A 56,282-nucleotide genomic window follows, 5' to 3' on the forward strand; every position below is an offset into this window, starting at 1 on the left:
ACTGTTCAAGCAGCTCGGCGGGAATTGCCGGCAGGTCTACCGGCTTGGCTTTCGGTTTGCGAGGCATAGTCACTCCTTGGCGACATGTTATGCCTCAAACACGAAATTACTGACAGGCCCCGCATCGTGGCACCTTTCATCGCACTGCCGTTATCCGAGTGCAGCACCAGCGCATGCCCGGCGATGCCTTCGCGCAAACATCCCTTGTGCAGCAGATCGCTCGCGTGCTCAGCCGACTCCTGCTCCCACACCTCGTTCATCACCAGCTTGCGGCTGTAGATGTCCTTCATCATGTACCAGTAAAAGTACCGGCCCCTGACCGTGGTCGGCATCCACGTAATATCCCAGCACCACACCTGATTCGGACCATCGGCACAATGCGTCGTGAGCGTGCGTCGTTGCGGGGCCTTTGCCCGTCCCCGACGCTGTCCCTGTCCCGCCGCTTTCAGGATCCGGTAGAACGTGGATTCGCTGGCCAGATAAACCCCTTCGTCGGCCAGTTTCGGCACGATCTGGTGCGGTGTCAGACTCGCATAATCCGGATGGTTGGCTGCATCAAGCACGGCCTGGCGCTCTGCCTCATCCAGCTTGTTGGGAGGCGCTTCACGCCGCGCCAGCGTGCGGCCGTCCTGCGGCGCCTCGCGCCAGCGCTGGACACTGCGCACGCTGATCCCCAGTTGCTCACACGCACGCGCACGGCGTGCCCCCTGCTGCACAGCTTCATCGATCAACTGCATGGCTTCATCGCGATCCGGGTTGCTGATCAGTCTTCCTCTTCCTTGCCCCAGATCGCGTCGGCTTTTTTTCGCAGGTTCAGCAACGCCGCCGCCTCCGCACGGGCCGCATCAGCGCGTTTGAGCTGACGCTCCAGTTCGCGGATGCGTTTTTGCGCCGCCTTCGCTTCATTGCGCTGCGCCGCCGTCAGCTTCGGCTCAGGCGCGCCGTTGGCCTGCTCACATGCCTCGCGCCACTGCCGGATCTGCTCCGGATAAATGCCCTTGCTGCGACAGTACTGTGAAGTCTCGATCTCGCTTAGCGACGCCGTCTCCAGCACCACCCTGAACTTGTCAGCGCTCGACCACTGATCGCCTGTTTTGCCATTGCCCGGCATGAATTGCCCCGCCTGTCTTGCGTTCTGCCGCCAGGCGCGTAGCGTCACCGTCGTGATGCCCGTCGCTCCAGCCAGCTCGATGACCGCACGATTGAACGGCGGCATCATCTGTTTGACTACCCATTCCCGCGTTTGCGCTGAATAACGTTTCATCTTCCATTCGCTGTCCGCCCCCCATCTTTACATCAATCGGTTCGGGTGAGGCGACAACTAGCCTGACATGGGGGGCCTGCCGCAAAGAAAAGTAGGTGCTGCCCCGCACAGGGGCAACGCTAATAGACCACTAACAATTCAAGGAAAGGCCAACAACCCTAAGACCAAGACCAAGACCAAGACCAAAACCAAACCACGCGCCGCAAAGGCAAAAAAACTTGTCCACATAATTTGTGCCCAAGCCTGTGGACAACCTGCGCACAGCCTCGCCAAGTGCTTGATGCCACAGGTCTATCCCCCACAGGCTCAGCCGCAGGCAAAAGCCCCTCCCTGTGTTAAAAAGAAACCCCACCCTTTGCCACTCGTCGAGGCCCCCGCATGTCCTCCGTCATGGCTTTCAAACTCGTCCTGCTGTCGCTCGCCGCGATGGTCGGCCTTGAACTGCTGGCCAAGCGGCTCCGGCTCCCACCCGCCGCGGCGCTTCTAGTCGGCGGCGCCGCAATGGCCTTCGTGCCGGGCCTGCCCCCCATCAACCTCGATCCCGAACTGGTCCTGATCGTGTTCCTGCCGCCACTCCTCATGGACGGCGCCTACTTCTCCGTATGGGACGAGTTCAAGCGCAATCTCGGCGGCATCCTGCTGCTCGCAATCGGCGCCGTCGCCTTCACGACCCTTGCGGTCGGCCTGGTCGTCCATTGGGTCGTGCCGGCGCTCCCGTGGGGCGCATGCTTCGCGCTCGGCGCAATCGTCTCGCCACCTGACGCCGTCGCGGCAAAAGCCGTGCTCGAACGCGTCGCGCTACCACGCCGGTTGATGGTGCTACTCGAAGGCGAGAGCCTGCTCAACGACGCCGCCGGCATTGTCCTGTTCCGCTTCGCCGTCGCGGCCACGTTGACGGGCACGTTCAGCGCACAACATGCGATCGGACGATTTGCGGTGCTCGGACTGGGTGGCGTCGCAGTGGGCATCGCAGTCGGCTTTGTGGTCGTCAGGTTGCTGCGCTATCTCGACGACGCGTACCTGATCATCACCGCATCCGTACTTTCCGCGTGGATCAGCTATATCGCGGGCGACATGCTCGACGTGTCAGGCGTGATCGCCACCGTCAGTTGCGGCATGGTACTCGGCTGGCACCAGCATGAAATCTTCTCGGCTTCGGTGCGCACGCGCGGCACAGCCTTCTGGCAGATCCTGATCTTCCTGATGGAAGCGCTGGTTTTCATTCTCATCGGGCTGTCACTACGCAGCGTAATCGTGCGGCTAGGCGGGGTCGGCGATACGCTGGTCGCATTGGCTCCGGCCGTTGGCGCGGTAATCGCGGCAGTCGTGCTATCGCGCTTCGTATGGGTATTCGCCGTCGAAATGTTGAAGGGACTGGTCTGCAAGCTGATGCGGCGCGCAAACATTGCGCTCGACTGGCGCTCGGCAACCGTGACGAGTTGGGCCGGCATGCGTGGCGTGGTGACACTGGCAATCGCGCTCTCGTTGCCCGAGGCATTGCCCGGGCGCGATCTGATTCTGGTCGCTTCGTTCGCGGTCATTCTGGTAACGGTGCTGGGTCAAGGCACAACGATCGGACCGTTGATTCGCTGGATCAATCCCGACCACGCCTCCGAGAGAAATGAGCAGCATTTGACCGAACCTCAAGCATGGGCGAGGCTCGAAGCGACGCAGCTTGCAGCGATCCAACCGCTCGTGCACGACGCCCAGGGACAAGTGATCCATCCACGCCTGCTGGAGCAATATAGCTATCGGGCACGGATGACCGAAGCCTACCAGGATGTGACGGAATATCCCTCCGATGTTCGATCCGCGCACTACGACGTCGTGCTTGCCGCCGTGGCGGCAGGTCGCCGCGAGTTGTTGCGGATGCACCGGTCAGGGTTGATTCATGATGAACTGCTAACCGTGCTTGAGCGGGATCTCGATTTGCAGGAAATCGCAGCCTTGCATGGCAGAGGATGACCGACACGCGTCTGCCATCAGTCGAGACGTGTGCCGGTCGAACCGTGGCGGGCTCAATGGCCTTTGAAAATATCGAGCAGTTGACTTTGCATCTGCATCATCTCGTGCGCATGCTTCATCTCCATCTGCGCCATGGTGTCCTGATACTCCATGTCCATCTGCATCATTTTCTGCTGGATGGCGATGGCCTGAGTGCGCTGTTCAGGCGTCAGCTTGTCCATCATCATGCTGTACTCGGGGGGCATCAGGTAGGTGCCGGCACGTCCTATTCCTTGGGCTTGCACAGAACCCGCAGCAAGCGCGAGCGGCAGCAGTCCGCACATCAATACGGCTCGGATCGATTTCATGTCATCTCCAGTCTTACGTGAGTAGCCCGTCTTAAACACGGGCTACATAAGCGACGTTCGGTACTCAGACCGGCTTGCCGTGGTCGACCCACCGCACATGCCGGTTCTGAGGATGCAACACTCGGGGCTGGCCGCCATGCACGATCGTCCGGGTGTTTCAGAGGTTTAGTCGCTCGCGCCTACTGGAAATGACACGCCAAATGAATTTTATGTCGATGACCTTTCTTGTGTGGGGCTGTCACTTTCGCGCATTGCGTGCCGACTAATTAATCCTTCCACGCCGAGCCCAGAATCATCGTGCAGAAATTCTCCCGATGGTAATGCGGGTCTTTCAGCGCCAGCACGTCTGCCTTCACGTTGCCGAAGGTCGTCTCCGGTTTATGAATCGTGCCGTGCGCGAATGCGTCGATGATGCCTTCCTTGAAATGCGCGCCACGCGGATGGGCATGCGTAACCTCATGACGTTGCTGCTCGGTGAACTCGTCGTAAGCAAGGCCCAGCACGTCCATCTCCACGCCGGCCGTGACCAGCGCGACTACCGGCTTCATATATTGCGGAATCCCGGGCGTGGTGTGCAGCGCTATCGAGTTCCACACCTGCTCGATATCTTCTTCGCCGATACCATGCCGCTGCAAAAAATCGCGCGCCGCATTCGCGCCGTCCACCTCGAAGCGGTCATGCTCGCTGCTATATGGCGCCACGAGCCCCATGTCATGAAACATCGCGCCGATGTACAGCAGTTCGGGGTCGTACTTGAGCTGCTTGCGCGCGCCGGCCAGCGAACCGAACAGGAACACACGCCGCGAATGGTGGTAAAGCAATTCGGTTTCGGTATCGCGCACGAGTTGCGTGGCTTCGCGCGCCATCATGCTGTCGGGGATCCTGATGCCTGCGATCGTGGTCATGTTGAGTGCTCCATGAAAGACTTGAATGAACCGGACGCGCGATCTTTGTGACTGGACAGCGCGTTTGGTATGCTGGTCCGCGATGCTTTTTCTGACCGTTCAGGCAGCGCGTCCGATGAGCTTCAGTATTGGCCGGCGCGCTGTCGCGGGCAATCGCCATGGACCGCTGAACCCTGCCAAACGCACCGCGTTGACTGCCGCGGCAGTGCGGATTCCACCACCGTCAAAGGAAATCACCCGATGCCTACCGTTGCGATCGCGATTTTTCCCGGCGTGCAAGCGCTCGACGTCGCCGGTCCAGTCGATGTGTTTTCCGAAGCCAACCGGTTCCTCGCATCGCAAGATCACTACGAGGTCATGCTCCTTAGCGCGCAGCCCGGTCCATTGCGCGCGTCCAACGGCATGACGCTCGTCGCCGATGCCACGTTTGACCATGCGCATCGCCCGTTTGATCTTGCACTGGTTGCCGGCGGCCCCGCGCTGCCCGACGGCGCCGCGCCCGACTCACGTTTGCTGGAATGGCTATCGCAAGCCGCCACGCAGTGCGAGCGTTTTGGTTCGGTCTGCACGGGTGCGTTCGCGCTCGGCCATGCCGGACTGCTCGACGCGCGCCATGTCACGACGCACTGGCAGCACGCGGCACAACTCGCCGCGCAGTTTCCGCGAGCACATGTCGATTTCGACCGGATCTATCTGCGCGACGGCAACCTGGTCACATCCGCGGGCGTGACGGCAGGCATCGATCTGTCGCTTGCATTAGTCGCGGAGGACCACGGCCCGCACACGGCGCTCGCCGTCGCCAAACGGCTGGTGGTGTTCGCCCAGCGACAAGGTGGCCAATCGCAGTTCAGCCCCTATCTGACCGCCCCCGCCGATGAGACTTCGCCGGTCGCCAAGGTGCAGGCGCATGTGATGGAGCGGATTCGCGAGCGCTTCACGGTCCAACAACTGGCGGATGTGGCGGGAATGAGCGCACGCAATTTCGCACGCGTATTCGTGCAGGAAACCCAGGTGACGCCGCACGAATTTGTCGAGCGTGCCCGCGTGGATGCGGCGCGCAAACAGCTCGAAAGCAGCGGCGCGGCGCTCAAGACGATCGCCTACGATTGCGGCTTCGGCACCGCGGATCGGATGCGCATTGTCTTCATGAAGCGGATCGGCGTTACGCCGATGCAGTATCGCGAGCGCTTTCGCTCCACCTGATCTGGCCGAGAAGGTGAGAAGGGGATAAGAAGGGAACAGCGTTGCAGCGGCGGGATCGCCCGAACGCAACCTGACAATCAGCCTCGCTGCAAGCACCAAACGTTGCGTGCGAAAATAACGCTCTTCTCAAGCCAACGATCACAAGGAACGACATGTCCACCTCCTCTCCCATCCGCGCGATCGTTACCGGCCACACGCGCGGCCTCGGTGCAGCCCTTGCTGAACAACTGCTGGCGCGCGGCGTCGCGGTGCTGGGGTTGTCCCGCTCGCGTCATGCCACGCTCAAAGCGCGTTTCCCGGCACTGCTCGAAGAAATCGAACTCGAACTCGCCGATCCCACCCGCGTCGCGCAGTGGGTCGCAACCGAGGCGCTGCGCAACTTCGTCAGCGGTGCGCAAAGCGTACTGCTGATCAACAACGCAGGCATGGTCCAGCCGATCGGCCCGATCGAAGGCCAGAACGCCGCGGACATCGCGACCGCCGTGAGTCTGAACGTCGCCACGCCGCTCATGCTGGCAAGCGCGCTAGCCGCCGCCAGCACCGACGCGACCGATCGGCGCATTGTGCATATCTCGAGCGGCGCGGCGCGCAACGCGTATCCGGGTTGGAGCATCTACTGCGCAACCAAGGCCGCCCTCGATCATCACGCACGCGCCGTCACGCTCGACGCGAATCGTGCGCTGCGTATCTGCAGCCTGGCACCGGGCGTCATCGATACGAATATGCAGGCGGAGATTCGCGGCAGCGGCACCGAACAGTTTCCGATGCGCGAAAAATTCGAAGACCTCAAGCGCAATGGGCAGCTTTCGACGCCTGAACAATGCGCGACCCAGCTGCTCGACTATGCGTTCAGCGACGCATTCGGGCAAACGCCGGTGGCCGACATTCGCGAGGTGGCGAAGCAGGGCTGAACTGCGGTTTTCCTGCTCCCGTAAACCCTCACCTTTCGACGGATAAGCCGTCCTATCGTAACGCGTAGCAACGCATCGCATGCCGGCGAGATCATTGCATCTCGCCCGGCTCTTCTCCCGAAATCCAAACAACGCCCAGCACTTCAGCAGCACAATTCGAATGCATTTTTGTATTAATTAGTATCGCTAATTCAGAGATAAAACGAAACCGCCCTTATATGTGGGACACCCCTGCATAATTTGACGTAGCGCCATGCCGCTCATAAAGTTAACCGGCAACAATGCTTCTTTCTGGCTACACCGCCTGTTCAGAAAGCTGGAGTACGCGGGCCGTCCGCCAATTCCGCGAATGCATTACCGAGGAGACGATCATGAGCACCCCACCCAAGAAGGCGCTGCGCAGCCAGGCCTGGTTCGGCAAGGCCGACAAAGACGGTTTCATTCATCGGTCGTGGATGAAAAATCAGGGTTTGCCGCATCATCTGTTCGACGGCCGCCCCGTGATCGGCATCTGCAATACATGGTCGGAATTGACGCCCTGCAATGCGCACTTTCGCGAACTCGCCGAATACGTCAAGAAAGGTGTCTACGAAGCGGGCGGATTCCCGCTGGAATTTCCGGTCATGTCGTTGGGCGAATCGAATTTGCGCCCCACCGCCATGCTGTTTCGCAACCTCGCGTCAATGGACGTCGAGGAGTCGATTCGCGGCAATCCGATCGACGGCGTGATCCTGCTCTGCGGTTGTGACAAGACCACGCCCGCGCTGCTGATGGGCGCGGCCTCGTGCGATCTCCCCGCGCTGGCCGTCTCGGGCGGCCCGATGCTGAACGGCCGTTACCGTGGCGAAACCATTGGCTCGGGCACGGGCGTCTGGCAGATGTCGGAACAGGTGCGCGCTGGCACGCTCGACATGGCGCAGTTCATCGAGGCGGAAAGCTGCATGAACCGTTCGCGCGGCCACTGCATGACCATGGGCACGGCTTCGACCATGGCCTCCATGGTCGAAGCGCTGGGCATGGGCTTGCCGCACAACGCCGCGATTCCCGCCGTCGACGCGCGCCGCCAGGTGCTGGCGCATATGGCTGGGCGCCGCATCGTCGAAATGGTTCGTGAGGATCTGACCATGAGCAAGATCCTCACGCGTGAGGCGTTCGAAAATGCGATCCGCGTCAATGCGGCGATCGGCGGGTCGACCAACGCCGTGGTGCACCTGCTCGCAATTGCCGGGCGTATCGGCGTCGATCTGAAGCTGGAAGACTGGGAACGCGGCTCCGACGTTCCCTGCCTCGTGAACTTGCAGCCGTCCGGCGAGTTCCTGATGGAGGACTTCTATTACGCCGGTGGCTTGCCGGCAGTGCTGCGCGAACTCGGTGAAGCGCAACTGCTGCATCGCGATGCATTGACGGTCAATGGCCGCAGCATCTGGGAGAACGTCAGCCATGCCGAATGCTTCGACCGCAAAGTCATCTTTCCGGCGGCCGCGCCGTTCAAACCCAAGGCGGGGATCGCTGTACTAAAAGGCAATCTCGCCGTGGACGGCGCAGTCATTAAACCTTCGGCTGCTACGCCTGCACTGCTGCAGCATCGCGGCCGCGCCGTGGTGTTCGAGAACGTCGAAGACCTGCATGCGCGAATCAACGACGAAAATCTCGATATCGACGCCAGTTGCGTGATGGTGCTCAAAGGTGCGGGACCGAAGGGCTATCCGGGCTTCGCCGAGGTCGGGAACATGCCGCTGCCCACCAAGGTTCTGAAGCAGGGCATTACCGACATGGTGCGCATTTCCGACGGTCGCATGAGCGGCACGGCATACGGCGCGGTCGTGCTGCATGTGGCGCCTGAAGCGGCGGCGGGCGGCACGCTGGCGCTGGTTCGCGACGGCGACATGATCGAGCTAGACGTCGCCGGGCGGCGCCTGCATCTGGATGTCGACGACGCGGAACTGGCGCGCCGTCGCGCGGAATGGCAAGCACCAACGCCGCCCGCGCGCGGCTGGTACAAGTTGTATGTCGATACCGTTCAGCAGGCCAATCTCGGTGCCGATCTGGCGTTTCTCGTCGGTTCGAGCGGCGCGGCGGTTCCGCGCGATTCGCATTGAGCAAACGCAAGGCGCCAGCGCAGCAGCGGCCAGAGTAATGGCCGCCCGCCGCATGAAATCAAGGAGACGGAATGCAGTTGCAACATGAGGCCGTCGACGGCGATCGAGTCATTGAACGCGCCACGCTGAAGCTGATGCCGCTGCTCGGGCTGCTCTATTTGATCGCCTATATCGACCGGCAAAACATCGGTTTCGCCAAGCTGCAGATGGTGGCCGATCTCGGCATGAGCGAAGCGGCCTACGGTCTGGGCGCTTCGCTGTTTTTCATCGGCTATCTGCTGTTCGAGATACCGAGCAACGTCATGCTTGCCAAAGTCGGTGCGCGTCGCTGGTTCGCGCGAATCATGCTGTCGTGGGGCGCGGTCACGGTCGCGCTCGGCTTCACGCATAGCGCGGCGATGCTTTACATCCTGCGTTTTCTGCTCGGCGTTTGCGAAGCGGGCTTTTATCCCGGTGTGCTGTACTACCTGACGCTCTGGTTCCCCGCTCGCATCCGGGCAAGGCTGGTCGGCTATTTCATGATCGGCAGCGCGCTCGCCAATGCGATTGCCGCGCCGATCGGCGGTGTCCTGCTGGATTTCGACGGACTGCTGGGTCTGCGTGGCTGGCAATGGGTGTTCGTCGTCACAGGCATGGCGGCGGTGCTGATGAGTGCCGTGGTCTGGCGGCGCCTGCCCGAGACGCCGCGAAACGCGCCCTTCCTGAGCGAAGCCGAGAAGAACTGGCTGACTGACACGTTGCGAACAGAAGCCGCGCGCGTCGCACCGTCAGCTCATGGCAATCCGTTCGCGGTGCTGCTCGACGGCCGCGTCTTGCTCATGTCGTTCTATTTCCTGTTCTTCCCGCTGTCGGCGTATGGTCTCAGCTACTGGCTGCCTACGGTCGTCAAAGGATTCGGCGTCAGCAACACCGTCAACGGGCTGCTGAATGTCATTCCCTGGCTGATGGTCGGCGTTGCACTGTGGTGGGTGCCACGCCATTCAGTCGCGCGAAATGAGCAAACCTGGCACATCGTCGTGCCCGCGCTGTTAGGTGCGTTTTTCCTGTTGCTCAGCGTCTTCGTGCCTGGCCACGCGCTGCAGTTCGTTTGCCTGTGCTTAGCGGCAGCCGGCATGTTTGCCGGGCAGCCCGTGTTGTGGTCCCTGCCCAGCCGGTTTCTGACCGGCGCACGCGCCGCCTCGGGGCTCGCCGCGATCAACTCGATCGGCAACCTGGGCGGGTTCATCGCTCAGAACGTCGTGCCGATGATCAAAGACCGCACCGGCAGCGTGATTGCGCCAATGCTGTTTCTGTCGGCCTGCCTCGCGTTCGGCGCACTGATGACTTTCGTGATGCAGGCGGTCATCCGCCGGTCGGAACGTCGAGCGCAAGGTGCCGGGGCGGTCTCGGTCGACGACACCGGGCGGCGGCGCCTCAACCGTGTCAAGTAACGCCACCGCGCTCACTATTTCATCGTTGTGGAACCCGAAGCCATGAACCAGGCTACCCCCAATACCAGCAACATCGCTGGTATCTACCCGATCCTTTACGCCTTCTTCGATCGCGACAATCATCTGGACCGCGCGGGCATGCGTCGGCAAATAGAAGCCGCCGTGCGGGCACGGGCTCCCGGGGTCGCGGTGCTAGGGCTCGCCACCGAGGTCAACAAGCTCTCGCAAACCGAACGCGAACAGATCATCCGCTGGGCCATCGAGGATAGCGGGGGCGCGCTGCCACTGGTGGTGACGGTGAGCGGCAGTTCAGTCGAGTCGCAGCGCGATCTGGCTCACTATGCGCTCGCGCAAGGCGCCAGTTCGCTGATCCTGCAACCGCCCGCGCTGGCGGCCGGTGCAATGCCGCAACCGGAGGCATTCTATTTCGACTTCTTCGCCGCCGTCATGGAGGGACTCGATGCAAGGGTCGGCATCCAGAACGCACCGGAATATCTGGGCGTCGGCTTGTCCGCGGAAAGTCTCGAACGTCTTGCCGCCCAGTGTCCGAATTTTCGTTTGCTCAAGGGGGAAGGGCCGTCGATCGTGCTTGCGGAGACGGTAGCGCGGGTCGGACATCTGATGCCGGTGCTCAATGGGCGCGGCGGAATGGAGTTGCTCGATAACTTGCGTGCCGGCTGCGCCGGCATGATCGTCGCGCCCGACTGTTTCGACTGGCAGCAACGGATCTATCGGGCATTCGTCGGCGGCGACGTTGAGCAAGCCGAAGTGCTGTACCGGCAGGTGCTGCCGGCTATTGTCTTCGTCATGCAGTCGCTCGATACCTTGATCTGTTACGGCAAACGAATTGCTGCATGGCGAATGGGTTTTGACGTCCAGCACGATCGCGACACAAAATTGCTGCCCAGTCGTTTCGGTCTCGAAGCAGCGCGGCGCTTCGCCGAAATGCTCGGACCGCTGCCTTGATTCGCTTGCTCACACGCCGGGCGCAACCAGCGCGCCACGCTCGGCCGCCCCAATCTCGCCGTGCGGCACGAACACATAGCCGCGTCCCCACACGGTCTGCACGTAGCGCGGCTCGGAAGGATCGATCTCGATCAGCCGCCGCAACCGCCAGATCGAAACATCAAGGCTGCGCCCTTGATGCAATACGCTACTGCCGCGTAATTTCTCGTTGAGTTGCACACGCGTGAGCACGGTCATCGCGTGATTGACGAAGATTTTCAGCAACGCGAATTCCGAACTGCGCAACACAAAATGTTCGTTGTCGCGGCGCAGTTCACGCGCGGAGAAGTTCAGCTCGCAACGCCCGAAGCGATAGGGTGGCCGTGTTTCCGGCGCGCCTGGCGCGAGCGCGCCGCGCCGACGCAGCAACACGCGAATGCGGGCGAGCAGTTCGGCAGGGTCGGCGGGCTTGCTCATGAAATCGTCGGCACCGAGCTCGAGACCAATCACACGATCAATGGCCTTGCTGCTCTCCGACAGCAAAATCACCGGCGTGTCGTTGCCGCTCATGCGCAAGTCGCGCAACACGGCAAGACCGTCGCCGTGCGGCGCCGAGATGTCGAGCACCAGCAACGCCGGCCGCTCCATCTCGACCACGTGCTTTAGCCCCGCGCAATGCGGACGAGCGGACACTCCGCAGCCCTGTCCGCGTAAAGATTCGCCCACCACGGCCGTTAAGCCGCCGTCGGCGCCAACAAAAAGAATGTGCTGACTCATCCAACTGATTCCAGGAGACGATCGGTTTTCAGAGACAGGCGATGGCTTGCGGGAATAGCAAATCCGCTGACCGCTTGTCGTCCGCGTCGCCATCTTCCCTGTAGGCACGTCATGTCAAAACGCGGAACAGCCCCCAAGGTTGGCAATTTCTTCCCAACTCTTTCAATGCGGAACGTGGTATGGGGCACTCAAAACGCTGCTGCAGAATGCGTGCGCCGGCTCCCGAAAAGTCTCACCTTTGGCACGAAGCGGTGGGGGTTCGGCGCGAAGCACACCTCCGGTTACTCCCGAAAACGCTCACCTTTCGAGCTTGGGGGCAGGCCGCAAACGTATGCTGGGCGGGGCGCCGATACCAGCAAACGGGTCACTCCCGCAAACCCTCACCTTTGGAACGGCTCGGGTATTCTGCATACCCAGGTAAGCGATGGCGTGCCGGCCGGCATTGCGCGCGGCGATCGGCGAGGTGCTTTCGGAGCCTGCCGGAATCGGCACAGGGACGATGATGCCGTTGAACGGCACCATCCTTCGGACAATATCAGCCAGTCGAGCGTGAACCGATTTTTCCGCTCACCGCTTTGAGTCCAAAGCTCGCGACCAGCGAGAGCGCCGCGCACGCCGCCATGAAATACGCTGGCGCGGCAACATTCCCCGTCGACGAAATCAGCCACGTGGCGATCAACGGCGCGGTGCCGCTGAACACGGTAAAGCTGACATTGAAGGTCAGCGCCACGCCGCTGAAACGCACGCGCGTGGGAAACATGTCGGCGATGATGCAGGCGAACGTGCCGTTAGCCAGGCATGCGGCCACACCGGCTAACGCGAGCAGCAGCACGATGTCGGTCGTATGGCGGCTTGCTGCCAGATAGAACGGATAGCTCAACACCGCAAGCAGCAGCGAGCCGAAGCGCAGCACGAAACGCCTCGGCAGTTTGTCGCCAAGCCAGCCGGACAGCAGAATACCCGTCGACACCACCGCGAGACCAACGTTCTGGCCAATCGCCACGCGGCGCGGATCGTAATGCAACACGCGGTCGAGGTAGGCCGGCATGTGCGCGAACAGCAAGCCATTGAATGCGGCGACCACCGCAGTCGTGCCGATGCCGAGCAGCACGGGCCGCCAGTGCTCGCGCAGCAGTTCTGCCAGCGGATGCTTCGCGGCAAGATGCTTCATCTCGGCGAACGCAGGCGTTTCTTCGAGCTTGCGGCGCAGCCAGAAACTCAACAGGCCGATTGCACCGCCGAACAGAAATGCGATGCGCCAGCCGTACGCCGCGACGTCATCGCCGCTCAGAAAGCTGTGCACCGAGAGATTGACGGCTGCCGCCAGCAGCACGCCGGAGTTCACGCAGAAAAACACAATACCGCAAACGAGTCCCGCGCGCCGCGGCACCGATTCGACCACGTAGGTGATCGAGCCGGGTAACTCGCCACCGAGGCAGAAACCCTGCATGAGACGCAACAGGATCATCAGCAGCGTGGCGCTGATGCCCCATGTCGCGTAGGTCGGCACGATGCCCATGCCGAGCGTGCACATCGAAACGACGATCACTGAGACGATAAACACGCGGCGGCGTCCGTACCTGTCGCCAAAATAGCTGAGCACGATACCGCCGATCGGCCGCGAGAGATAACCGACTGCGAACACCGCGAACGAGAGCATCAAGCCGACAATCGGATCGTGCATCGGAAAGAACGCACGGCCGATGAACTGCGCGAAGATGCCATAGACGACGAAATCGTAGAACTCGAGCGCGCCGCCAAGACTCGCGAGTATGATCATGCGCCATTGCGAGCGGGTAAGCCGCGCCGGAGTTTCTTGCGAAAGACTGGCGGATTCAAGACTGGACATGGTGGTCTCCTGCTTAATCCTCGTTGTTGGTTTCCGGCTCATATGTCATGCGCTGATCGAGTAGAACCCGGACGATCTGCGAGATGTCTTCATCGCCGAGTCCCCGATCCACTGCTTCCTGCAAAAGCTTGCGTACCTCGCCGACCGCGCGCAACGGCGCGTTAGCCTCGCGCGCCAATTCCGCCACCGCGTCGAGATCCTTCAGCATCGTCCGGATCGTGCCCGATGGACTCGACGGCGGCGTCAGCATTCGCGGCATCAAGGTTTGCAGCAGCACCGAATCGGCCCAGCCGCCTCGCAAGGCGCCCGGCATTGCAGCGGCGTCGATGCCGGCGCGTTGAGCGAGAACGCAGGCTTCCGCAATACCCGCGATGGTCGTCACGACAATCGCCTGATTGGCGAGCTTGGTCGCCTGTCCCGCACCCGTGGCCCCCATGCGCGTAACACGCGAGGCATAAGCGCGCAGCAACGGTTCGACCGCGGCAATATCGCTCACGCCGCCGCCGCACATGATCGCCAGCGTGCCTGTCACCGCGCCTGCCGTGCCGCCGGACACGGGCGCGTCGATCCACGCGCCACCGGTCAGTTCGTGCCAACGCTGGGCGAGGCGCCGGGTCTCGGTGGGCGCGATGGTCGAATGGTCGACCACAAACCTCGGCGCGGTCGATGCATGCACGAGCCCCTGTGCGCCGAACACGACGTCTTCAACCGCGGGGCCATCGCCGAGACACAGCATCACGACGTCGCTTGCTTCGGCTAGTTGCCGGGGCGAGTCGCTGACGACACAGCCCTCTGCCGCCAGCGCCGCCAGTTTCGCCGGCGATCGATTCCACACCCGCAGCGCATGCCCGGCCGCGAGCAGGCGCCAGGCCATGGGCTCGCCCATCTTGCCGATGCCGCAAAAACCGACGCGCGGAGCATCCGGCGCGACGGCGGCGTTCATGCTTCATCCTCGCCGATAGACGCTTCATAAGGCCACTCCACCGCACCCGAGTGCGTCACCGCGCCAAGATTCGCCGGCCGCACCAGCGCTTCGTATTTCTCCAGTACGCCGCCGAGCCGACCCCGTGTGAACGGCACAACCTCGCTGTTGCGCCGCGCGAGTTCCGCGTCGCTCAATTCAACATCGAGCGTGCCTTTGTGCGCGTCGATATGGATCCGGTCGCCGTCCCTAAGCAATCGAATCGGGCCTCCCGCTGCCGCTTCCGGTCCGACGTAGCCAATGCACATACCGCGCGTCGCGCCGGAGAAACGTCCGTCGGTCAGCAGCGCGACTTTTTCGCCCATGCCCTGGCCGTAGATCGCCGCGGTCACGCTGAGCATCTCGCGCATACCGGGGCCGCCCTTCGGCCCTTCGTTGCGGATCACGAGCACGTCCCCTTCCTGATAGGTGCGCTTCGACACGACCGACATGCACGCCTCTTCGGTTTCGAACACCCGCGCAGTGCCGCTGAAGACCAACGATTTCAGGCCGGCGGTTTTCAGACACGCACCGTCTGGTGCGAGATTGCCGCGCAACACCACCAGTCCGGCGTTCTCGCTCAGCGGCTCGTTATACGGACGGACGACACGGCCATCCGGGCCCGCGAACGACTTCAACGCGGTTTCGAGCGTTTCGCCGGTTTGCGTCAACGTATCGCCGTGCAGGAAACCGCCCGCGAGCAGCGCATTCAGCACCGCCGGCACGCCGCCGACGTGATACAGGTCCAGCGCGAGATACTTGCCGCCCGGTTGCAGATCGCCGATCAGCGGCGTGCGAGCGAGTACCTCGGACACGTCGTCCAACGTAAAGCGGATGCCAGCCTCGTGCGCGATCGCCGGGATGTGCAGCGCCGCGTTGGTCGACCCGCCGGTGGCGGCGACGGCGGCGCACGCATTTTCCAGGCTCTTGCGCGTGACCAGATCGCGCGGCAGCGGACCACCGTTTTTCAGCGTATTCATGACGGTCTCGCCCGCACGGCGCGCAATCGCAATGCGCTCGCTGTAGACCGCGGGCACCATCGCCGAACCGAGCGGCGCGAGACCGAGCGTTTCGGCGACCATCGCCATCGTGTTCGCGGTGAACTGGCCGGGGCACGATCCCGCGCCCGGCGTGCAACGCTTCTCGATGCCGCGCAAGGTTTCGAGCGACATGTCCCCGCGTTGCGCCGCGCCGACCGCCTCGATCGCGGTCAGAATCGTCGCCTGCGTGCCGTCCGGTGCGATGCCCGGCAGCATCGCGCCGCCGAACAGAAACACGCCCGGCACGTTCACGCGCACCATGCCCATCAGAATGCCGGGCAATGTCTTGTCGCAACCGGCCACGCCGACGAACGCGTCATAGCAATGCGCGCGCACGAACACTTCGACGCTATCCGCGATGATCTCGCGCGAGACAAGACTAAACCGCATGCCCGAATGATTCATCGAGGTGCCGTCCGACACCGAAATCGCCGAGCCACGAATCGGCACACCGCCGCCCGCCGCGACACCGAGGCGCACGTTGTCGGATACCGCCGCGAGCGACATCGAGCATGGCGTGTTTTCGCCGAACGTATCGACAATCGCAACGAAGGGCTTTTCGATCGCGGCGTCGTCCATGCCGGTCGCTCGCAGGAAGGCGCGATGCGGTGTGCGCGTGATGCCTTCGGTGACGGTGCGCGAGCGGTGCTTGTGGAGGTTGCTCATGGTTTTTCCTGTCCGTATCCGTGTTCGTGGGCCGTACGTTCAGCCGTTCAGCAGCATGCCGTTCTCGGCCGCGATCACCTGGCCGGTCATCGAAGGCGCATGCGCGACGATGAACCAGGCCAGATCGGCGATCTCGCCGGGCTGCGACACGCGCTTGAGCGGCGCGACATTCGTCATGCTGTCGACGATCTTCGCGTACGCCTCCTCGCCTAGCACGCGACGCGGCAAACCGTCGTCCACCATGCCGGGCGCCAGCGCATTCACGCGGATGCGCGGCGCGAGATTGCGCGCAAGCGAGAGCGTCAGCGTATTGACCGCCCCCTTCGAGGCGGCATAGGCGATGGACGATCCCGTCCCGTTCAGCGCGGCCAGCGACGAGATATTGATCACCGACGTGCTATGCGCAGCGGTCGACGAATCGCGCAGCACGGGCACCGCGGCGCGCGTCATCTGAAACATGCCGATCAGGTTCACGCGATATACGCGCTCGAATTCCATGTCGTCGACGGCAGCCAGATCGCCGTGCGCAATGAAGCGCGTCGTGCCGGCGCAGTTGATCAGCGCGTCGATTCGGCGCCACTTCGAGACCACGGTATCGACCGCTTTCACGCAGGCCGCGTCGGAACCGACGTCGACGTCGAACACCAGCGTCTCGGCGCCAAGCTGTTTGCATTGCGCTTCGACGGCCAGCGCCGCTTCGCGCGTACTGTCGTCGAAATTACCAATCGCCACCGCCCAGCCGGCGCCCGCAAAGCGCAACGCGGTGGCCGCGCCAATCCCGGTAGCCGCGCCGGTGACCATACAAACCTGCTGCGTCATCCTTCTCTCTCCTCATGCTGTTTTACGCGCGGCCGGCATCGCCAGCGCGATCAGGGCGGCCAGCACCAGCGCGCAGGCGAGCACGATCATGCCGGGTAGCAGAGTGCCGGTCGCATCCTTCAGAAAGCCGATTACGTAGGGGCTCACGAAGCCCGCCAGATTGCCGGTGCAATTGATCACGGCAATGGCTGCCGCCGCGCCCACGCCGCCCATCAGCGCAGTCGGAATGCCCCAGAACACCGGTGCGATCGAATTGATGCCGATCGCCGCGACCACCAGCGCCGCCATCGAAAGCCACACGTGCTGGCCGAGCAGCACCGACGCCAGCATGCCGGCGGCACCCAGCACCGCGCACACCGCCACATGCTTGCGACGCTCGTCGTGCTTGTCCGCGTGACGCGCGATCAGGATCATCGCGACCGCGCTGATCAGCGACGGCACCGCCGACAGCAAACCGATATTTGCCACGCTCACCACGCCGCTCGCGCGGATCATCGTCGGCAGCCAGAAGACGAGCCCGTAATTGCCCATCGCGATGCAGAAGTACAGCAGGCCGAGCAGCCAGACCTTCGGGTTGGCAAATGCGCCGCGTACCGTTTGATGCGCACGGGTCTGCGCATCGGCTTCAAGATCGCGCGCGAGCAACGCCTTTTCCTCTTTGTTCAACCAGCTCACCGACTCGATGCGATCGTGCAGAACAAAGAACGCGACGATGCCCACCATCAGCGAAGCGAGTCCTTCGATCAGAAACAGCCACTTCCAACCAGCGAGCCCGTGCGCCCCGGCGAGTTGCTGCATGATCCAGCCCGACACCGGACCGCCGATCGCACCCGATACGGGAATCGCCGCCATGAATAGCGCGATGATCTGCGAGCGCCGGTTCGACGGAAACCACGTCGACAGATACAGCACGATGCCAGGAAAGAAGCCCGCTTCGGCAACGCCGAGCAGAAAGCGCAAGATGTAAAACGAGGTCGCGCCACTCGCGAACATCGTCAGACACGAGACGACCGACCACGTGACCATGATCCGCGCGATCCAGATACGGGCGCCGACGCGATGCAGGATGAGGTTGCTCGGCACCTCGAAGATGAAATAGCCCAGAAAGAAGATGCCGGCACCCGCGCCGTACACGGTCTCGCTCAACGAGAGATCGGTGAGCATCTGCAACTTGGCGAAGCTCACGTTCACGCGATCGATATAGGCGACGATGAACGCGAGAAACAGAAACGGCACGATGCGCCAGGCGAGCTTGCGGTACAACGCTACGCGTTCGGCGGATTCTGCGGGTTCCGCAGGCTTATCAGGCATAGCGGGCCGCTCGGCGCCGCCATATAGAGGGGTGCTCATGCTTGTCTCCTTCCGCGCGCTTGGATGCGCGCTGTGGTCGCGGCGATACGGCGTAGAGCGCGGCTCCGGTTATACCCTGAGTTATGCGGTCGGCACGCAACTGCTATGCTCGAGCCACCGGTTTCGCGCTCTACCGTCCAGCCGATGCTGAAGATTAGCCGGGTTGGGCGTCGCACCGCAAATCACTGTTTCGGTGCAAGTCATTACCATTCAGTTATGTTCATCGGGTCCCACACGAATGGCCAGCACCGAAAACGACGCAATCGATCGCTTCTTCCGCAACGGCCTGAAGCTGCCGCACCTGCGTATCCTGGTGAGCCTCGCGGAGCTCGGCCAGGTGACGCGGGTCGCGGCCGCTTTCCACGTCACGCAACCCGCCATTTCGAAGCAGATCGGCGAAATCGAAGAAGCGCTTGGCGTACCCGTCGCCCGGCGAGTCGGCAACGCGGTCGAGTTGACCAGCATCGGCAAGGTGATGGCCGCACGCGGCCAGGAAATCCTGCGGCACATCGAACTGGCGCGCCGCGACGTAAGCGCGCTGACCACCGGCACGGCCGGCCACGTCCGCTTCGGCGCGGTCGTGACGATTCCGCAGCCGCTGATCGCACATGCGGTCGAACTCTTCATGCGGCGTGCGCCGACAGCCACGCTGTCGTTCGTGGAAGCCACGCTCGACAAGCTGATCAAGATGCTCGACGAAGGCGAACTCGATCTCGCCTTGGGCCGCAACCGGGTCGCCGACAACCAGGACTTGCTGCGCCAGCAGACCTTGCATCGCGAGCCATTCGTGTTTGTCGTCGGCACGAGCCACCCGCTCGGCAAGGTAGACCTGCCGGTGAACTGGAACGATCTGCGCGCGGCGCGCTGGATCACGCCGCTGCGGGGTTCTCCCGCATTTGCGACGCTGGCCGAAACACTCGCCGGACAAGGTATTCCGCTCGATCGCGGCGCGGTCGAATCCAGTTCGTTGCCATTGAATCTGTCGCTGCTGATCCGCGGGGAGTTCGTGTCGATTCTGCCGCTGTCGATCGCCCGGCATCACGTGAGCCGCGGACGCATGCGCGTATTGCCGCTCGCGCCGCTCGAACCGTTAGGTGAAGTCGTACTGGTGTGGCGCGCGGATACTTCCGCGCCGGCAGCGGATCTGTTCAGCGAATGCTTGCGGGAATCGTCGTCGGAATTGCTGGATGGTGAGGCGGAATGATGCGCGTGGACTCACGTATCGCCGATTGGCTGTCGGCTCCCGAATAGTCTCACCTTTGGGCCATTTGAAGGCAAAAGGAAAGCCGGCTGCCATCAAGGCGGCCGGCTCATTCATAGGCAATCAGAATTTGTGGCGAATACCCACCACGGCGACTTCCTGGCTGTTCGTGCCTGAATTCACGCCGTAACTGCCAATCGACGCCTGCGCGCTCACCACGTTGCCTGCGGCGTTCAGCGTATTGCCGCTCGCCTTCTGGTACCCCGCCACCGCATACAGATCGGTGCGTTTGGACAGCGCGTAGTCCGCACCGAGGTTGACCTGGTTGTAGTGCGCCGAACTCGGGCCCGTCAACGACGTGTAGTTGTAGCCCACGCCCGTGCGCAAGGCCGGCGTGATCTGATAGTTGAAGAACACCGAGCCGTTGTTGAATTTGGCGGTGTTGTGGAACGCGGAGAACGCGTCGTTCGCATACTGCGTGTTCGAGTAGGCCGCACCGAACGTTGCCGCGCCGATCACATACTGCCCGCCCACACGCACGATCTGAATCGACTTCGCGCTTGCAAAGCCCGCGTTGATGACCGTGTTGAACAGCGAATCGGAACTACTGCTCCAGGTGCGCACATTCGCCGTCGTGGCGTTGCCGCCGTTCGCGTAGAAGTAACCCGCGCCGAGCGACAACGGGCCATTCGCATAAGCCGCGCCGAAGCTGTAGGTCTGGCCGCTGCCCGTCGCACCCGCCACGCCGCCCACGCCGTACAACGCCTCGACCTGGAAGCCCGCGAACAGCGGACTCACGTATTTGACCGAGTTGCTGATACGCAAACTGTTGTCGTAGTTATCCAGATCGCCCGGCGTGGCGAAGATGCCGCCGAAGTAGTTGTCTTCCGTGAGACCTTGCACCAGGTCCACGACCGGATCGTATTGGCGTCCGAGCGTGATCGTCCCCCACGTGCCGCTCGACAAGCCGACCACCGCCTTGCGGCCGAATTCGCGGCTGCCTTGTCCCAGCGCGCCCGTGCCGACGTTGAAGCCGTTCTCGAGCTGGAATACCGCGGCCAGACCGCCGCCCAGGTCTTCCGTTCCCTTGAGACCCCAGCGGCTGCCGGACAGGTTGCCGCTGCTGAACTTCACGAGCGTCGACTGATTCTGGCCGCTCGCGTTTTGTGCGTTGTGTACGTAAGCGATACCGGCGTCGACGATACCGTACAGCGTCACGCTGCTTTGCGCCTGAGCGCTTGCCGCAAGCAAAAGACCGGCGGGTAATGCGAGGAGAGAAAGACGTTTCATTTTCAGGTTCCCGTGTCAATGTTGTATTTGTTTAAATCTGGCGACACGATACGAGACGCGTCTGTCCCGGCAAACCAAGTAATTCTTCGATGAATATGAACGTGCCGGTAGCGTGGCCGCTGCCAAGGTCACGCATTGGCGCGATGTCACGCCGGGACAGCGGACGATTCGGAGAGTGCGTATTTCGAGGTCGCGAGGACCGCGGCGGGAACGGGGACATGGGCGCGCCGCAACAACGCGCCGCTGCGGAACATCAGCAGGTCGCCAGGTTCGCAGGCCGTCCATACTTCGTCGGTGAGCGGCGTGGTGGCAATCACCGCGGTGCGATCGGCCGGCGTGCCACGCTCGGCGAAATCCACCGAGAGGTCGCCGTCGACGAGACGCGCGCTGGAAAACGGCCAGTGACGTATCACGTACGAAAGGCGCGTCGAGCAATACGCGAATTGTGCCGAGCCGTTCGACAGCACGAAGTTGAAAATGCCATACGGGTTCAGCGTGCGGGTGGCCTGCTCGATCAGGTCGAATAGGGCATCGACGTCGTCGACGTCCGCGTGCATCTCCGCTTGAACGGCGAAATGCGCGTAGAGGCGATTCATGATGAAGCAGAAGGCCGCTTCGCTATCGGTCGTGCCGACCGGCGCATAGGGCCCGTGTTCCGGCTCGTTCGCATCGCCGAGCGGTTGAAGGTCGCCGTTATGCGCGAACACCCATTGCTGGCCGCGTAACTCGCGCATGAACGGATGGCAGTTCTCCACCCGTGCGCCACCTTGCGTCGCCTTGCGAATATGCGCGACGACATTGCGCGACTTGATCGGATAACTCTTCAGAAACTCGGCCACCGGCGAGCGGTACGCCGGCTTTTCATCGACGAACACGCGGCACGCGCGGTCTTCGTAGAACGCCACGCCCCAGCCGTCGACATGATGGTCGGTGAGCCCGCCGCGAGCAGCAAAACCCGTCAGCGAGAAACTGACGTCTGTAGGTTCCGCGCAGCTAAGGGCGAGCAATTGGCACATGCTCGCAGACTAGCGTGTTTCAGGCGCCGCCGTTATAGCGAATCATGCTTTGCAAATCACCCGCGCGCGGGCTCCCGAAAACTCTCACCTTTAGCCGGATCGGGATGCTTGCAGCGCCTTAGCCTGCCAGCTTGCGGAACGTTTCCAGCACCGCGTCGCCCTTGAACGGCTTGACGATCCAGCCCTTCACGCCCGCCGCCTTGCCACGCTCCTTCATGGCCGGGCTGCTTTCGGTCGTCAGCATGATGACGTTGACGGTCGTGTTCGCGAGCTCGCCGCGAATCTTCTCGACCATCGTCAGGCCGTCCATGTTCGGCATGTTGACGTCGCTGATCACCAGCTTGATGCCGGGGCTGGCCTTCAGCTTGGCGAGGCCGTCCTTGCCGTCCACCGCCGTGTCGACGTCCAGACCGTTTTTCTTCAGAAAGCCGGCCACTTCGTCGCGCACCGTGCTCGAATCATCCACCACCAGAATTTTCGACATGTTTTTTCCTATGACAACAATCAGAACAGATCCAGTTCGCCCGCTTCGACCATCGCGCCGACGTCCTCGGTGACTTCCCTGAAGTCCTCCGGCGACCAGCTCAGGCTGAACACAAAACGTTGATGCAGCTTGACCGAGCGGCCCGAGCGCGGGTCCGTCAGCGAGTACATGAAACACAGTTGCGGATTGCCGGTGCCGAACGAGATGTACTTGTGCTTGTGATTCACCAGCAACGGCACCTGCACCTGACTGCGCAGCCAGGCATCCGCGTCGCCGATATAGCGGTTCTTAAACGAACCCCAGATCAGATTCGTCACTTCACCGAGCACGCCATTCAGATCGCGGAAGTTGGCTTCGCCGTCTTCCGCGCTCTCGCTTGTCCGGTAGCGATCGAGCAGTTCGAGAATCGGCGTCTCTTCCGCCTGCATCATCATGTAACCGCGGCACCACGCGCTCTCGAGCGGAATCAGGCTGAACACCTCGCCGAAGATGATCCGGTCGCGCACGATATAAGGCGTGTCGCACGTGATGCTCAGGTCCTTGAACACGTCGCCGAGAATCGCCTGCGTCATGTCGGCGATGCCGCGCACGAGCGCGTTCGGATAGTCCAGGCTGAAAATGTATTCGTCGATCACCTTGCGCAAGGGCGCCATATCGTGGGCGACGTAGGTCGCGCAGACAACGCGGCGCAAGCCCTCCGGCAGCCCTTCGAGACTGGGATCGGTATCGCGGCGCATGATGATCGGCAATTCCGGGCGCACCGCGTTGATCCTGATCGCGATCTCGGCGCTCGCTTCGGGCGAGCCGCCGTAGCCTTCGGCGAACAGCACCGCGCCCAGATCGATGTTCGAGCGCAGCACCGACTGCAAGCGATTTTTGCCGACTTTCACGCCGACCAGATTGTGCTCGTCGCAGAAGCGCTTCAACGCCTCTTTATGCACGGGGCAATCGTCCAGCACCAGCACCTTGCTGACCGGTTTGTTCATGTTCATTTCGCGTTCCTGCTCACTGCGGATATCGGCGTCATGGTCAACACTCAGAACTCAAAACAACTCCAGTTCACCGCTGGATTCCTCGATCGCACTTGTGTCGGCCACGAAATCGATCGGCGCATGCGCGCACACGCAGACTGTCGCGGCAAGCTGCACGGAACCGTTCAGCGTGATCGAATACGACGACAGCAAACCCGGCTTCAATTCCGGCAGATGCCCCAGGCAACGCGCGCTCAATACGTAAGGCGTCGACATGCCGAGGTCCGGGAAGTAATGCAGCAGTTCCTGGTTCATCGCGCCGCAGCACAGATTGCAGATCTCCAGAAACACTTCCTGGAACGGGCGCTCGTCAGCCTCATTCAGGTAGTACTCACGAGTGCTGTCGTTCTCGTCGAAGCGAAGGATCAGCAGCAGCCCGAACATGATCGACGAGATGGTCAGCACGACCACCTGGGTGTCCTTCGTTGCGCCCATGCCGGCCTCGGCGAGCGGCGCGATCTCGCACGTATCGCCCGAGTCTCGCGGCAGGCGCGTTTGCGCCGCCTTGCGGAAAATGCGTTCGAAGCTGTCCCTCGCGTTGCCCGTAATCACGTCGACACCTGGTGCAGCTTCGAGCGAAACTGGTTGGCGAGCGATTCGACGCTGGAAAGCGACGCCGCGATCATCTTGCCGCCGGCCTGGATGTCCTGGAACGTGGAGGTGGTGGTCAGATCGTTGCGGTGCAGGCTGTCGCGATAGCTTTTCGACAATTCCTCGGACCGCGCGGCCAACGCCCGGACCTCGCTCGCCACCACGGCGAAGCCGCGTCCGGCCGGACCCGCGCGCGCGGCTTCGATCGACGCATTCAGCGACACGATCACCACATGCCGCACGATCGACGACAACTCCTGATTCTTCGCATGCATGTCGTGGTTCTGCGTCATCAGCGAGATCATCTGCTCGTGCCAACGCTCGAATGTCGCGCCGAGGCTCTTCAGACGCGCGGCTTCGTTGGCGATCAGTTGGGCCTGATGTGCCCACTGGTCTTTGTCGTCGGCCGCCGCTTTCAGTGTTGCGCGCAGTTCTTCGACGCTGGCCGATTGCTGTCGCAGTTCCTCGCTCAACTGGGCGGCCAACGCCTCCATTTCCTGCGCGGCCTGCTCGCGTTCGCGGATCGCTGCACCGTGGTCAGCCTGTTCCGCCGAGAGCGCCTTGAGCCGCCCATCGGCTTCGGCCGAGAGCCGCGCCGTCAGCCTCTTACCATGCAACTTGTGCAAGACAAATGCCAACAGCGCGGTCACCGCGCTGCCTGCCATCGCCGCCAATACATACTGTTGAATCACAACCTATCCTTCCGAAGTCCGTCGCGAAACGCGCGTCGATCCGCGTTCGCTCAACGTTCAATCCACCATCGCACCGACCCGCAGTTGGCCGGCGTCGCCACGCGCCTGCTCCCCCAGCGTGTCGACGGCGACGCTATCCGGCAGACAGACGATCGTCTGGAACTGACGGAACGATGCGCCCTTGTGATCGTCGGTGAAGCGCAGTTCGATGCGGCCGTTCTCGCGCTTGAGGAAATCGCGCACAGCGTCCATCCCCACGCCACGGCCCGACACTTCCGTGACCGTTGCCGCGGTCGAGAAACCCGGCCGGAAAATGAATTCCGCGATCGCTTCGTCGCTCAACTGTTCGTCGCTGCCGACCCAGCCGCGCTCCACCGCAATGCCGCGAATCCGCTCGAGCGCGAGGCCCCGGCCGTCGTCGCTGAGCGTGATCTGCAGCGCGCCGCTATCCACACCCACTTCGATATCGATCGTGCCGGCCGGCGTCTTGCCCTGCGCGCTGCGTGCCTCGGCGGTTTCGATACCGTGGTCCATCGAGTTGCGCAGCAGATGCATGAATACGTTGCTCAGCGTGCCGCCCGTCTGGCCGCGCAGACGGTAGCCGTTGTCATCGATGCGCACCGTCGGCGCCGGCTTGCCGAGTTCCTGCGCGAGCGAAGGCAGTGAATCCAGCACGCCGGATAGCGCGTCGCGCACACTTTCGCTGCCGAGCGCGCTCAAGGTCTGGCGCATTGCGTTGCGCATCGACTGCAATTCGTGGAGATCGCCGGCGTTGGTCTTGTCCAGCATGCTCAGGGTCTGCTGAATCTGCTCTTTCTCGACCATCACATAGCGGCCGGCGTGGCCGGCATTGTTCGCGCCGGCTTTGGCCTTGCGGCCGAGGCTCTGCTCGTTGATCCGCGCGTAGCTTTCGATCGCCTCGCGCACGCGAGTCAGCTCCTGCATCAGGAGGTCTTGATCCCATGAGCGATCCGCATCGGGTTGGCGCAGTTCGTGGTAACTCTGCTCGGTTTCGTGAACGACGTTCGTCAGGTGCGCCAGGTTGTAGGTACGCGCGTTGCCCTTGATGGTGTGCATGTTGCGGAACAGTTCGGCGATCGCTGCGTGATCGGCTTCCGAATGCTTGCGGATAATGCGCTCGTTCTCGCTGATGAAGCCAGCGGAGCTTTCGATGAAATGATGGAACTTCTCTTCGCTTACCGCGAGAATCTCGCCGATCATGTCGAGACGGCGGCGCTGTTCGCTGGCTTCCGCGGCGAGCTTGCGCAGTTCGGTGACGTCGCGCACGCACAGCATCAACCGCACGATGATGTCGTTTTCGTCGGTAATCGCCGACCAACTCAGGTCGAGAATCTTCACGCGGCCGTCGGCCATGCGCTTCGAAATTTCGCCCACTAGCAAATGCTGATTGAACGCGAAGTTGATGCAGTCTTCGCCGAGGCACGCGTGCGCCGCCGCATCGATTTGCGAGAGCACGTCCGAGCCGAGATCGGTATCCGAGAACACCAGGTCCATCAGACCACGCCCGGCAATGTCTTTCGTTTCGAAGATGTCTTCCAGGTACGCCGAATACTCCGAGTGGATCACGGCGCCGTCGACCACGGTCAAGATACCTTGCTGCATGTTCTGCAACATCGCCTGAATGTCGGCGGTCTTCTGCTTGAGTTGCGCCGAGCTTTCCTGGATCTTTTCGATCATGCCGTTGAAGGCAACGATCGAATGGCCGATCTCATCCAGCCGGCCCACCGGCACGCGGCGCGTGAAATCCTGGCTCGACGCGATCTCGCTCATCATCGCCTGCATGCGGCTGAGCGGACGGGTGATCTGACGGTAGAGCAGCGTGCCGATGAAGGTCAGCAGAATAATCGCGATACCGGTGACAGCGGCGATCGCCGTCGTCGTGGTGGAAAGCGTGGCGTTCAGCGCGGTGATCGCCTCGTCTTTCTGGCGGTTCTTCTCGACGCGCAACGTTTCGACGATGCCTTCGAGTTCGTCGCGATACTGCGCCACGTTGGCGAACAGATACGCTTGCGCGAGTTCGTTCTTGCCGTCGGCCTTCATTTTCGCCGTCTCGGCAATCGCGGAGAAGTAGTTTTCGAGACTCTCGTTGGCCTGTGAAACGAGACCTTGCTGGGCATGGCTCGCGGCGTCTTTGGCCTGCAGTGCGAGGGCCTGTTGCAACGCGGTCTTTTTCTTCTTCAGTTCGTCTTGAGCCTGGCTGACCATGTTGGCGTCCGGCGCGTAGACGAGGGTCATGGTCGCGAGTTGGACGTCTTTGACTTGCGAGACGAGGTCAGCGGAAGCGAGCGCGCTGGGCACGACGCCTTCGGTCACCTTGCGCACTTCGGCTGCGCTGCCGCGCGTCTGATACACCGCGTAGCCGCCGATCGCGGATAAAGCGACGAACATCAAGATAACCAATAGCGTGATGCGATGACGGATAGTCATGTGAAACCCCCGAGGGTATGGCCTTCGCGTCAGCCCTCGATAGGAGCGGCGCGTTTTTTTGCGAATTTGACTGAAGATTGCAGCGCTGCCGAGTATTGCTCGCACATGTTACTAAGCGATGACTACACGGTTTTTGCGGGCGCTCGGGGGTATAAATATTTTTCTAAAGTTTTTGATTTGAGTGCCGTTAACTGGGGATGCTTTGCGCCCGGCATGTCAGCGGATCGGTGACAGATTTTTCGACGCCTCACGTAGAGTAAGCGGCGACATGATGTCTTTGGAAGCGGAGAGAAAGGCGCGTACCGCTTCAGGCTCATGCCACGCGTAATCCCTCAACGCCCAACCGATTGCCTTACGGATGAAGAAGTCGCTTTCCGCAGCCAACGAACGCGCGTAGCCGAAAAGACGCTCTTCGTCGGTATGCTCGCGCCAGCCGAGCTGGTGAATCATCGCGATGCGCCGGACCCATAGCGACTCGTGCAGGAGCGCCGCATCCATCTCGGCCTGCACACCCGGCGTATGGATTCGCGCCGCTTTCAGAACGTCGCCGACCACACCCGCCAGCGGATCGATCGAATCCCACCAGGCGCTCCGCTGAGCGAGCGCCAGCAAGTGGGCGATGTCGGCCACTGCAAGCATCTTCCATTTGCGCGCCAACAGGTCGGACGCGACATACTGGAATTCGCGTTCCGGCATCGACCATAAGACATTCACGCATGCCAGCAGATGATCGGCATTGTCCACAGGCAAGCGCTTGAATACCGGCAATACCGCTTGTCGCCGCAGCGGTGTCGGCACACCGATAAACTTGAAGTGGTCACGCATATAGGCGCGCATCGCAAGCGCGCGCTCAGCGTCGGCGTGCGGCGCGAGTGCCGCCTTGATTTCCTTGCCAAAAGCGCGGGGCGTCATCGAGGAAAGTGCTCCCTGAATGGAGGTGATTCGAAGGTAGCTGCGTTCGGGGCAGGCCTCCCGAATCTTCTCACCTTTGAGTTCAAAGTGCGCGCACAGGTAGCACTATTCTCACCGCACGCGCTCCCGAATCTTCTCACCTATGGTTTCTGGCTTCCAGCCCGATCGGGTGCTATGTGCTGAATGCTCAACGCTCAATGTTCCAATGCGGGGCAGTAAATGGCCTTAACGAAGACCTCCTGGGAATCCTCACCTTATGACTGGTGCGCGTTCAACACGGAAATTGCTCACCTCCTGGAATCGCTCACCTTTTGCGGGCGATCTCCTGGAACGTCTCACCTTGACGTGCTTTCTTGCTTCCGCGGTGCAGTTCTACTCCTGGGACAGCTCACCTTTGACGGAGTTGGCCACACCTCCTGGAACGTCTCACCTCTCGCCGACGTGAAGGTATGCACGGTGGAACGCCTCACCTTTCGTCGAGGCGCGACGTCTCCTGGAACACCTCACCTTTGTGCAAAGTGACTAAATTTCCTAGCGTTCCTCACCATTCAACACGATGACGCCATCTCCTGGAATTCCTCACCATCCTGGAACCGCTCACCTTTGCGGCTTCACGGAAGACAGCTCCGGTACGCGCGGTGCGAGCGGCGTGCCGCCCCGGAGCTGGCCGGTCTGTTACTGCTGCGCATGCCGCGCTGCGTCCTCGATCACCGCCGCCACCTTCTGGGGCTGCGATTCGTACACTGAGTGGCTGGCACCCGGAATGACCGTGGTATGGCTATGGGCTCGCGCGTAGTACCAGCGTTCGAGGTCGGGATTGATGATCTTGTCGTCGCCGGCGACGATTGCCCAGCTCGGCTTCGTGGTCCAGGCGGCGACCGTCATCGGCGCCGAAAACACCTGGGCCGCAGTCAGGATCTGCGCATGCGATTCGAACTGCGCGGTCTTGAGCGGCAGATCGGCGGCGAAGTCCTGCGGAAATACGGCAGGGTTCAGATACGTATAGCCGTCGCTGGTCTTTTCGATCGCGCCAGGCTGCTTCGAGGTATAGCTCGGCATGCCCTTGCCCAGGTCCGCTTCGTCCTCGCCGACCGCAGGCGCATGCGCCGCCACATATACGAGTCCCGCGACTTTCGCGTCCACGCCCGCCTCGGTGATCACCGAGCCGCCGTAACTGTGGGCGACGAGAATGGTCGGGCCGTCCTGCGTATCGATCACACGGCGGGTGGCGGCGACGTCGTCATTCAGCGAGGTGAGCGGTTCCTGCACGATGCTCACGTGATAGCCGTCTTTCGACAGAATGTCGTACACCGGCCGCCAGCCCGAGCCGTCGACCCAGGCGCCGTGCACCAGCACGATGTTCTTCACCGGGCCGTTGCCGTTAGCAGCGGGAGCGGCGGACGTATCCTGCGCCATCGCGCCGGTCGAAGCAAACAGGCAGGCGCTGAGGGACAGCACGGAAGCGACATGGGGAAGCATTTTCATAGGGACTCCAGTTCGTAATGAGTGGGAATTTCGACGTTGGTCAGCCCTTGCGGCTCGAAACGTTTGGCCGGGCAAGGGCTCCCTGTCATGGGCTCAGCTACGGAAGAACAGATTGCAATAGCTGACCGGGCCGACGCAGGTCGACTCCATGCCGGCGTGGCTGCTGCTGCCGCCACCGGCGGCCGAGGTGCCGCGCATCGGCACGCCGCCGTACGACTGTTGCGCCAGCTGTTTCTGCGCGCTGATCTTCGCTTCGGCTGCCTGAATGTTGGCGGGGTAGTCGATCGCGTCGCCGGCGCCCGGCGTGTAGCCGGCCTGTTCGACACGAACCAGATCGGCGCGCACCTGGGCACGGGTCAGGCCGGTATTCGTCTGGGCGAAGCCGAGAGTCGGGACAGCGAGGATGGCGGCAACAAGAGCGGCGCGGCGAAGAATGGTCGTCATGATTGAAAGATCCTTTGTCAAGAGAGAAAGTTGAGCGGCGTGTGTAGCGCGCTTCCGGTTTCAGTTCACCGGCTGTGTTGTGTTCCGGTGATGCCCATCTTCGTGGCCGGGGCCGCGCGCCGCCACCGGCGTGCGACGGAACGCCGATGGCTGTCGTGAAGCGTCTTCACGACGACGCGAAATGAATCGCGGCACGGATGCGCCCGGTGGCTGGCAGCTGTGGCCGGCCGGCATGAAGACCAGGCAAGAGCGCCGCGTTGCCCAACGCTACGATTTCTCCGGGCCTTCGCATGCGCCGAAGGGGCTTTTCATTTCGCGCCGCAGAGCCTGCATGTCGCGCCGCGTGCCCGCGTTTCGTCGCCTGCCACTTGATGCGGCAGGCGCATGAGGCGCACCATCGCACGAGCAACCTACAATCTTCGCGACCTGTCCCCGGAATCCGTCATGCCACGCTCCGCACTGCCCCTGCCCCCGTCTTTCTGGCGGGCCCTGCAGATTTACATGTTGACGACAGTCGGCTGCGCGCTTCTCTATAGCGTGCTGTACCGCGAGTCGTTCACGCAGGACCTGGTCTATGCGGCGTTCGTCGTGGCGATCACGCAGAGTCTGATCGTCAGCGGGCGCTATTTCATCGCCCAGTTGCTCGCGCAGCGCTCGCCGCAGCGCGAGCCCGGCCACCTGCGCCTCGCGCAGAACTGGCCAGGCTGGCGCTGGATGCTGCCGTGGATGATCGTGAGCGTGGTGATCGGCTACTTTGTCGGCGTTCGAATCGGCGATCTGCTGCTCGGCGTGCGCTATATGCCGATCACGATCGCGCACGACGCCCGTATGGTGACAATGAGTCTCTCGGTCGCGCTGGTGCCGGCCGGATTTCTGACATACGTGTTCTACGCGCGCAACCGCATGGCCGAGATCGAACTGCGCGCGGAAACCGCGCAGCGCACGGCGGCGGAGAGTCAGTTGAAGTTGCTGGAGTCGCAACTCGAACCCCACATGCTCTTCAACACGCTCGCCAATCTGCGCGTGCTGATCGGCCACGATCCACAACGCGCGCAGGGCATGCTCGACCATCTGATCGCGTTTCTGCGCGCCACGCTCGCGGCGTCGCGTGCGGGCTCACAACCGCTGTCGACGGAATTCGCGCGAATTGCCGATTACCTCGCGTTGATGCAAATCCGCATGGGGCCGCGCCTGAAAATACAGCTCGAGTTACCGGACGAACTCGCGAGCTGCGAGGTGCCGCCTTTATTGCTGCAACCGCTGGTGGAAAACGCGATACGTCACGGCCTCGAACCGAAGGTCAGCGGCGGACGCGTCGTGGTGAGCGCGCAGCGCGAAGCCGCGCAACTGGTGTTGACGGTGCGCGACACAGGCGTCGGCCTCGACGCCGAAGCGCAACACGGGGCGCGCTTCGGGCTGCAACAGGTGCGCGAGCGCCTCGCCACGCTGTACGGCGAGGCCGGCACACTCGCGCTGCGACCCGCGCTCAACGACGAAGACGGCACGCTTGCCGTGGTTACGCTGCCCTATTCGAGGAGTCATGCACAATGAAGACGACCGCCCTGATCGCGGAAGACGAAGCCCTGCTCGCCGCCAGTCTGCAAGCCGAACTGTTCGGTTTGTGGCCGGACCTGGAGATCGTCGCGATAGTCGGCGACGGCCAAAGCGCCACGGACGAAGCGCTGCGTCTGCGGCCCGACGTGCTGTTTCTCGACATTCGCATGCCGGGCATGAGCGGACTCGAATGCGCGCAGGCGTTGGCCGAGGAATGGCCGGACGACAGCAAGCCGTTCCCCCTGATCGTGTTCGTCACCGCCTACGATCAATACGCGGTGCAAGCTTTCGAGCGCGCCGCCTTCGACTACGTGCTCAAACCCGTGGAAGCCGCGCGACTCGACCAGACCTGTGGGCGGCTCAAGGCGCGCCTCGCGGAACGTGCGGCGGAACGTGACGCGCCAGGCTCTCTCGGGGTGATGGTCGAACAGATGCGCGAATTGCTGGCAGGGGTGGGGATCGAAAGCGGCCAGGCGGCGGCGGAACGCACGCCGCTGCGCATCATTCAGGCGAGCGCGGGCAACACGATTACGATGGTGCCGATCGACGAAGTGATCTTCTTCGAAGCCGCCGACAAATACGTGCGGGTGGTCACGGCGAACCACGAGCATCTGATCCGCGCGTCGCTGAAAGATCTGCTGCAGCGACTGGACGCGCAGCAGTTCTGGCAGATTCATCGCGGTTCGGTGGTGCGTTGCGATGCGATCGCCGGCGCGCAACGCGACGAAACCGGCAAGCTTACGCTGAGCTTGCGCGGGCATCCGGCGCGTCTGGTGGTCAGCCGGCTATATGCGGACCGGTTTCGCGGCATGTGAGCCGCACTGCCCACCTGGGCGGCTCATTCGCCGTGAATTCAGCGCCGTTTACAACGCGAAAGCGGCCGCAGGGTCGTCTGTCGCGGTCTTTGCCGCCTCGCGTTTCATCGCGCGTATTCAAGCGGCAAGACTTCATGGACATGCAGCTCACCAAATCCGCCGACAACTCCGCCAACGACCTTGGTCGTCACGTGTAGCGAATCAGAACTTCACCTTCACCTGGAACCCGATCGTGAACGGAAGATTGTCCGAGGGAATCGGTGGAATCACAATGAAGTTGGCGCCGACGCGCTTGTATTCCACCATCACGATCGGCGCGACCACCGGTCCGATCGTGTGATCGCGACCCAAGCCCCAGTTGCCGTAGTTATAGCCCGAGATGATCCCGCCTATTGCCGCGATCCGCACGATGCCCCAGTGCGCAAACTCGGGCGCCCAGACGCCACCGCCGTAATACGAGGGCCGTCGCAGCGAGTTGCGAAAGCCGCCGGCGGTCAGCGCCCATTGATTGTTGAGCCAGCATTCGACGCCAAGGCCCGGATTGAACTGCTCGAAATGGGTATTGGGGTCCGGATTGATGTGATACGAACCGAGCATCGCGTCGACCCATACGCCGCCCTCGCACCAGTTGCCCGCATGCGCCGCTGACGCCGCCGCCATGCTGGCAACGAGCGCTACGGCGGTACGCCGAATGTTCTTCCTGATCTGCCGAAAATGCATGGGTTCTCCGCCACCGATCGAGCGCCGGTGTCATCTACGTTCTGGTTATTTCCGCTTGCCGTCCGTCGCGCACTGTACCTCAACCCGCACGGGCGATGTGGAGGACACGCTCAGACACGCGGGCACAGCACGTGCCGCACGGTGCAGATGCAACCATAACGGACAACCGATGGCAGAGCGGTGAACAGCCGGCGGATGTTCACCTTCAATGTTGGAGGAGGGTCTAGAGGCCGAGGTCGGACAGGCCAGGATGGTCGTCGGGACGGCGGCCGAGCGGCCAATGATAGAGACGGTCGGCCTCGCGGATCGGCAGATCATTGATGCTGGCATGACGGCGCGCCATCAGCCCGTGTTCATCGAACTCCCAATTCTCGTTGCCATATGAACGGAACCAGTTATTCGAATCGTCGTGCCATTCGTAGGCAAAGCGCACGGCGATGCGGTTATCCGTGAATGCCCAGAGTTCCTTGATCAGGCGGTAGTCGAGTTCCCTCGCCCATTTGCGGCGCAATAATCCGACGATCTCCGCGCGGCCATGCGTGAATTCGGCGCGATTGCGCCAGACGCTGTCGGGGGTGTACGCGAGCGACACGCGCTCGGGGTCACGCGTATTCCAGCCGTCTTCCGCGGCGCGCACCTTCTGGATCGCGGTTTCGCGTGTGAACGGCGGGAGGGGTGGGCGGGTTTCGATCGGGTTGGCCATGGTGGCTCCTCATTCAGTTGCAGCGCGCCGGGATGGCGCTCGTTTGCGTGGAGACTTAATCGCGGATTGACCCGCGGATTGACCCGCGAGCGGCTTCGGTTCGCAGGCGGACCGGGTATCGAGCAGGGCTTCTGCGGCCGTTCGCGCGTCGAGCGCGGCGTCGGCCTCGCCGCTCACCAGCGCCACGGCGATCGCGCCGTCGAGCAGGATCAGCCATTGGCGCGACAAGCGCGCGGCGCCGCGAGCGTCCATACCCGATTCGGCGGCGTATTCGTCGCACTGGCTTCGCACGAAGGCGAGCAGGCGTTCCTTGTGTTTGCGCGCGACGATCCGGATCGGGTCGTCCGCGGAGGCAATTTCACCGGCGGCGTTCAGAAACGCGCAGCCATGAAAATCCTCCGACGCAAACCATTCGCGCAGCACGTCGAACATGCCGAGCAGGTGTTTGCGTGCGGTCTTGCCATGTTTCAGCGTGCCCGCGATAAACCAGTTCATCCAGCGCTCATCGCGCCGCTCCAGTGCGGCGACGACCAGTGCATCTTTCGATTCGAAATGCGTGTAGAAACTTTTGCGCGCAGTGCCGGACTGTTTGACGATCGCATCGACGCCCGTAGCGTGGATGCCGCCGGCGTAAATCAACGCCTCCGCCGTGTCGAGCAGCCTTTCGCGCGCGCTTCCCGGCGCAGCCGATTCAGTTGGGTTTTGAGTAGCCATGTGCGAAGGGTAGAACGATCATTCTCCTTCGTCAAGTTTTTGTGCGCTTTGGCGGATTGGGTACGCTTGCTGCTATCGTATTGACGATCGATCCACTGGAACGAATCTCATGAATCGCTCTACCCTTCGCGCGATGTTTTTACCCGCACTGCTCAGCACCACGCTGCTGACGGCAGTGGCCTGCACGCCTGTGCGCGTGCTCACCCACACGGTAAGCCAGAACGAGACGCGCGTGCCTCCCGGACATTACGAGCTGGACCCGGATCACACCAGCATTACCTTCGACATCGACCACTTCAAATATTCGCGCTTTACCATGCGCTTCGACCGTAAGCAGGGCCAACTCGACTGGAACGAAGGCGGCCTGGACCGGAGTAGCGCGACAATCACGATCGACGCCGCGAGCATCGACACGAACGTGCCGCTCCTCGACAAGATGGTGAAAAGCGCGAGCATGCTCGACGTGTCGCGTTATCCGGAGGTACGCTTCACCAGCACGCGCTTTGAGCGCACCGGCGAATCACGCGGCACGTTGACTGGCGATCTGACGATTCACGGCGTCACGCAACCGGTGACGCTCGACGTGACCTTCAACGGTTTCGCGCCCGATCCACTGACGAAAAAGGACACGCTCGGATTTTCCGCGGACGGCAATTTCAGCCGCGCGAAGTTCGGTCTGGCGACGTGGTACCCGGCTGTGGGCGACGATATTCATGTGCGCGTTCAGGCCGAGTTCGTAAAAACGCCCGCAGGCGCTTGAGCGCGGTGCGGGCGTTTCGTTTTCGCTTTCGTTGGCGTGGGTTCGCTTCGCTGGCTGCTATCGAGCGCGCCGTTTTTTATCTCACGCGGCCGTCCAGTCGAGAATCACCTTGCCGCTCTCACCTGAGAGCATCGTGGCAAATGCTTCCTGATAATCGTCGACCTTGAAGTGGTGCGTGAGGATCGGCGACAGGTCCAAACCGCTTTGCAGCATCGCGACCATCTTGTACCAGGTCTCGAACATCTCGCGCCCATAAATGCCCTTGATTTCGAGGCCCTTGAAAATAACCTGGGTCCAGTCGATCGCGGTCTGCGCGGGCGGAATGCCGAGCAGCGCGATCTTGCCGCCATGGTTCATCGCTTCGAGCATGCTGGTGAACGCGCTCGGCACACCGGACATTTCCAGCCCCACGTCGAAGCCTTCGGCCATGTGCAGGTCCGCCATCACGTCGCGCAACGATTCGCGCGAGACGTTCACCGCACGCGTCGCGCCCATCTTGCGCGCGAGTTCGAGCCGATAGTCGTTGACGTCGGTAATCACCACATTGCGTGCGCCGACGTGTTTCGCAATCGCCACCGCCATGATGCCGATCGGCCCGGCGCCGGTGATCAGCACGTCTTCACCCACGAGGTTGAACGACAGCGCCGTGTGCGTGGCATTGCCGAACGGATCGAAGATCGCGGCGAGATCGTCGGAGATTTCAGGCGGAATCTTGAATGCGTTGAACGCGGGAATCACGAGGTATTCGGCGAACGCGCCTTCACGATTCACGCCGACGCCTACCGTATTGCGGCATAGATGGCGGCGTCCTGCACGGCAGTTGCGGCAGAAGCCGCAAGTGATATGCCCTTCGCCCGACACGCGATCGCCGATCGCAAAGCCGCGCACTTCCTGACCCATTTCGACGATTTCGCCGACGTATTCGTGGCCGACATGCATCGGCACCGGAATCGTCTTTTGCGCCCAGTCGTCCCATTTCCAGATGTGAATGTCCGTGCCGCAGATCGCGGTGCGCGTGATGCGAATCATCACATCGTTGTGACCGACTTCGGGCTTCTTCACATCCGTCAGCGTGAGGCCCGGTGCGCGTTCGAGTTTTGCCAATGCCTTCATGTGCGCCTCCGCTTCAGATGACGCCGAGTTGACGGCCGACACGCGCGAACGCGTCGACGGCTCGATCGATTTGCTCCGGCGTGTGCGCGGCGCTCATTTGCGTGCGGATTCGCGCACGACCCTTGGGTACGACGGGGAACGAGAAGCCGATCACGTACACCCCTTCCTTCAGCAACGCATCAGCCATGTTCGATGCAAGTTGCGCGTCGCCCAACATGACCGGGATGATCGGGTGTTCACCGGGCACGAGCGTGAAGCCGAGCGCGCTCATCGCGTGGCGGAAACGCGCGCCGTTTTCACGCACGCGCGCACGCAGTTGCGCGCCTTCTTCGCTGGCGAGCAATTCGAGTACTTTCAGCGATGCGGCGGCAATGCTCGGCGTTAGCGTGTTCGAGAACAGGTAAGGGCGCGAGCGCTGACGAAGCAGATCGACAATCTCCTGACGCGCGGCGACGTAGCCACCCGATGCGCCACCCAGTGCTTTGCCAAGCGTGCCGGTAATGATGTCGACGCGCGAAAGCACTCCGCAATGTTCCGGCGTGCCGCGCCCATGTTCGCCGACGAAACCAACCGCGTGGGAATCGTCGACCATGACCAGGGCGCCATAGCGGTCGGCCAGATCGCAGATGCCGCCGAGGTCGGCGATGATGCCGTCCATCGAGAACACGCCGTCGGTAGCGATCAGCTTGAAGCGCGCGCCGGCCGCATCGGCTTCTTTGAGCCTGGCTTCGAGATCGGCGAGGTCGTTGTTCTTGTAGCGAAAGCGCTTCGCCTTCGAGAGACGCACACCGTCGATGATGCTCGCGTGATTCAGTTCGTCGCTGATGATGGCGTCGTTTTCGTCGAGCAGCGTTTCGAACAGACCGCCGTTCGCGTCGAAACAACTGGAGTAGAGGATGCAGTCGTCGGTTTGCAGGAAGGCGGCCAGCGCTTTTTCGAGGTCTTTGTGCACGGTTTGCGTGCCGCAAATGAAACGCACCGACGCCATGCCAAAGCCGTCGTGATCGAGGCCAAGCTTGGCGGCCTCGATCAGCCGCGCATCGTTGGCCAGACCGAGATAGTTGTTCGCGCAGAAATTCAGCACGTCCGTGCCGTTCGCGAGACGCACGTCGGCCGATTGCGGGCTGGCAATCACGCGCTCGTTCTTGTAAAAACCGTCAGCGCGGATCTGCTCGAGCGTGCCGCGCAGATGGGCGAAGTAAAGGTCACGCATGAACCAGACTCCTGAAAGGGTGGTGCGCTCCGACACGTCAGGCATCTGCTGGTATCTGCGGCATGTTCGACGTCGAGGCGGGCTGTTATAGTCGGCTGTCAGTTTTATCGGATATTTTCGTTTTTCCGAACTAAAATCCGGTATGTCGAACAACTCTAAACGATAGGTCAGTAAATGGCAAGTTCGGGAAACCGCCGTGCAGCAGCCAACACGGCCCCTCCTTCGAGCGCGGGCGCGGTCCCGGCGATCGCAGCGCCGCCTCGTGTCGGCGAACAGATTCAGCGTCTGCGCGCCGAACGGCGCATGACGCTCGACGACCTGTCGCGCGCGGCCGGCGTGTCGAAATCGATGCTCTCGGAAATCGAACGCGACAAGGCCAATCCGACGATTGCGGTCGCGTGGCGTCTGACGAATGCGCTCGGTGTCAGTCTCGATTCGCTGTTCGCGCCGCAAAAGGCGCCGGAGGCGATCGCGGTCTCCGGTCCGCACGACATCCCGACTTTGAGTGGGCACGAAGCCAAGTATCAGTTGCGTGTCTGGGGACCGATCGAGTTGGCCGGCAAGTTCGAGTGGTACGAACTGACGCTGCAGCCGGGCGGGGCGCTGGTGTCGAACGCGCACGAACCCGGCACGCGTGAGCATCTGACGGTGCTGCAGGGATCCATCGACATTGAAGCGGCGAGCACGACGAAACGGCTCAAGGCCGCGGATACCGCGCGCTATGTCGCCGACGAACCCCATGCGATCCGCAACGCCGGGAAAGGCGAGGCGAAAGCATTGCTGGTGGTGATTCACGGCTGACCGACAGGCGCACCGTAGCGGGCTTTTGGCGGAATTATCCGTTCGGCTGAGGTTGCACGAGACACTGTATATTTGTACAGTACAGGGTATCGACTGGAGCCGATAATGAACGACCTGACGACCGACCAAGCCGAGCATGCTCTGGCCGCGCTGCGCTATCAAACCGCGGCGCGCGATCTTGAACACATCGTGCGCAACATCGCTGCGCGCTATATCGTCCAGCAGGTGCCGCTCTCGTGGCGCCTGCTCCATGCAATCGAAGCTGAAGCCCTGGCGGACCTCGGGTTTGCCAGCCGGCACGACGCCATCATGCTCGGCCTGTTCCAGCGGCCCTCCGAGTTGCCCTACCCGGAAACAGACGAAGCGGTGGACTTCGGCACCTCCACCGCATTGCCGGCGGTATTTGCGTTCGCCGTCTCGGCCTATGAAGAGGCAGCACGCCGCGCCGTGCAACCTGAGTCTAAAGACGCTCCGCTAAAACACGCGCGGGCGTGGGGCGACTGACTTTAAACGCTGCACTTTCATCAGTTGCCACCTACAATATGCGCAACTAACGGAAAGATAGCGTATGTCACCTCCTCATCTGTCCGACCCGGTTCCGCGCCCTGCGCCGTCAACCGATCTCTTCGATCGTGAACGTGAAGACTGGCGCCGCGATCCCCAGATCGCCTTCGACGCCTGGCTTGCCAAGCAGCATTTCAGGCGCTCTTCCGCTGAAGTCTATCAAGCTCAGTGGGGACTTTTTCTCGACTGGCTTGCCGTTCGCAAGAAAAGTCTGGTCACGGTCGATACGCAAACGATCGCTGAATTCGTGGGCGGCCTTGCGATCAGAAAACCGCAACGTGTCAGATATCTGCGGCTCATTGAACGGGTACTGGACCATGTTCGGGAAATCGAATCCGCATCGACCAATCCCGCTCGTTTCATTGCTCAGGATGGCGAAGCAGCATGGCGCAATGCACGCGACAACGAGCCGACGGGTTTTCTCAACCACGCCGAACGTGCCGCGCTCATTGCTCACCTGTTTTCGCCCTTGCCTGCCTTATCCATGGCGCAGCGCTGGAGAGAGCGGCGTGATCGCGCGCTGATCGCGGTGTTTCTAGGTGGCGGACTAAAGACAGGCGAGGCCGCGGCGCTTACAGTTAGTTGCGTGAGTGCGGGCTCGCCATGGGTCACGATCGAGTCCGCGAATCCAATGCTGACACGGCGTACCCGGCTCACGCCTTTCGCGGCGGCCGTTCTCGACTCGTGGCTTGCTGAACGGCGCCTTTCCGAATTGGCGGGCAATCTGGTCTTTCCCGCTTCACCTTCGGGACGGCCAATGCACAAGGCAACCATGCTGCGTGCAGTCGACGCGTTGATCGACGCAGCAGGCATTGCCGCGTCGCGAACATCACGAGCGAGTCCGCAAACCTTGCGCAACACTTTTGCCGCAGATCTATTCGAGAGCGGGGTCGAAGCGGAACTGGTCGGGCAGTGGCTGGGATTTGTACAGGCAGTGTCCGCCAACCGTCTATACCGGGCGTGGCAACGATGGATGGATCAACAGGATTCGCCCGTTGTAGATGAACCGGATCCCGCCGCTCCGCCATTGCCCACACCTCGGCGCGACGGGCGTTTGACGAGAAAAGGGTGATCCAGCGAGTCCTGCAGATACTCACCTTTGAGGTCCCGAATTTCCTCACCTTTAGCGATTTCGCCGCTATGACGATCGCGCCGAACCGTCATGCCGACGCAGTAATCGAGCCGCTCGACAAAAACCGGCTAACCGCTTCCAGCCTTGATTCGCCAAGCCCCGACGAGTGATCGCACTCCGGACATTGCAGTTCGAAGCGGTGATCCACTTGAGATAGCTCGGGCTCACCTTCCTCACATTTGGGGCAGCGCAGCGGCAGCGTGACATGACCGTCCGCTGCCGTGCCGATCGCGGTCAGTTCGTCTGGCGTGAGCCTCCCTGCTTCGACTAACGCACACAACAGAGCGGCGATCGCCGGGTCGATACCCTGTTGGCCGCGCAGCAGGGCGATTTCTTTTGTCAAAGCATCCACTTCGTCCGATTGCTCGCGCAGTTGCGCGTCGAGCCGGTCGCCGCGTGCCTTGGCGGCGGCAATCTGCTGGATAAACTCAAATTCCTTGCGACTGGCTTCACGCACCCCTGACTGATAGGTCGCCGCCATGCTGCGCAGCGAATCGAGCTCAACCAGCATCGGCTTCACTCGCCGCTCAGCTTCGGCGACAGCATCTTTTATCTGTTGGGCATAGTGCTCGGTGCTTTGCCGCAATTCGACATGCAGAGCATCGATTCGGTCGCGGAGCGTAGCGTTGGTCGTCTGCTCTGTTTCGAGGCGCTGACGCAGCGTTTCGTTTTCGCTATCGAGCCGGCGCACCGTTGCGAGCAGGCCTTCCTGGTGAGCGGCCCCATGCGTCGCAGTGCTGGAAAGCTCGGTTTCGAGTGCTCGGACCCGTTCCCATGCGGCTTCGGCCCTCAACTCGCTGCGCCTGATCGCTTCTTCCGACACGTCGCGGCGAATTTCGGCTTCCCGCAGGCGTTGGTCAGCTGCGGTAATTTGTGCCTGAATTTCCTGGCGTTCGGCATCAAGGGTCGAACGAGCCTGGGCGACGGCTTCTTCAAAGAGCGCACCCAATAATTCTCCAGCGCGGTCTTCCAGTGCTTTCGGGATCGCACCGGCACCGACTTTTACGCGCGACACCGTTCTGATGCGTTCCCAGAAGTGATCGATATCCTTGGGGATGTCGCTGGCGCTGCCTGTTTGGGTCAAGTCACGAACCGCGGCCATGGACGGCCGGATCCCCAAATCGAAAAAAAGTCGCTTGCAGGCGTGCAGCGACAGTTCCTGCCGTCGCGCCCCGCTTGCCCTCAACGATTCAAGCTCGTCACGGATTGCCTGACGCTCCTGGTCCAGATTCATGGGTACCTCGATATCGCTCAAATTGGATGAATCATAACAATTTACGTAGCGTTTGCTACGCATTTGTTTGTAGTGAGCGTTATTTGTCTGATTGGACTGTTCTCGGGTTGCTGATAGACGAAGCGATTGAGGCAAGCTTGGTTTTTCCGTGAAACAAAACGAAGATTAGCCAATAAGCCGTTGTAAATAAAGCGATTTCAGTAGTTTCTTTCTGATCGCGCACTGTTTCACGGCCGCATGATGGCGGCTGACGGGTGGCAAGGTCTTGTCCGAAGGACACGCGGGGGAAATTCTAGAGAGTAATAAAAGTAAACACCCTTGAACCCATGTTAAAAACGTTAACGCCATGGCAAACCCTTATCTGGCGGGTGTTTCAGCCCGGTAAGGTGAAGCTTTGCGGGAGAGGTGGTGAGGTCTTGCGGGAGCGTTGAGTGATGAGGTTCGGGGGCCTCGGTGAGCGGGTGCGGGACAGAACGTGAGCGGGTTCAGGAGCCACCCCAAAAGGGCGGCTCGGCGAAAGGTGAGATTTTGCGGGACCTGAGCGGTCGGGATCGCCCGGCATTACTCAAAAGTCGGCGGTAGGCGCGGATACCCTAAAGGTGAGCGCTTTCGGGACTCCCGTGGATTCTATTTTTTGCCCTTATTTCGACCTCGTAAACCTTATTGGTGAGACAAGACGGGAGAAAATGAGAACCGAAGGTGAGGCTTTCCGGGACCAAGGCTTCATTTTTGCCTCAATTTTGTGCATACCGACGCTTAAGGTGAGGGTTTTCAGGAGCTGAGCCCGATTTCGACGGAAATTTCTCCGGCTGTGCCGAAGAGGGTCTCGGTCGGTGCCAGACAAAGGTGAGCGAATTCGGGAGTCCGGGATCGGCGCGATCCCAGGTTCATCAAATGACCTGTTTTGCGCCAAAGGTGAGGTTTTTCGGGAGGCTTTTGGGGCACTGGAGATTGCTAAGGTGAGGAAATACAGGATCGAAATCGCTGTAACAGGCCGGAAAAGCCCTACGGACGCTGTCGGAGTAGTTTCGATTTTGCAGCTGCTGAATTCCTAAGGTGAGGTTTTTCGGGGCCCTTCCTACTGAGGCCGGAAGCGCCGAATTTCGTTGAAATGCAGCTGAAGGTGAGGATATACGGGAGCGTGCTCGGGATGCCCGACGCGCCGCTGCCTTATAACTTAATGAAATCATTGAATATTTTTTGTGCGCTGCGCAAAGGTGAGGTTTTTCGGGGGACTGTTTTTGGGGCCCGGCAAACCTCCTTCCGGCTCATGGGTGAGGTTTTTCGGGACCACTTATCGGTGCTTTTTTAGGTCTCCAGGTCTGGAGGCCGCGTCGTTTCGAGCGCTCGACGCAGGTTAAGGTGAGCTTTTTCGGGGGCATTTGCCTCGTCCCGGATATCGCGCCTGCGTTGCCAGGCGCTGTCGGTCTGTCTGTTCAGTAGGGCAACTGGTTGATCCAGATTGACGTGTGGCGATTGAGGTACGTATCTCCGCGCGCCGAAGGCTCGATGATCGCGTTCGACAGACATGGATACCGGTGGGCTGCGTTGCAACGCACATGTGGACAGGCCGCTCCGTACGCCTGCTGGGCCCTCCCCTCGCCTCTCAGCCGGAATCGACTGGAGCGCGTTCGTGTCATTGGTTCGATGCGAGAGCGCCCCGCCCGTAGCGTGTGCATAACCAAAATTCAAGAGAATTTTTTTGAGGTGAGAAGATTCGGGATCAGATAGCTGCCGTTCGCGACGGACGGAAATCGGTCGGTATTTCGGGATGCCGTGACCTGTAAGGATGCCCTGAACCTGGTGCGAAACGAGTGAGGTGAGAGTTTTCGGGAGTTGCTCGAGGTGAGTCGCGCCTCGTAAGCTCACTTCACCGGGAATGGTGAGACCCATGCTATAGACGTGTATCACCACAGCCGGTATGCTCTCGCCAAATCCCTCCTCGACCAGACGCATGGCCACGAAGCGCGCGAAGAAGACAGATGTAGTCAGCCCGAGCTCGGCCGAATTACGCAAGGCCGTTGAGGCGATCGCTATCCAGCCCAAAAGCGGCAAGATCACGCTCCTCACCCGCAAGCTGTTCAACGTTCTGCTTGCGGTCGCTCAACAAGCTGACGAGTCTGGTGACACTTATCGGGCCTTGCTGTCCGACATCGTCGCCAATTCGGCCTTCGATTCGAACGACACGGCACTCGTCAAGGAGCACTTGCGCCGCATGGTGTCGGTGCAGGTCGAATGGAGCACGGGCACGTCCAGCCAGAAGCCGGGCCGGAAGTGGGGTATCTCCACGCTGATTGCCGACGCGGAAATTCTTGAGGATCCCACTACTCGCCGCGTCTGGGTGGAGTTTTCGTTCGCCCCCAAGATCAAGAAAAAGCTGCTCGATCCGGTTCAATACGCGCGACTGAGTCTGCAGTTCCAGAGCCAGTTGCGCAGTAGCGCGGGTCTCGCCCTTTACGAAATTTGCGTTCGCTACCTGACTAACCCGAGCCATCTGACGATGCGCGAGACATGGGAATGGTGGCGCCCTATCCTCTCCGGCACCCCCGATACCGAAGCCGGCGACGAGGCCAAGCGCGAGTACAAGTACTTCAAACGCGATTACTTGCGCCCCGCCATCGCCGAAGTGAATGCGGTCACCAACATCTTTGTCGAATTGATCGAACACCGGGAAGGGCGGCGGGTCGCCGAGATCCAGTTCCGCGTGACCGAGCGCAAGCAGCCGATGCTTGCACTCGACGAGCACCCGAATGTGTTTGACAGCACCCTAGTCGACCGAATGGTGAAGATCGGCATTCCGTTGAAAGAAGCGCAAACGCTGTATGCCGACAGCGAAGAAAACCGGATTCGCGCGGCGCTGCAGATGACCGAGCAACGCATGCGCAGCACGTCTTTGCCGCCTGTGCGCAGTGCACCGGCTCTGTTCAAGGACGCGTTGAAGAAGGGCTATGCACCGCCGGTCGAGGCGCTGCCGTCCGCTGGCGGCAAGGCCGCAGTGGCCGCGCCGGCAGACGACTTGAAAGCGCGTCTGCTTGGCGAGTACTCGGCGGTTCGCCGCAAGGAAGCGCGGGAGCTCTACGAGGAGCAAGGTGAGTCCGAGCGGGAGATCGCCCGGAAGTCATTTGAGGACGACGAGTTGCCGGGTCTCGGCACTCATATGCGGGACGACTGGCGCCGTCGTGGGCTGGATTCGAAGATCGTCGAAACGGCGTTCTTCGATTGGCTGGCTCGCAAAACGTGGGGCGAACCCACTGATGGCGATCTGCTCGCCTTCACGCTGAGCCAATCGCGCGCGGCGTAATCCGGTCATCAAGAGAAACGGCGGCGCACTTTCGTGCGCCGCCGTTTTTGTCCCCGCGGAAAATTTTCGCTCTGCTACTTCAGCATCTTCTCAATCTGACGAAGAATGTCGTCACGCTTTTCACGCGTAAGACCCTTCAGGCGCAGTTCGATTCGATCATCGCCATACGATTTCAGGTCGCCGACAGCAACTCCTCCAAGCTTGATTTCCAGACGCTGCGCGTACCGCTGACGCCCCGCCGGCTTGGTACTTTCCTGTGCGCTTGCTCTGCCCTTTACGATGTCCGCGACTTGTCGCGTGCTCAGGTCGTCCGAGAGGATTTTGTTGATCAGGCGTAGCGTGGCATCGGCGCCGCGGGCAGTGTGATAGCGGCCCACCTGATACGCCATGTTCGAACCAAAGCGGTCAGGCCTCGCGACCATCTCATGCATTACCGCCTCGGGCAGCTTTGCAATCGACAGCGCCACGGCGACGGTCGATTCGTCCAGGCCAAGATGTTCGGCAAGCTCCTTCTGGCTCTGGAAATGCCGGTCGTCGAGGAAGCGTTTCCAGACGACCGCGTTGTCGAACACCGTCTGTGAGTCGCGCTGGACGTTGAGGTCATAGCCGAGCTTGTAGCTTTCGAGGCCGATCGGCAGATCGATCACGATTGCCTTCACCGATTCCTTGTTCGCTTCCTTGAGCGCCCGGACACGCCGGCCGCCGTCGCTGACGAAGTAGGTGCCGGGATTGTCGTAGTCGGGAATGACGTGAATGGCCTGCTGCTGTCCCTGCTTTGCCAGATTGACAGCAAGCTCCGCGATCGACGATTTCAGATAGAAATGGCGCGGGTTGAACGGGCTAGGTTTGATCGTTTTGAGCGCTAACTCGATGACCTGGCCCGGACGGTATGCGTGCTCGATCCGCCACGCGCGATAGGCTGCTGACTCGTTGGCGGTATCGGCAGCGTCGACTTCTGCGACATCCTGCGGCGTCATCGGCTGGATGGTGCGGCTCGGCACATCACCAGTCTTGACCATGTCGTCGATCGCATTCAGGCGGTCGAGGGCGGTTCGCTTTTCGCTGCTGGTCGTATCAGGACGTGCTTGAAAGCCTTTGGCGAATTGGGAGGGTTTCATTCAGGGTCCTTTATGCGCATAAATTCAAGGGAGCAGGGCTGCGATCTCGTTGGCGCACGCCCGTACTTCGATGGCGGCGAGCTTGGCGCCACGATCGTTCATTTGGAGCACCGTTTGCCCTAACGCCATCGCCTGTTTGTAGGCTTCGCGCGTCGGGATCTGGGTCTTGAGCAGAGGGAAGCCGAGTTCTTCCAACGCGCGCTTCAGTTCGCGCGTCAGCATCCGTTTCTCTTCGGTCTTATTCAGCAGAAAGACTGCGCGCAGGTCTTCGTTCATTACCTGGGCTTGTTGCACGAGCTTCACCAGTCCGACGCTCGACCAATAGTCGGCGGGCGACGACGACGTCGGCATGATCGCAACGCTCGCTGCAAGCAGCACGACGCCGGACACTTTCTCGGTGATGGAGGGCGGGCAGTCGACGACGATGATGTCGTAGTCAGCCACGAATTTCTTGATCTCGCGATGGATCTGGCTGCCGGCTTCGGAGAGATTGACAACTGGAAAGGGGATGCCGGTTTCGCCGTCGGATGATGCGCTGGCCCAATGGATCAGCGTGTTTTGACCATCTGCGTCCACGACGAGGACGCGCTTACCCTTCTCATGGAACGCAGCCCCGAGATGCATCGCGATTGTGCTCTTCCCGACCCCACCCTTCTGCTGAGTTACCGCGATGATTTCTGCTGCCACAATCTTAACCTCCTCTTTTTAGACGCAAATGGATTTTACCTGGATGAATTCTCATTTCAATCGTTTTTGTGTAAACGCGAGAAGAATTAGTCGTTCGGGTTAGGTTTATGCGCATAAAGAAGGTGAGCATGGTGAACGACAGCGCGCGGCAGGGATGAAGCGCGATCAGTGGTAACAAGTTGGTGGCGTCTGGGAGATGTCAGACGGTATGAAGCGGCGAAAAGGGAAGTGGCTACGGTTGAGCACGGTGCGGTTGGCACCCTCGGACATAGCTTCAGTCGTACCCGGATTCGACGCAGCCCATGTGAGCTAGATCTGGTCTTGTCATATCGTGCTTTTACGCGGCCCAGTTGCTGGCGATAAGGTTCGCCTGCGGGACGCTATCGTGTCAGCGAGCCAGTTCGCCTGGGCATCTTTATGCGCATAAACCCGTTGCGCCCTGCTCACGTCGAGCCGCTGCCGTTGCGAGGGTTGACCACACGGGCCAGTATGATTTTGTCGGCACGGCACGGCACGGCACGGCACGGCACGGCACGGCACGGCACGGCACGGCACGGCACGGCACGGCACGGCACGGCACGGCACGGCACGGCACGGCACGGCACGGCACGGCATTGGGGACTGGGACTGGGGCGAAGTCCGCTTTGATGCATAGAGGGGCCAACCGCCACAGCATACGAAGTGAAGCATTACGCCGAGTGACCTATGCGGTCCTTAATCACGTGGCGACGAATTGCCACCTGCACTTTATGCGCATAAACCGAATACCCCGATCCGCCAACAGGCAACGCGCCTGTCCCAACCAGGAGAAACTCAGCGCCCCTCACACCCGCCTCAACCAGTGATTCACCTGCTCCTCCAGCACCCGCTAGAATCTCCACAAGAAGCGTCACGCCACCCAATACCAACACCGCCTACTCAACGACCATGATCACCATCTACCACAACCCTCGTTGCTCAAAATCTCGCGCCACGTGCGATCTGATTGCCAACACCTACAACAGCGCGAACGAACCAACGGAAGTTGTCGAATACTTGAAGGAGCCACTCACCGTCGCGCAGCTCAAACAACTCAACGCGCAGTTAGGTTGCTCAGTCCGCGAGATGATCCGTGACAACGAAGCCGAATACAAAGCGCTCGATCTTTCCGACCTCGCCCTGAGTGACGCTCAGTTATACGAAGCATTGGCAAAGCATCCGATCCTGCTGCAACGACCGATCGTCGTGCGGAACGGACGAGCCGTGATTGGCCGCCCGCCGGAAAATGTCGAAGCGCTATTTGCCTGGACGCCGAAGCACGATGCACTATGACCTAAGTGAAAATTGCCCTAGGCCTTGGCAGGTAACGCAGGATCCTTCGTCACGATCTTCGTCGGGATGATGCGCAGTTCGCTAAATGTGTCGGCAATACGTTGTTGCTCGGCAAGTACGCCCGCGTCGATGGGTTTATAGACGTGCGCGTAGTGTCGCAAACCCGCTTCGATCACTCCTGCGTCGAGCCCCTGAATCGGCGCAAGCTGTGCGGCTGCTTCACTGTAGTGGCCGCGCACCCACGTCCCTTCTTTGCCTACCTCGTCCATCACGATCGCGAGCACGTCGCCGTTTTGCTCGGCGAATGGCCGCGCGCTCAGGAAGAACTGATGGTGGCTCACGATACCTTCGGCGTCGGCCAGCAAGCGGGCGTTCGATTGGCGTTTTGCCGCCTCGAGGAATGGATCCCAGATTGCCCATGCGTCGATCGACCCGCGTTCGAAGGCCGCGCGCGCATCGGCGGGAGCCAGAAAGACGGGCTGGATATCGCTGTATTTCACGCCGCTCTTCTGCAAGGCGGCGACCAGAAACCAGTGAACATCCGAACCTTTATTGAATGCGATTTTCTTGCCCTTCAGATCCGCTAGCGTTTTGATTGGCGCGTCCTGATGCACGAGGATGCCTTCGGCATGCGGTGTCGGAATCTCATAAGCGGTATAGACGAAGTTTGCGCCGGCCGCCTGCGCGAATACCGGCGGCGCTTCGCCGACATAACCAAAGTCGATTGCGCCGACATTCAGTCCTTCAAGCAATTGCGGTCCGGCGGGAAACTCCGTCCACTTGACCGTGATGTCCAGCGGCGCGAGCCGCTTCTCAAGCGTGCCGTGCGCCTTCAGCAACACGAGCGTATTGGCTGCTTTCTGATAGCCGATGCGAAATTCCTTCGCACGCGCATTCGCAGCGAAGACGGACGTCGAGATAATGGGCAAGGCCGCAACGGCCAGCGAGGCGCCTACGCCGGCAATCAATGTGCGGCGCTTGGGCAGCAACGGACGGGACATAAAAGTGCTCGTTCAGAAAACGGACGCAAAACGGACCGATTGCCTGCGACGATAATTCGTCTGCAAGCCTGGACGAACCGATAAATTCGCATAAGCAAATCACGTCGAAGTGATCCGACGCATCTACGAGCCGTACCTGCGCGCCACGCGGTGTCGAATCGCCGTGCCCCGCTACAATCCTTCATCCGCACGCAGTCGCGGCTGTGTCAATCGAAAAAAAGGGACATCGTGCATCTGACGTCAACACTCACGCCGTGGTCACCCCACGACACTCAACTGATCCTGTCGTGCGTGCTCGGGCTCGCACTGATCATCGTTTTCATCAGCGTGCTGAAGCTTGCGCCGTTTCTCTCGATTCTGGTCGGCACGTTCGCGGCGGGCTTTTCGGCCGGGTTGCCGCTGGAAGCGGTCGCCAGCGCATTCAGCAAAGGCGCCGGTGCGCTGCTCGGGGACGTCGGCATCATCATCGCGCTTGGGGCCATGCTCGGCGCGCTGATGGCGGAATCAGGCGCGGCCGACCGACTCGTCTCGACTATCCTCAAACATTCCACGCCCCGCACGCTACCGTGGATGATGGCGCTGGTCGCGATCATCGTCGGCTTGCCGCTGTTCTTTGAAGTCGGCCTGGTGATGATGGTGCCGATCATCTTCGTGATGGCGCGCCGCTCGCAGCAGCCGATCCTGCGGATTGCGATTCCCGCGCTTGCCGGCATGACCACGCTGCACGCCCTGCTGCCGCCGCATCCGGGACCGTTGATTGCCGTGAGCGCATTGCATGCCGATCTCGGCCTGACGCTCGGTCTTGGCCTGATCGTCGCGATTCCCGCGGTCATTCTCGCGGGCCCGCTTTACGGCATCTGGCTGTCGAAACGGATGCACGTGGTCGAGCCGGAAGAAATGGGCAAGCTTTTCACCGCGTCGCCAAACACCGGCGAGCCGCCGAGTTTCGCGATCTCGCTCATCACGATCCTGCTGCCGGTCGCGATGATGTTAGGCCGCACGGTCGCCAAACTGGTGCTGCAACCCGAGACCGTGCTGTTCAACGTGCTCGATTTTCTCGGTGAGCCCCTGGTCGCGCTCGGCCTCACCGTGCTGTTCGCGGTGGTGGCGCTGGGCTGGTCAAGGGGCATGGCGCGCGACCGGGTCGGCGGCATTCTGCGCAAAAGCCTGCCGCCGATCGCCGCGCTGCTGCTAACCATCGGCGCGGGCGGTGGCCTCAAGCAGGCGCTCGTGGTGGCCGGCATCAGCACGACGATCGGCAAGATCGCAGTCGGCGCGCATGTGCCACTGATTCTACTGGCGTGGCTGATTGCGGTCGCGTTGCGGCAAGCTACCGGCTCCGCGACCGTGGCGACCACCACCACGGCGGGTATCGTCGCGCCGGTCGTCGCGGGTCTCAGCGCGACGCACAGTTCGTTGATGGCGCTCGCGATCGGGGCCGGTTCCGTGTTCTTCTGCCACGTGAACGATGCGGGCTTCTGGATGGTGCGCGAGTACTTCGGGTTGCAATTGAAACAGACGGTGATGGTCTGGTCGGTGCTGCAGACGATCGTATCCGTCGTCGGCCTCGTCTTGACGTTCGCGTTGTGGACCGTGCTGACCTGAGTTTTTGCATGGAGATGCGAGCAACGGTGGCAGGAATTGACGCCCGGCTGTCAATTCCACGTGGCCCGCTCCGCTTACACTGCTTCGAAATAGGCGAGGCGCAGTCCCGCACCTCGTTCCCCGCCGACGTGGAGCCACCATGCTTGAACTGAGACCGTCCTGCGAAGGGTGCGGCAAATCACTGCCGCCAAACGCGCCCGACGCGATGATCTGCACATACGAATGCACCTTCTGCGAAGTGTGTGCGCTCAGCGCGTTGCGCAACGTGTGCCCGAACTGCGGCGGCAATTTCCAGCATCGGCCGATCCGCACGCGTGCGCAGTTGGCCAAACATCCGGCCGGCGCCACCGTGCATCCCGTTTCCGTCGACGAAGCAGCGCACGCGAGCTTTTTCGAGCGCTATCGGAACACAGCGCCCGGCGAGCGCTAAACAAGCCTGGCGTTGAGGGCGGGTTCCATGCACCGCCTTCACTGCGGCCCGTCACGCTATTGCTCGACGCGCCGCCCAGATCGCGGCGCCGTTTCAGTCGTCGTTGCCGCCTGCCCCCGGTGTCGCGATCCCGCTCACCGTATGCGCTGCCACGCGCAACAGGCGGATCTGTTTGCGGTAATTGCGGCAGCCGCTACAGGTGGGCAGATGCAGCCGGATCGCGACCCATTCGCCGGTCGTCAAGCGGCGGTCGAGCGCATCCGACAGCAGGCGCGTGATGTTCTTACACTTCCCCATTCGCATCCTCTCTGGATAGGCCTTTTTCGCTCAGGCAAGTGCGCAGGCGCAGGCGCGCGCGGTAGATCAGCACGCTGCAGTGATTGGCGGTCATCTGCAATTCGGCGCAGATCGCCTCGGTATCGAGATCGAGAAATTCGCGCATCATGAATACGCGCCCGATGTGTTCGGGCAGGTGGTCCAGACACATCTCGAACAAGGTCCAGAATTGCTGCTGACGCAGTGCGGTTTCCGGCGTCGGCCACGGCTGGGGCTTGGCTTCGCGTGACCAGTGGCCGTTGTCCTTGAAAAGCTCGCGATCGAGCAGCGCTTCGCCATCGATTTCGGATTCCAGCGCTGACAGGTTCACTGTGCGCTGCCGGGCGCGCAAGGTGTCGACAAGCTTGTGCCGCAAGATGCCGAACACCCATGTCTTGTGTTCCGATTGCGCGGCGAACCGGTCGGCTTGCGTCCATGCAGCGGCGAGGGCCTCCTGGACAGCGTCTTCGGCGGCAGCGGCATCGCGCAGCTGTAAGCGGGCGAAGCGCACCAGATCGCGCCGCAGTTGCGTCAGATAGACCGGATCGTCGAGCGCCGGCCCGCTTACTTGCGCCATGGCAGGCTCCGTCGCCGCGCTTGCGGTTGCAGCAGGTTTTCTTCTGAATCGTTGCAGTTCATAGGCGGATGATTGTCCTCGCACAGTTTCCTGATGGGTGCGCCATTCTCCCGCACGTTGCTGCGCAAGCGAATTGGTATTGAACATGTACCCGCCGATAAACGATGACCTGATGAGCTTAGTCGTGCCGCGATGGGGTTTATGACGGGACTGATGAAAGCAAAAAACATTATTGCGAAAAATGAAATCTACGCTCCGGTGACAACTTACAAGGTTGGCCGTATGGATGAGACGTGCAGGCAGGCACGTGTAAAAGCAGGCCTCAGATCCACATTAAATACGCACCTGAATTGTTTCAATATTTGAAAAAAAGTCTTCTTCTCTTCGGTGTTTTTATGCGGACACTGAATCGCTATTCTTCAGTCCATCGATCGCATCCGATCGCACACCAACGCACTGAAGAGGAGCTTCACCATGAAACGCATTCTTACCGCCCTGATCGCTTCCGTCGCCCTGTTTGCCGCTGCTTCGGGCGCCGCTCAGGCTGCCGCACCGGCTCAATGCAACGGCCCGGCATCGTACTGCAACGTGTTCTTCGGCAACTAATCGTCTGAAGAGTGCGGCTGGACACATGTCCAGCGCGAGTCCGCTGGCAAGACAGATTCTCGAAGCAAAAAAAAGGGCGCCAACAAGGGCGCCCTTTTTTCGTATTCAATAATCTCGACGCGTTTGACGCGTGCACGCAAGGTATCGGCGGAGCCTGGCATTGCCGTACGGGCATCACGAGACGCAAAGCGGTACACAATACCCGGCACTCCGAAGCAACACCCGCGCCCGATGCGCAAATGCGTCTAATGCTCACGCTTCTAACGTGTTACAGTGGCCCAACAGCTTGCAGTTCTCCTGCGCGTCTTGCGCAGTCCCTCAGGCATCTGCCTCTCATCACAGCGCCCTGAATCGAACAGGGTCCTTTCCTTCCACCCTGTTTTGCGATGTCGTCGGCGTGACCTGGTCAAGTGGCCGCTCGTCATGCGCATCGCCGATCAGCACCGTCTTCCGCTGCAACGCCGCGACTCGCCCGGCGTCACGCCGCTCATCCATACCACGTTCCAGGCGAGATCCTTCACCGGAGACGACCACCATGAACAATACGATCAGAAGCTATCGGGGCCTTGAGATTTATCCGCTGGTTTATCCACACCAGCCGCGCTCTTCCGACGGCGCCCGCCACTACGATGCGGGCTTCGACGCCGCCGTGCGAATCTGCCGGCGCGGTACCGACGACAGCTTGACCAGCAGCCGTGTCTTTCAGGTGCCGAGCCGTTCACCGTTTGGCGCGGCCGGCGACGCGCGCATTGCGTCGACAAGTTACGCGGAACAGGTGATCGACGGCATGGTTGTCGGCCAGTCGATCGCCGGCCTTTGATGCGTGCGCCGATGGCAAGCCATGTTTCCAGGCGCTCGCAGGGCGTGAATTCCCCGCCGCTGACCGGCCGCGCGAACTATCAGGTCGCGGTGTCGTCGCGTCGAACCTCCAGCGGGACGGTGCCGACGCTGAAAGTGATCCGGCTGAGCGACGAGCGCGTGATCTACCCTTTTCGGGGGCACGCGGACATGCCGTTCTTCGAAACGGCCGACGCGGCCCAGTCGTTTGCCGAGACGTATGGCTGGCAGCTTGTGGATGGCGATATCGCCGTACCGGAATGACGGTGACAAACACGCGTTTGCCTCAAATCGTCCTAGGCCGAAAGCATGCTTGATTGACAAGGCAAAAGTACCAGTTATCCACAAGGTTATTCAGTGAATCTGTGGATAACTTTTGGTGCTACCGGGTTATCCACCGCCCGCAATTTTCGGGACGGCGGTCCGCACTGCTGAAAGCTGCCGTTTTTACACTCGTTGCCGCCATCTCGCGCGGCTTTTGCCTATGATGGACAGTTCGTACCCTTTCGCGCGTCGAGCGCCTTACTTAAGGAAGCGAACATGGCCTATCACATCGCAGTCGTTGTCGGCAGCCTGCGCCGCGAGTCGTTCAACCGCCAGTTGGCGCAAGCCGTGATTTCACTTGCGCCCGCGGACTTCACGTTCGAATTCATCGATATTGGCACCTTGCCGCTTTACAGCCAGGATTACGACGCCGACTATCCCGAAGTCGCCAAACACCTGAAGCAGCGCGTCGAAGCCGCCGACGGCCTGTTATTTGTCACGCCCGAATACAACCGCTCCATACCGGGTGTCCTGAAGAACGCACTCGACTGGGGCTCGCGGCCGTGGGGAACCAATTCATGGGGCAATAAGCCCGGTGCGGTGCTCGGCACCTCGCTTGGCGCAACCGGAACGGCGCTGGCGCAACAGCATCTGCGCAACGTGCTGGCTTATCTCGACGTGGCCACGCTTGCCCAGCCCGAAATGTTCATCAAGCACGACGCGTCGGTCATCAACGAGAAAGGCGAGATCCTGAACGACGGCACCCGCCAGTTCCTGCAGACGTTCGTCGACCGCTACGTCGCATGGGTCAAACGTCAGACCGCTGCCTGACGGGTCATTCGCATATACGCCCGCAGGGGAAGCGCCGCCGTTGCCCGTTATCTCACGGCACGCCGGCGCGGCCCTGTGGCTCTAGACGTGGTGATGCCCCGTCACTCTTTCCCAGCCATGACGTACAGCGAGCTTGAAGCGCTCCCACGTGCTGTCCGCCGAGGTGGTTTCCCAGTGACGCCGGGCCTCCGGTTCGATGTCGTCCCACTGCCGGTCGTGATAATTCGTGTCGCGGCCGATCTCCGCGCCGTAGCGATAGGCCGGCGCGTAATCTTCATAGCGCGAATTCTCGGCCGCGTATTGCTCGTCGTAGTGAGCGCGGAAATCCTCTTCGTATTCCAGGTACTCGTTTGGAATCTGGTTGCTCAAACCCGCAGTTGACCGCCCTGTTTCGGGGACCGCTCCGGTGGGTTGCAAGATCGCGCCTGAGCCCGGCATCGAACCGGCGGCAATCGCGGTGCGTCCCGCATCGTCCGCCAGTGGATCGGCGGGCAGGTCAAGCGGGTCGTGCAATGGCCGCTCGGCGAGCGGGGGCGGGACGAACGGCTCCGCGTCGGTGCCCATGAGCGGCGGCGGATAAAGCGGTTCGTCCGGATCGGCAGGCCGCACGGTTGAGCGGGACGCATCTACGCCGGGCGTCGCTACGCCGGGCGTCGCCACGCCGGGCGTCGCCACGCCGGGCGTCGCTACGCCGGACGTCGTAACGCTCGATGAATGCGGCGTGCCGGGCGTCACCGCACCGATACCGAGTTCGTCGAGAATCGAATGATCGCGACTCGACTCCGGTGACGTGCCCCAATCGGGCGAGCGCTCGCCAATGTCGGTCGCCCCCAGCCTAGTCAAGGTATTGCGAGCGAGTTCCGCGTGTGATTCGCTGGCCGCGTTCACGCACACCAGCACAGCGCCGCGGCGCACGGCTTCAGCGTAACGGGCCGTGTCCGGCGCGCGCGGGCCGGTAGCAAACAGGCTTGAAAGAAAGCGCTCGATATTGGCGAGCACGCCCGAACTCGCGACCTCCTCGGTCGCGGAGTCGACGGACGGTTCCGGATTGGCTTGCAACTCGATCGTTTCGCGTGCAAAACCAGTTTGCACAAGCGTGTCGCGCGCGGATTCCGCTTGAGAATAAGTCTCGAATAAACCAATCACAGTGTGTCGCATAGCTGCCTCCCGACGGTTTTGCTGAAATAGACGGCGCAAGAGCGCGTCGGCCTCCTTCAGAAACGTCGCAACGATCATGCCGGGCCCGCAGGATGGTCCCGCGCGCCTGCTGCTGGCCGTCGACACCGATTGGCGTAGGTGGAAACCGCGGCGTACCGCTACTGCGCTTTTACAAGCGCTGGTAATTGACGGCGGCGCGAACCCGCCTGGATCTATCCGGCCGGATGCGACGCCGCGGCCGGATCGGCGCCCGTTTGCCCCAGATCGCGCTGAACGTCTTGCAGGAGCGTTTCCAGTACCGCAATATCGAAAGGTTTGGATAGCACCCGCACGTTCACATGCCGCGCGCGGTCGAGTTCTTCCGCGTAGCCGGTGACGAGGATGACCGGCAGCCGGGTATCGAAAGCCAGCACGGCTTCGGCAAGGTCGATACCGTTCATCGTGCCGGGCATGTGAATGTCCGACAGCACCAGATCGAAGGGCAACGGCCTGCCGGTGCGTGCCTGCTTCGCGTGGGCGTCGTCGAACAGGCGCAGCGCGGTGTCCGCGTTGGACACGCTGGTGACCTGATGGCCCATCATCTGCAGCAGAGCTTCGGTGCCGGCGGCCACTTCATCGTTGTCCTCGACCAGCAGAATGCGCAAGCCGGGCGGCGTGCTGCTTTCCTCGACGCCCGTTTCGGCCGGCACCTCGGCCTCGGGCTCGGCCGTGGCGCGCGGCAGATAGAGCCGCACCGAGGTGCCCGCACCGATTGCGCTGTCGATCGCGGCAAGGCCACCGGAACGCTCGCAGA

The 56,282-nt window shown here is 61.5% G+C and carries 54 protein-coding genes and 1 pseudogene (1 of these 55 running past the window's edge); 21 read left to right on the top strand and 34 right to left on the bottom strand.

Features of this window, described 5'->3' with window-relative positions:
- Positions 1-128 precede the first annotated feature (128 nt).
- Positions 129-737 (bottom strand): annotated as a pseudogene (locus tag AC57B6_RS23520) (DDE-type integrase/transposase/recombinase); the annotation flags it as partial.
- A 26-nt stretch (positions 738-763) separates the two neighbouring features.
- Entirely contained in the window at positions 764-1,264 is a 501-nt protein-coding gene (locus tag AC57B6_RS23525; protein ID WP_025648124.1) for a transposase, read from the bottom strand.
- Positions 1,265-1,642: 378 nt separating this feature from the next.
- Here AC57B6_RS23525 and AC57B6_RS23530 point away from each other — a divergent pair, with 378 nt between their 5' ends.
- Positions 1,643-3,229, top strand: a complete 1,587-nt coding sequence (locus tag AC57B6_RS23530) for a Na+/H+ antiporter (RefSeq protein WP_183797077.1) — start codon at positions 1,643-1,645, stop codon at positions 3,227-3,229.
- Between the two features lie 53 nt (positions 3,230-3,282).
- Here AC57B6_RS23530 and AC57B6_RS23535 read toward each other — a convergent pair whose 3' ends face one another.
- Both AC57B6_RS23535 and AC57B6_RS23540 read right to left on the bottom strand, forming a co-directional pair.
- On the bottom strand, positions 3,283-3,576 hold the full coding sequence (locus AC57B6_RS23535; RefSeq protein ID WP_028196015.1) for a hypothetical protein: 294 nt from the start codon (positions 3,574-3,576) through the stop codon (positions 3,283-3,285).
- Positions 3,577-3,842: 266 nt separating this feature from the next.
- Positions 3,843-4,481, bottom strand: coding sequence for an HD domain-containing protein (locus AC57B6_RS23540; RefSeq protein ID WP_496422201.1), 639 nt, complete (start codon positions 4,479-4,481; stop codon positions 3,843-3,845).
- A 240-nt stretch (positions 4,482-4,721) separates the two neighbouring features.
- Here AC57B6_RS23540 and AC57B6_RS23545 point away from each other — a divergent pair, with 240 nt between their 5' ends.
- The 5 genes from AC57B6_RS23545 (at position 4,722) to AC57B6_RS23565 (ending at position 11,090) form a co-directional block, all read left to right on the top strand.
- A complete protein-coding gene (locus tag AC57B6_RS23545; RefSeq protein WP_030102286.1) occupies positions 4,722-5,684 on the top strand; it encodes a GlxA family transcriptional regulator in 963 nt (320 codons plus the stop codon).
- 152 nt (positions 5,685-5,836) lie between these two features.
- Positions 5,837-6,595, top strand: a complete 759-nt coding sequence (locus AC57B6_RS23550; RefSeq protein ID WP_028196012.1) for an SDR family oxidoreductase — start codon at positions 5,837-5,839, stop codon at positions 6,593-6,595.
- 371 nt (positions 6,596-6,966) lie between these two features.
- Positions 6,967-8,694: an IlvD/Edd family dehydratase gene (locus AC57B6_RS23555; RefSeq protein ID WP_496422202.1), complete on the top strand. Its 1,728-nt coding sequence runs from the start codon at positions 6,967-6,969 to the stop codon at positions 8,692-8,694.
- A 71-nt stretch (positions 8,695-8,765) separates the two neighbouring features.
- Positions 8,766-10,124, top strand: a complete 1,359-nt coding sequence (locus AC57B6_RS23560; RefSeq protein ID WP_496422203.1) for an MFS transporter — start codon at positions 8,766-8,768, stop codon at positions 10,122-10,124.
- Positions 10,125-10,166: 42 nt separating this feature from the next.
- Positions 10,167-11,090, top strand: coding sequence for a dihydrodipicolinate synthase family protein (locus tag AC57B6_RS23565; RefSeq protein WP_444514249.1), 924 nt, complete (start codon positions 10,167-10,169; stop codon positions 11,088-11,090).
- A gap of 9 nt (positions 11,091-11,099) precedes the next feature.
- On the opposite strand, the gene AC57B6_RS23570 is transcribed toward AC57B6_RS23565, so the two are convergent.
- The 6 genes from AC57B6_RS23570 to AC57B6_RS23595 form a co-directional block, all read right to left on the bottom strand.
- Positions 11,100-11,846: a winged helix-turn-helix domain-containing protein gene (locus AC57B6_RS23570; RefSeq protein WP_030102290.1), complete on the bottom strand. Its 747-nt coding sequence runs from the start codon at positions 11,844-11,846 to the stop codon at positions 11,100-11,102.
- 535 nt (positions 11,847-12,381) lie between these two features.
- Positions 12,382-13,695 carry an MFS transporter gene (locus AC57B6_RS23575; RefSeq protein WP_496422204.1) on the bottom strand — a complete coding sequence of 438 codons (1,314 nt, stop codon included), beginning with the start codon at positions 13,693-13,695 and terminating at the stop codon, positions 12,382-12,384.
- Positions 13,696-13,708: 13 nt separating this feature from the next.
- Positions 13,709-14,638: an NAD(P)-dependent oxidoreductase gene (locus AC57B6_RS23580; RefSeq protein ID WP_496422205.1), complete on the bottom strand. Its 930-nt coding sequence runs from the start codon at positions 14,636-14,638 to the stop codon at positions 13,709-13,711.
- Entirely contained in the window at positions 14,635-16,362 is a 1,728-nt protein-coding gene (gene ilvD, locus AC57B6_RS23585) for a dihydroxy-acid dehydratase (protein WP_496422206.1), read from the bottom strand. Before ilvD ends, AC57B6_RS23580 begins: the two co-directional genes overlap by 4 nt.
- A 39-nt stretch (positions 16,363-16,401) precedes the next feature.
- On the bottom strand, positions 16,402-17,181 hold the full coding sequence (locus tag AC57B6_RS23590) for an SDR family NAD(P)-dependent oxidoreductase (RefSeq protein WP_030102294.1): 780 nt from the start codon (positions 17,179-17,181) through the stop codon (positions 16,402-16,404).
- A 12-nt stretch (positions 17,182-17,193) separates the two neighbouring features.
- Positions 17,194-18,531, bottom strand: a complete 1,338-nt coding sequence (locus AC57B6_RS23595; protein WP_081923073.1) for an MFS transporter — start codon at positions 18,529-18,531, stop codon at positions 17,194-17,196.
- A 238-nt stretch (positions 18,532-18,769) separates the two neighbouring features.
- On the opposite strand from AC57B6_RS23595, the gene AC57B6_RS23600 reads away from it, so the two are divergent.
- Positions 18,770-19,735 carry a LysR family transcriptional regulator gene (locus tag AC57B6_RS23600; protein ID WP_496422207.1) on the top strand — a complete coding sequence of 322 codons (966 nt, stop codon included), beginning with the start codon at positions 18,770-18,772 and terminating at the stop codon, positions 19,733-19,735.
- 120 nt (positions 19,736-19,855) lie between these two features.
- On the opposite strand, the gene AC57B6_RS23605 is transcribed toward AC57B6_RS23600, so the two are convergent.
- From AC57B6_RS23605 to AC57B6_RS23650, 10 genes are all read right to left on the bottom strand, one after another.
- A complete protein-coding gene (locus tag AC57B6_RS23605; protein WP_496422208.1) occupies positions 19,856-21,022 on the bottom strand; it encodes a porin in 1,167 nt (388 codons plus the stop codon).
- A 146-nt stretch (positions 21,023-21,168) separates the two neighbouring features.
- A complete protein-coding gene (locus AC57B6_RS23610) occupies positions 21,169-22,038 on the bottom strand; it encodes a class II glutamine amidotransferase (protein ID WP_496422209.1) in 870 nt (289 codons plus the stop codon).
- A 118-nt stretch (positions 22,039-22,156) separates the two neighbouring features.
- A complete protein-coding gene (locus AC57B6_RS23615) occupies positions 22,157-22,522 on the bottom strand; it encodes a response regulator (RefSeq protein ID WP_030102299.1) in 366 nt (121 codons plus the stop codon).
- Between the two features lie 20 nt (positions 22,523-22,542).
- Positions 22,543-23,514: a chemotaxis protein CheX gene (locus AC57B6_RS23620; protein WP_028196000.1), complete on the bottom strand. Its 972-nt coding sequence runs from the start codon at positions 23,512-23,514 to the stop codon at positions 22,543-22,545.
- Positions 23,515-23,565: 51 nt separating this feature from the next.
- Positions 23,566-24,105 (bottom strand): hypothetical protein, encoded by a 540-nt coding sequence (locus AC57B6_RS23625; RefSeq protein ID WP_496422210.1) that lies wholly within the window; start codon positions 24,103-24,105, stop codon positions 23,566-23,568.
- Entirely contained in the window at positions 24,102-24,836 is a 735-nt protein-coding gene (locus tag AC57B6_RS23630) for a methyl-accepting chemotaxis protein (protein ID WP_144194978.1), read from the bottom strand. Before AC57B6_RS23630 ends, AC57B6_RS23625 begins: the two co-directional genes overlap by 4 nt.
- A 57-nt stretch (positions 24,837-24,893) precedes the next feature.
- Positions 24,894-27,284, bottom strand: coding sequence for an ATP-binding protein (locus AC57B6_RS23635; protein WP_106352283.1), 2,391 nt, complete (start codon positions 27,282-27,284; stop codon positions 24,894-24,896).
- Positions 27,285-27,500: 216 nt separating this feature from the next.
- Entirely contained in the window at positions 27,501-28,196 is a 696-nt protein-coding gene (locus AC57B6_RS23640) for a DNA alkylation repair protein (RefSeq protein WP_046572072.1), read from the bottom strand.
- A 675-nt stretch (positions 28,197-28,871) separates the two neighbouring features.
- The gene (locus AC57B6_RS23645) at positions 28,872-29,681 is read right to left on the bottom strand and encodes an alpha/beta fold hydrolase (protein ID WP_106352285.1); all 810 of its coding nucleotides are present in this window, start codon (positions 29,679-29,681) and stop codon (positions 28,872-28,874) included.
- A 93-nt stretch (positions 29,682-29,774) separates the two neighbouring features.
- Positions 29,775-30,125, bottom strand: a complete 351-nt coding sequence (locus AC57B6_RS23650) for a DUF4148 domain-containing protein (protein ID WP_496422211.1) — start codon at positions 30,123-30,125, stop codon at positions 29,775-29,777.
- A 501-nt stretch (positions 30,126-30,626) separates the two neighbouring features.
- Here AC57B6_RS23650 and AC57B6_RS23655 point away from each other — a divergent pair.
- Positions 30,627-31,676 carry a sensor histidine kinase gene (locus tag AC57B6_RS23655; RefSeq protein WP_081833022.1) on the top strand — a complete coding sequence of 350 codons (1,050 nt, stop codon included), beginning with the start codon at positions 30,627-30,629 and terminating at the stop codon, positions 31,674-31,676.
- Complete coding sequence (locus AC57B6_RS23660; protein WP_496422212.1) at positions 31,673-32,494, top strand: LytR/AlgR family response regulator transcription factor; 822 nt, start codon at positions 31,673-31,675, stop codon at positions 32,492-32,494. The genes AC57B6_RS23655 and AC57B6_RS23660 overlap by 4 nt, the downstream gene beginning before the upstream one ends.
- Positions 32,495-32,695: 201 nt before the next feature.
- Here AC57B6_RS23660 and AC57B6_RS23665 read toward each other — a convergent pair whose 3' ends face one another.
- The 3 genes from AC57B6_RS23665 to AC57B6_RS23675 all read right to left on the bottom strand — a co-directional run bounded on the left by AC57B6_RS23665 (position 32,696) and on the right by AC57B6_RS23675 (position 34,631).
- The gene (locus AC57B6_RS23665; protein WP_030102308.1) at positions 32,696-33,214 is read right to left on the bottom strand and encodes a hypothetical protein; all 519 of its coding nucleotides are present in this window, start codon (positions 33,212-33,214) and stop codon (positions 32,696-32,698) included.
- A 223-nt stretch (positions 33,215-33,437) separates the two neighbouring features.
- A complete protein-coding gene (locus AC57B6_RS23670; protein ID WP_025496743.1) occupies positions 33,438-33,917 on the bottom strand; it encodes a nuclear transport factor 2 family protein in 480 nt (159 codons plus the stop codon).
- Positions 33,918-33,926: 9 nt separating this feature from the next.
- The gene (locus tag AC57B6_RS23675; protein WP_496422213.1) at positions 33,927-34,631 is read right to left on the bottom strand and encodes a TetR/AcrR family transcriptional regulator; all 705 of its coding nucleotides are present in this window, start codon (positions 34,629-34,631) and stop codon (positions 33,927-33,929) included.
- A 109-nt stretch (positions 34,632-34,740) separates the two neighbouring features.
- Between AC57B6_RS23675 and AC57B6_RS23680 the strand changes: the two genes are divergently transcribed.
- Positions 34,741-35,391, top strand: coding sequence for a YceI family protein (locus tag AC57B6_RS23680; RefSeq protein ID WP_028195989.1), 651 nt, complete (start codon positions 34,741-34,743; stop codon positions 35,389-35,391).
- A gap of 81 nt (positions 35,392-35,472) precedes the next feature.
- Here AC57B6_RS23680 and tdh read toward each other — a convergent pair whose 3' ends face one another.
- Together tdh and AC57B6_RS23690 are read right to left on the bottom strand one after the other, a co-directional pair.
- Positions 35,473-36,504, bottom strand: a complete 1,032-nt coding sequence (tdh, locus tag AC57B6_RS23685; RefSeq protein ID WP_028195988.1) for an L-threonine 3-dehydrogenase — start codon at positions 36,502-36,504, stop codon at positions 35,473-35,475.
- A 13-nt stretch (positions 36,505-36,517) separates the two neighbouring features.
- Positions 36,518-37,717: a glycine C-acetyltransferase gene (locus tag AC57B6_RS23690; RefSeq protein ID WP_496422214.1), complete on the bottom strand. Its 1,200-nt coding sequence runs from the start codon at positions 37,715-37,717 to the stop codon at positions 36,518-36,520.
- A gap of 174 nt (positions 37,718-37,891) precedes the next feature.
- Between AC57B6_RS23690 and AC57B6_RS23695 the strand changes: the two genes are divergently transcribed.
- From AC57B6_RS23695 to AC57B6_RS23705, 3 genes are all read left to right on the top strand, one after another.
- Positions 37,892-38,518, top strand: a complete 627-nt coding sequence (locus tag AC57B6_RS23695) for a helix-turn-helix domain-containing protein (protein WP_025496522.1) — start codon at positions 37,892-37,894, stop codon at positions 38,516-38,518.
- A 105-nt stretch (positions 38,519-38,623) separates the two neighbouring features.
- Positions 38,624-39,022 carry a DUF2471 family protein gene (locus tag AC57B6_RS23700; protein ID WP_025496523.1) on the top strand — a complete coding sequence of 133 codons (399 nt, stop codon included), beginning with the start codon at positions 38,624-38,626 and terminating at the stop codon, positions 39,020-39,022.
- 64 nt (positions 39,023-39,086) lie between these two features.
- Positions 39,087-40,154 carry a tyrosine-type recombinase/integrase gene (locus tag AC57B6_RS23705; protein WP_496422215.1) on the top strand — a complete coding sequence of 356 codons (1,068 nt, stop codon included), beginning with the start codon at positions 39,087-39,089 and terminating at the stop codon, positions 40,152-40,154.
- A gap of 88 nt (positions 40,155-40,242) precedes the next feature.
- On the opposite strand, the gene AC57B6_RS23710 is transcribed toward AC57B6_RS23705, so the two are convergent.
- Complete coding sequence (locus AC57B6_RS23710; RefSeq protein WP_281664083.1) at positions 40,243-41,448, bottom strand: DNA-binding protein; 1,206 nt, start codon at positions 41,446-41,448, stop codon at positions 40,243-40,245.
- Between the two features lie 1,954 nt (positions 41,449-43,402).
- Here AC57B6_RS23710 and AC57B6_RS23715 point away from each other — a divergent pair.
- Entirely contained in the window at positions 43,403-44,749 is a 1,347-nt protein-coding gene (locus tag AC57B6_RS23715) for a replication initiation protein (protein ID WP_028195983.1), read from the top strand.
- Positions 44,750-44,823: 74 nt separating this feature from the next.
- Here AC57B6_RS23715 and AC57B6_RS23720 read toward each other — a convergent pair whose 3' ends face one another.
- Together AC57B6_RS23720 and parA are read right to left on the bottom strand one after the other, a co-directional pair.
- Positions 44,824-45,867, bottom strand: coding sequence for a ParB/RepB/Spo0J family partition protein (locus AC57B6_RS23720; RefSeq protein WP_028195982.1), 1,044 nt, complete (start codon positions 45,865-45,867; stop codon positions 44,824-44,826).
- A gap of 24 nt (positions 45,868-45,891) precedes the next feature.
- Entirely contained in the window at positions 45,892-46,554 is a 663-nt protein-coding gene (parA, locus tag AC57B6_RS23725; protein WP_028195981.1) for a ParA family partition ATPase, read from the bottom strand.
- Between the two features lie 927 nt (positions 46,555-47,481).
- Between parA and arsC the strand changes: the two genes are divergently transcribed.
- Entirely contained in the window at positions 47,482-47,865 is a 384-nt protein-coding gene (gene arsC / locus AC57B6_RS23730; RefSeq protein ID WP_496422216.1) for an arsenate reductase (glutaredoxin), read from the top strand.
- A gap of 17 nt (positions 47,866-47,882) precedes the next feature.
- Here arsC and AC57B6_RS23735 read toward each other — a convergent pair whose 3' ends face one another.
- Positions 47,883-48,866, bottom strand: coding sequence for a sulfonate ABC transporter substrate-binding protein (locus AC57B6_RS23735; RefSeq protein ID WP_496422217.1), 984 nt, complete (start codon positions 48,864-48,866; stop codon positions 47,883-47,885).
- A gap of 228 nt (positions 48,867-49,094) precedes the next feature.
- Here AC57B6_RS23735 and AC57B6_RS23740 point away from each other — a divergent pair, with 228 nt between their 5' ends.
- Positions 49,095-50,471: a GntT/GntP/DsdX family permease gene (locus tag AC57B6_RS23740; protein ID WP_178370583.1), complete on the top strand. Its 1,377-nt coding sequence runs from the start codon at positions 49,095-49,097 to the stop codon at positions 50,469-50,471.
- A gap of 139 nt (positions 50,472-50,610) precedes the next feature.
- A complete protein-coding gene (locus AC57B6_RS23745) occupies positions 50,611-50,901 on the top strand; it encodes a DUF1272 domain-containing protein (protein WP_030103697.1) in 291 nt (96 codons plus the stop codon).
- A 93-nt stretch (positions 50,902-50,994) separates the two neighbouring features.
- On the opposite strand, the gene AC57B6_RS23750 is transcribed toward AC57B6_RS23745, so the two are convergent.
- Both AC57B6_RS23750 and AC57B6_RS23755 read right to left on the bottom strand, forming a co-directional pair.
- Positions 50,995-51,198: a zf-HC2 domain-containing protein gene (locus AC57B6_RS23750; protein WP_028195976.1), complete on the bottom strand. Its 204-nt coding sequence runs from the start codon at positions 51,196-51,198 to the stop codon at positions 50,995-50,997.
- Positions 51,185-51,793: an RNA polymerase factor sigma-70 gene (locus AC57B6_RS23755; RefSeq protein WP_028195975.1), complete on the bottom strand. Its 609-nt coding sequence runs from the start codon at positions 51,791-51,793 to the stop codon at positions 51,185-51,187. The genes AC57B6_RS23750 and AC57B6_RS23755 overlap by 14 nt, the downstream gene beginning before the upstream one ends.
- A gap of 474 nt (positions 51,794-52,267) precedes the next feature.
- On the opposite strand from AC57B6_RS23755, the gene AC57B6_RS23760 reads away from it, so the two are divergent.
- Positions 52,268-52,399, top strand: a complete 132-nt coding sequence (locus AC57B6_RS23760) for a hypothetical protein (protein ID WP_256737959.1) — start codon at positions 52,268-52,270, stop codon at positions 52,397-52,399.
- Between the two features lie 336 nt (positions 52,400-52,735).
- Here the strand turns inward: AC57B6_RS23760 and AC57B6_RS23765 are convergent, their stop codons facing one another.
- Complete coding sequence (locus AC57B6_RS23765) at positions 52,736-52,936, bottom strand: hypothetical protein (protein ID WP_178370584.1); 201 nt, start codon at positions 52,934-52,936, stop codon at positions 52,736-52,738.
- Here AC57B6_RS23765 and AC57B6_RS23770 point away from each other — a divergent pair.
- The 3 genes from AC57B6_RS23770 (at position 52,935) to AC57B6_RS23780 (ending at position 54,331) form a co-directional block, all read left to right on the top strand.
- Positions 52,935-53,219: a hypothetical protein gene (locus AC57B6_RS23770; RefSeq protein ID WP_028195974.1), complete on the top strand. Its 285-nt coding sequence runs from the start codon at positions 52,935-52,937 to the stop codon at positions 53,217-53,219. The two genes, AC57B6_RS23765 and AC57B6_RS23770, sit on opposite strands and share 2 nt — an antisense overlap.
- A gap of 44 nt (positions 53,220-53,263) precedes the next feature.
- On the top strand, positions 53,264-53,500 hold the full coding sequence (locus AC57B6_RS23775) for a DUF6723 family protein (protein ID WP_235430118.1): 237 nt from the start codon (positions 53,264-53,266) through the stop codon (positions 53,498-53,500).
- A gap of 276 nt (positions 53,501-53,776) precedes the next feature.
- Positions 53,777-54,331 carry an NADPH-dependent FMN reductase gene (locus AC57B6_RS23780; RefSeq protein ID WP_046572085.1) on the top strand — a complete coding sequence of 185 codons (555 nt, stop codon included), beginning with the start codon at positions 53,777-53,779 and terminating at the stop codon, positions 54,329-54,331.
- An 81-nt stretch (positions 54,332-54,412) separates the two neighbouring features.
- On the opposite strand, the gene AC57B6_RS23785 is transcribed toward AC57B6_RS23780, so the two are convergent.
- Both AC57B6_RS23785 and AC57B6_RS23790 read right to left on the bottom strand, forming a co-directional pair.
- A complete protein-coding gene (locus AC57B6_RS23785; protein WP_496422218.1) occupies positions 54,413-55,489 on the bottom strand; it encodes a hypothetical protein in 1,077 nt (358 codons plus the stop codon).
- Positions 55,490-55,701: 212 nt separating this feature from the next.
- Positions 55,702-56,282: the final stretch of a hybrid sensor histidine kinase/response regulator family protein gene (locus AC57B6_RS23790; RefSeq protein WP_496422219.1), read on the bottom strand. It continues 1,708 nt past the right edge of the window; the window shows 581 of its 2,289 coding nt (coding positions 1,709-2,289); its start codon lies off the right edge, out of view — the gene reads right to left on this strand; the stop codon is at positions 55,702-55,704.

This window comes from Paraburkholderia sp. BGA-UO-ETr-F12 (assembly GCF_059567945.1).

Excerpts from the sequence above, each read along its gene's own strand:
- AC57B6_RS23525 (WP_025648124.1), bottom strand. The coding sequence starts at position 1,264 with ATGAAACGTTATTCAGCGCAAACGCGGGAATGGGTAGTCAAACAGATG.
- AC57B6_RS23530 (WP_183797077.1), top strand. The coding sequence starts at position 1,643 with ATGTCCTCCGTCATGGCTTTCAAACTCGTCCTGCTGTCGCTCGCCGCG.
- AC57B6_RS23535 (WP_028196015.1), bottom strand. The coding sequence starts at position 3,576 with ATGAAATCGATCCGAGCCGTATTGATGTGCGGACTGCTGCCGCTCGCG.
- AC57B6_RS23540 (WP_496422201.1), bottom strand. The coding sequence starts at position 4,481 with ATGACCACGATCGCAGGCATCAGGATCCCCGACAGCATGATGGCGCGC.
- AC57B6_RS23545 (WP_030102286.1), top strand. The coding sequence starts at position 4,722 with ATGCCTACCGTTGCGATCGCGATTTTTCCCGGCGTGCAAGCGCTCGAC.
- AC57B6_RS23550 (WP_028196012.1), top strand. The coding sequence starts at position 5,837 with ATGTCCACCTCCTCTCCCATCCGCGCGATCGTTACCGGCCACACGCGC.
- AC57B6_RS23555 (WP_496422202.1), top strand. The coding sequence starts at position 6,967 with ATGAGCACCCCACCCAAGAAGGCGCTGCGCAGCCAGGCCTGGTTCGGC.
- AC57B6_RS23560 (WP_496422203.1), top strand. The coding sequence starts at position 8,766 with ATGCAGTTGCAACATGAGGCCGTCGACGGCGATCGAGTCATTGAACGC.
- AC57B6_RS23565 (WP_444514249.1), top strand. The coding sequence starts at position 10,167 with ATGAACCAGGCTACCCCCAATACCAGCAACATCGCTGGTATCTACCCG.
- AC57B6_RS23570 (WP_030102290.1), bottom strand. The coding sequence starts at position 11,846 with ATGAGTCAGCACATTCTTTTTGTTGGCGCCGACGGCGGCTTAACGGCC.
- AC57B6_RS23575 (WP_496422204.1), bottom strand. The coding sequence starts at position 13,695 with ATGTCCAGTCTTGAATCCGCCAGTCTTTCGCAAGAAACTCCGGCGCGG.
- AC57B6_RS23580 (WP_496422205.1), bottom strand. The coding sequence starts at position 14,638 with ATGAACGCCGCCGTCGCGCCGGATGCTCCGCGCGTCGGTTTTTGCGGC.
- ilvD (WP_496422206.1), bottom strand. The coding sequence starts at position 16,362 with ATGAGCAACCTCCACAAGCACCGCTCGCGCACCGTCACCGAAGGCATC.
- AC57B6_RS23590 (WP_030102294.1), bottom strand. The coding sequence starts at position 17,181 with ATGACGCAGCAGGTTTGTATGGTCACCGGCGCGGCTACCGGGATTGGC.
- AC57B6_RS23595 (WP_081923073.1), bottom strand. The coding sequence starts at position 18,531 with ATGAGCACCCCTCTATATGGCGGCGCCGAGCGGCCCGCTATGCCTGAT.
- AC57B6_RS23600 (WP_496422207.1), top strand. The coding sequence starts at position 18,770 with ATGGCCAGCACCGAAAACGACGCAATCGATCGCTTCTTCCGCAACGGC.
- AC57B6_RS23605 (WP_496422208.1), bottom strand. The coding sequence starts at position 21,022 with ATGAAACGTCTTTCTCTCCTCGCATTACCCGCCGGTCTTTTGCTTGCG.
- AC57B6_RS23610 (WP_496422209.1), bottom strand. The coding sequence starts at position 22,038 with ATGTGCCAATTGCTCGCCCTTAGCTGCGCGGAACCTACAGACGTCAGT.
- AC57B6_RS23615 (WP_030102299.1), bottom strand. The coding sequence starts at position 22,522 with ATGTCGAAAATTCTGGTGGTGGATGATTCGAGCACGGTGCGCGACGAA.
- AC57B6_RS23620 (WP_028196000.1), bottom strand. The coding sequence starts at position 23,514 with ATGAACATGAACAAACCGGTCAGCAAGGTGCTGGTGCTGGACGATTGC.
- AC57B6_RS23635 (WP_106352283.1), bottom strand. The coding sequence starts at position 27,284 with ATGACTATCCGTCATCGCATCACGCTATTGGTTATCTTGATGTTCGTC.
- AC57B6_RS23640 (WP_046572072.1), bottom strand. The coding sequence starts at position 28,196 with ATGACGCCCCGCGCTTTTGGCAAGGAAATCAAGGCGGCACTCGCGCCG.
- AC57B6_RS23645 (WP_106352285.1), bottom strand. The coding sequence starts at position 29,681 with ATGAAAATGCTTCCCCATGTCGCTTCCGTGCTGTCCCTCAGCGCCTGC.
- AC57B6_RS23650 (WP_496422211.1), bottom strand. The coding sequence starts at position 30,125 with ATGACGACCATTCTTCGCCGCGCCGCTCTTGTTGCCGCCATCCTCGCT.
- AC57B6_RS23655 (WP_081833022.1), top strand. The coding sequence starts at position 30,627 with ATGTTGACGACAGTCGGCTGCGCGCTTCTCTATAGCGTGCTGTACCGC.
- AC57B6_RS23660 (WP_496422212.1), top strand. The coding sequence starts at position 31,673 with ATGAAGACGACCGCCCTGATCGCGGAAGACGAAGCCCTGCTCGCCGCC.
- AC57B6_RS23665 (WP_030102308.1), bottom strand. The coding sequence starts at position 33,214 with ATGCATTTTCGGCAGATCAGGAAGAACATTCGGCGTACCGCCGTAGCG.
- AC57B6_RS23670 (WP_025496743.1), bottom strand. The coding sequence starts at position 33,917 with ATGGCCAACCCGATCGAAACCCGCCCACCCCTCCCGCCGTTCACACGC.
- AC57B6_RS23675 (WP_496422213.1), bottom strand. The coding sequence starts at position 34,631 with ATGGCTACTCAAAACCCAACTGAATCGGCTGCGCCGGGAAGCGCGCGC.
- AC57B6_RS23680 (WP_028195989.1), top strand. The coding sequence starts at position 34,741 with ATGAATCGCTCTACCCTTCGCGCGATGTTTTTACCCGCACTGCTCAGC.
- tdh (WP_028195988.1), bottom strand. The coding sequence starts at position 36,504 with ATGAAGGCATTGGCAAAACTCGAACGCGCACCGGGCCTCACGCTGACG.
- AC57B6_RS23690 (WP_496422214.1), bottom strand. The coding sequence starts at position 37,717 with ATGCGTGACCTTTACTTCGCCCATCTGCGCGGCACGCTCGAGCAGATC.
- AC57B6_RS23695 (WP_025496522.1), top strand. The coding sequence starts at position 37,892 with ATGGCAAGTTCGGGAAACCGCCGTGCAGCAGCCAACACGGCCCCTCCT.
- AC57B6_RS23700 (WP_025496523.1), top strand. The coding sequence starts at position 38,624 with ATGAACGACCTGACGACCGACCAAGCCGAGCATGCTCTGGCCGCGCTG.
- AC57B6_RS23705 (WP_496422215.1), top strand. The coding sequence starts at position 39,087 with ATGTCACCTCCTCATCTGTCCGACCCGGTTCCGCGCCCTGCGCCGTCA.
- AC57B6_RS23710 (WP_281664083.1), bottom strand. The coding sequence starts at position 41,448 with ATGAATCTGGACCAGGAGCGTCAGGCAATCCGTGACGAGCTTGAATCG.
- AC57B6_RS23715 (WP_028195983.1), top strand. The coding sequence starts at position 43,403 with ATGGCCACGAAGCGCGCGAAGAAGACAGATGTAGTCAGCCCGAGCTCG.
- AC57B6_RS23720 (WP_028195982.1), bottom strand. The coding sequence starts at position 45,867 with ATGAAACCCTCCCAATTCGCCAAAGGCTTTCAAGCACGTCCTGATACG.
- arsC (WP_496422216.1), top strand. The coding sequence starts at position 47,482 with ATGATCACCATCTACCACAACCCTCGTTGCTCAAAATCTCGCGCCACG.
- AC57B6_RS23735 (WP_496422217.1), bottom strand. The coding sequence starts at position 48,866 with ATGTCCCGTCCGTTGCTGCCCAAGCGCCGCACATTGATTGCCGGCGTA.
- AC57B6_RS23745 (WP_030103697.1), top strand. The coding sequence starts at position 50,611 with ATGCTTGAACTGAGACCGTCCTGCGAAGGGTGCGGCAAATCACTGCCG.
- AC57B6_RS23750 (WP_028195976.1), bottom strand. The coding sequence starts at position 51,198 with ATGGGGAAGTGTAAGAACATCACGCGCCTGCTGTCGGATGCGCTCGAC.
- AC57B6_RS23755 (WP_028195975.1), bottom strand. The coding sequence starts at position 51,793 with ATGGCGCAAGTAAGCGGGCCGGCGCTCGACGATCCGGTCTATCTGACG.
- AC57B6_RS23760 (WP_256737959.1), top strand. The coding sequence starts at position 52,268 with ATGAAACGCATTCTTACCGCCCTGATCGCTTCCGTCGCCCTGTTTGCC.
- AC57B6_RS23770 (WP_028195974.1), top strand. The coding sequence starts at position 52,935 with ATGAACAATACGATCAGAAGCTATCGGGGCCTTGAGATTTATCCGCTG.
- AC57B6_RS23765 (WP_178370584.1), bottom strand. The coding sequence starts at position 52,936 with ATGGTGGTCGTCTCCGGTGAAGGATCTCGCCTGGAACGTGGTATGGAT.
- AC57B6_RS23780 (WP_046572085.1), top strand. The coding sequence starts at position 53,777 with ATGGCCTATCACATCGCAGTCGTTGTCGGCAGCCTGCGCCGCGAGTCG.
- AC57B6_RS23785 (WP_496422218.1), bottom strand. The coding sequence starts at position 55,489 with ATGCGACACACTGTGATTGGTTTATTCGAGACTTATTCTCAAGCGGAA.